Genomic DNA, 55,499 nt, shown 5'->3' on the forward strand with positions numbered 1-55,499 from the left:
GGCGTCGCCGGAGGCCGGCGAGACGGGCCGGCCGTCGGCCGGCGCGGGGGGCGCGGGAACGGCCGCGTCGGACTCGGCCTCGCCGGACGCGTCGGCCTCTCCCTCGGCCTCGGAGTCCGCGAAGGACGACAAGTCGAAGAAGGACGAGGACGACAAGGAGGCCCAGTCGTCGGCGACGGGCTCGGCGCCGGACACGTCTCCCACCACCGCGGACCCGACGTCGCCGGCGCAGTCCCCGACCCCGACGGCCGACCCGACGACCTCGGGCCCGACCGCGGAACCCTCGCCGTCTCAGACGTGCGACCGGTTCCTGTGGTGGTGCAGCTGAGGGAGCGACGAGAACGCCGCCAGACGCTCCCCGCCGCCCTCTAAGAGCCCTGTTCCAGCATCTGCTGCAGCAAATCCCGCAAAGCCAGTCGCTGCTCGTCCGACAGTCCGGCCAGCGGCTCCCGGGCGAAGCGCAGCCCGTCGCGCAGTTCCCGGCCCACCCGTCGCCCCTCGTCCGTCGCGGCGGCCACCTTCACCCGTCGGTCGGCGGGGTCGGGCCGGCGTTCCACCAGGCCCCGTGACTCCAGCCGGTCGACGATCCCCGTGACGTTCGACGGCTCGCACTTCAGCTTCTGGGCCAGCTTCCGCATGGGCAGCGGCTCCTGGGACAGCAGACTCAGGAGCCGGGCCTGCGCGCCGGTCAGTGCGTGTCCGGCGGCCGCGTCCTCGAAGTCCTCGTAGAAGCGCGCCACGACGTCACCGATGAGTTCGACGACCTCCCGGGTGAGGGCGTCGGGTCGGCGGGTCTTCTCGGGTGTGGCCATGGGATCCAGGGTACCCGTTACTTGACAGTCTGAAATATTCAGGAGCATGGTTGTTTCAGGCACTGAAGTATTTTGAGGAAGGCCCGGTTTCCATGTCCGACACCCGCACCGTCCCCGCCACCAGCCGCGAATGGCGTCTGCTCAGCCGCCCCGTCGGCTGGCCCAAGCCCGAGGACTTCGAGCTGGCCGAGGCGGAGATCCGGCAGCCCGGCCCCGGTCAGGTACTCGTGCGCAACGCGTACCTCTCCGTCGACCCGTACATGCGCGGCCGGATGAGCGCCGCCAAGTCCTACGTCGCCCCCTTCGAGCTGGGCAAGGCCATGCAGGGCGGCGCGGTCGGCGAGGTCGTCGCCTCGGGTGCCGAGAACATCGCCGTCGGCGACCACGTGCTGCACTTCGGCGGCTGGCGCGAGTACGCCACCTTCGACGCCCAGCAGGCGGTCAAGGTCGACCCCGAGGCCGCCCCGCTCTCCACGTACCTCGGCGTCCTCGGCATGACCGGCCTCACCGCCTACGCCGGCCTGCTGCGCACCGCCGCCTTCAAGGAGGGCGACTCGGTCTTCGTGTCCGGCGCGGCCGGCGCGGTCGGCAGTCAGGTCGGCCAGATCGCCCGGCTCAAGGGCGCCTCCCGGGTCATCGGCTCGGCCGGTTCCGACGAGAAGGTCAAGCTCCTCGTCGAGGAGTACGGCTTCGACGCGGCGTTCAACTACAAGAACGGCCCGGTCGCCGAGCAGCTCCGCGAGGCCGCCCCGGACGGTGTCGACGTCTACTTCGACAACGTCGGCGGCGACCACCTGGAGGCGGCCATCGGGCGGCTCAACCGCGACGGCCGGATCGCGGTCTGCGGAATGATCTCGGTCTACAACAGCACCGAGCCCGTCCCCGGCCCGAAGAACCTGGCCCGCCTCATCCAGACCCGCGGCCGCATCGAGGGCTTCCTGGTCAGCGACCACTACGACCTGCAGTCGCAGTTCGTCCAGGAGGTCGGCCCCTGGGTCGCCTCGGGTGAGCTCAAGTACCGCGAGACCGTCGTCGAGGGCATCGAGAACAACCTGGAGGCCTTCCTCGGCGTCCTGCGCGGCGACAACACCGGGAAGATGATCGTCAAGCTCTGACCCACGGTGCTGGTGTTCCGGACGTTCGTCCAGGGCCTTGCCAAGGCCCACCACCGGCCCGCTCGTCGCGTACGACGGAGGCCGCACCCCCGGACGTGGGGTGCGGCCTCCGCCCTCACCTGCTGCCCGAAGCGAGCGCCGCGCTGTGCACCGCCCGCACCAGCCGCTCGTTCTCCGGTGCCGCCCCGCCCGGGAACGCCATCCGGCGGCGGGTGTAGCCGTAGGCGAGCCCGCTGCGCGGATCCGCGAAGGCCTGCGAGCCGCCCGCGCCGCTGTGCCCGAACGTCCCGGCGCCCAGGAAGGGGTGCCAGATGTCGGCCGTCGCCTGGAAGCCGAGCCCGTAGGACCTGTGCGCCCGGGCCACCAGGTCGTACCCGGTGGAGTGGATCTGCCCCACCTCGGCGACGGTGTCCGGTTTCAGCAGCGGCGGCCGTCCGTCCACCTCGCTGATCGCCGCCGCGTACATCCCGGCGAGCCCGCGCGCCGCGGCCACCCCGCCCGCCGACGCCGGCCCCTTCGCCCGTACGGCACGCGAGTTGGCGTAGTCCACCAGGTCACCCGAGTCCGGGACGTGCTGGTTGAACGCGATCGAGGAGAGCGTGTGCGGACCGGTCGTCACCGAGTCCAGCAGTGCCTGTTGCGTCGCCGTCGGAGCCATCGGCCGCACGGACCGGTAGCGGGGCTCCAGCGCCTCGGGCAGCCCCAGGAAGAAGTCGAGGCCGTACGGGGCGCGGATCCGCTCCTCGTACACGTCCTGGAGCGTACGGCCGGTGGCGCGGCGGACGACCTCGCCGGTGAGCGCGCCGATGACGAGGGCGTGGTAGCCGAAGGCGGTGCCCGGCCGCCAGAACGGCCGCTGGTCGGCGAGCCGTTCGGCGAGCGCGCGGTCGTCGGTCAGCTCCTGCGGCGAGAACCCGGCGTCGAGGCCGACCACGCCCGCCCGGTGGGCGATCAACTCGCGCAGGGTGAGCCCGCCCTTGCCCTCGGCGCTGAACTCCGGCCAGTAGTACGTCACCTTGCGGTCCAGTTCGAGCGTGCCGTCCTGCACGAGGAGCGCGACCACGAGGTGTGCGGCGCCCTTGGTCGACGAGTACACGCCGTAGAGGGATCCGGCGTCGGCGCCGTCCCCCGCCCACAGGTCGACGACTTGACGTCCGTGCACGTACGCGCACAACTGGCCCTCGTAGTCGGGCAGTTCAGCCGCCACGAATGCGTCGAACTCCTCGCGTACCGCTTCGAACCCGTCCGCGACGGTGCCGTGGATCTCCTGTGTCATCCGCTCTCCTCACCTGTACCGCCACGCGCGTGCGCCACTGTGAACAGCGCGCGTGCGACCTGCGCGAATTCCCCCTTCGGATGGTCCCGGAAGAGGGGTTCGGTGCCGAACAGAACGGCCCCCGAGCTGCTGACGACCGAGGCCTGCCCGGCCGCCTGTGCGGGACCGCCGGAGCCGTCCTCCAGCGCCCGCCAGTGTCCGGAGACGAGCGGGTTCCCGGTCCCGTACGTCTGCTCCACCCGGACCCCCGGCCCGAGGTCGGTGAACCAGACCGGCGCGTACACGAACCCGTGGTCCGGCGCACCGGCGGTCACCTGCCCCGAATTCACCACCCGAACCACGCCGTTGGCGTCCCCGTTGCCCTCGACCGGCTCGGCCGCCAGCAACCCGGTGTCCGTGCCGAGGCCGGCCCCCGTGACCCCGCGCCCGACGAACCCGTGACCGGAGGCGAGGAAGGCGTCGAGCGCCGTGCGGGCAGGCGCGTTCAGGGCGCCGCGATCGAGCCCCGCCGACACGAACAGCACGTCCGCCGCCGACCAGTCGAAGCCCGCGTTCAACACGGCCGTCGAGACCGGCGTGACCTCGAAGTTCATCTCCCGCAGCGCGAACAGTTCACCCGGCGTGACCGCCGCGGCCACCCGCAGCCGGCGCAGCTCGCCCGTGCCGGTCGCCTTCGTCGCGTCGAAGACGACGTCGTACGTCCGTGCCGCGGCGGCTGCCTCCGCGCGCGCCGACGCCAGCACGATCGCACCGCCGTCCGCGGACCGCCGTACCGGAATTCCCTTCTGGAGCAGGGAGTTGAGCGCCGCGATCTCCTGCGGGTCGTCGAGCCGCAGCCGCAGGTCGCCGCGCGGGGCGACATGACCGACCGGCGCGGCCTCTTCGACGGTCCGCAGGGGCAGGCCCGTCAGACCGCCGGACGTCACCGGTACGACCGTGGCGCCCCACAGGCGGCCCAGGCTCCAGCCTGAGATGTCGTACATCACCGACACCTTGTCGCTGATGTCCGTCCCGTCGGCGAGCAGCACGTTCGCGAGCCCCCGCTTGGGCTGGCGCATGTCGACGACGTACGAGCCCTTCGCGTACGACCGTCCGCCGAGCCGGAAGGCATGGGCGGCGCGGGTGACCCGGACGTCGTTGGCGAGGAGGTGGCCGACGAGACGGGCGGCGGCGGTGGAACCTCCGGCGATGACATAGGCGCGCGGGAACCTCGTGGTGTACACGTCCTCCGGGCCGATGCCCGGAACGCCCGGCACGGTCTCCTCCGAGACCGGCACCTGCGCCGCGCCCGCAGCCCCGCGCCGGAAGACCTCGATCTGGTCGGCGACGAGCGAGGTGCGGTGCTCCCGTACGAAGTCGAGGGTGGCCCGGATGGCGGCGCCGGCCACGTCCACGTTGATCGCGGACCGGCGGCGCAGTTCGCTCTCCGGCAGGTTGGTGTAGGCGGAGTTGTTGACCGCCAGCGGGATCTCCACGGTGTGCGCGGCGACCGTGCCGTGGAAGGCCGCGTACTGCGGGGTGAAGATCGGGGGCCAGTCGTCCCAGCCCTCCTCCTGGTCCCTGAAGGGGATCTGCGCGGGCTGCACGCCGTCCTTCGCGGGCGTGTAACCGAGGCCGTTGACGGCGGACTCCATGCCGAGCGCGTTGGCGTAGGTGTTCTTCAGGAAGAGGTCGTACTCGTAGTTCTCGCCGTGCGGGGGAGTGGTGGGCTCGATGAGCGTGCCGTTGACGTAACCGTGCAGGTCGAGCATGACGGCCGGCTGCTTGTCGATCTCGATCTGCCGCATCGCCCGCACCTCGGGCTGCGAGGCGGTGACGAAGTCCCGGTTCATGTCGAAGCCGTTGGCGTTCGCACGGGTCCCGGCGATACGGCCGTCCGGATTGGCCGTGATGTTGAAGTAGAGGCGGCTGTGCGCGAGGAGGTCCCTCGTCGTCGCGTCGTTCGCGGTCGCGAGCTGCTCGACGATCTTCAGGGAGGCGTCGGTGCCCTCCCACTCGTTGCCGTGGATGTTGTTGTTGAAGAAGACGGGGGTCTTGTAACCCGCCTTGACCGCCGGGTCCTTGGCGGCCTGGCCCGGCGCGCTCTCGATCAGCTCCCGCATCCGCTCCTGGGCGCGGGCCTGGCGGGCGCTCTCCGGGGCGGTCACGGTCACCAGGTACAGCCGGTGACCGCCCGCCGAACGCCCCGCCACCTCCACGCTCACCCGGTCGCCGAGCCGCTGGATCGCGTTCAGCTTCGGGGCGATCGCGTGGTACGGCGTGAGACCGAGCTTGAGGGACTTGTCGCCGGGGTTCTCCGGGTCGGGGGCCAGAACCTGCTCGCGGGGATAGCCGCGCCCGGGGTCGGTCGTCGGGGTGTCCTGACCGGACAGGGCCCGCTCGGCGGCGCTCTCGGGGGCGCGGGCGGCGCGCTCGTCGACGGCGGGGCCCTCACGGGTGACCGGGGGCTCGGGTTCGGCGACGGCGGTGTGAGGGGTGAACAGGAGTGAGCCCGCCGCGGTGACGGCGAGGGCGGTGATCAGAACAGGTCTCGCAGGAACGGTTCTCGTGGTGGGCACGCGTACCTCCTGAGGGGCTTCCTGAGATCGGTACGGCGAGGTGTACCTGTTCGACTCAACCGCAACAAGAGGCAGTTCGTGGCGCGGGTGCCCCGGATGGCGCATCTCCCGGTGAGACCGGCCGACAAGTGGGCCGGGGACCGCCCGATAGAGTTCCCCCATGCGCGATCTCGGGGCGGGATTCAAGTACCTCCTGGAGGGCCAACGTTGGGTGGCCCGGCACGGCAGGCAGTTCGGCTTCGGCCTCCTCCCGGGCCTGATCACCCTCGTCCTCTACGCGGCGGTCCTCGTCGCCCTCGCGCTGTGGGGCGAGGACTTCGTCGCGTGGGCGACCCCGTTCGCCGACGACTGGACGAGCCCCTGGGCGGGCCTCTTCCGCGGCTTCCTCACCGCGGTGCTCTTCGCCCTGGCCCTGCTCCTGTCCGTCATCACCTTCACCGCGGTCACCCTCCTGATCGGCCAGCCCTTCTACGAGAACCTCTCCGAGAAGGTCGACCGGGACGTGTCGCCCGACGGCACCGCCCCCGAGTCCGGCCTCCCGCTCTGGCGCGAACTGTGGATCTCGGCCCGCGACAGCCTCCGCATCCTCGTGCGCGCCCTGCTCTGGGGGATCCTGCTCTTCGCGCTCGGCTTCGTCCCGGTCGTCGGCCAGACCGTCGTCCCGGTGATCGGCTTCCTCGTCACCGGCTTCTTCCTCACCCAGGAACTCACCTCCGTCGCCCTCCAGCGCCGCCGCGTCGAACTCCGCGACCGCCTCACCCTCCTCCGCTCCCGCAGGACCCTGATCTGGGGCTTCGGCACCCCCCTGGCCGTCTCCTTCCTCGTCCCCTTCGTCGCGGTCTTCCTGATGCCGGGCGCGGTGGCGGGCGCGACGCTCATGGCAAGGGAACTGCTGGGCGAGGAGACGAACCAATCAGCCCGTCCGGCGTTTGAGGACGAGGCCATCAGGGCCGATTAGCGGGGTCTGGGGGCGCAGCCCCCAGGGACGGGAAGGGGAAGGGGCGGAGGGGGCGAAAACCACGAGGCGCCCACCCCCCCCAAGGCGCACCTAGGAACCCGACGCCCTCTCCACCGCCACCCGCACGATCCGCGTCACCTGAGCGATGATGTCCACCCGGTTCCGCACGAACTCCGCATCGCTCACCGCCCCGCCCGCCGGATCCGTGTTCCCCGCCCCGAACTGCAGCACAGGCGTGTGCACATGCCCACCCGGCAACACCTCGTGCAGCCCCAGCCGGTCCCGCAACAACGTGGCCCGGTACGCGATCTCGTTGGACAGGTAGTTCCCGCCGCCCCCGGCCCGCGCCGTCGACCCGGCGGTCGGCCCGTCCGCCCGCACGACGGCCTCCGTGCCACCGGCGGGGATCTCGGTCACGCTCGTGTTGTCGTACACGGGGAACCGCCCGGTCTGCGCGGCCACGATCTCCCCGTACGGCAGGGTCGTCGTCGTCCACTGCGGCTGCGAGGCCGGGGCGGCGACCGGCACGGTCTCGGTCCGGCCGATGGTGTCGTTGTCGGGGAAGCCGCCCCGCCAGGCTCCGTTGGTCCGCTCGACGTCGAAGCGCCCCACCCGCCCCTGGCTCACGGTGGCGAAGAGATCCACCGTCCTCAGATACGGCCGCAGGGTCCGCTCCACCGTCCCTTCCGTGAAGTCCTGCCAGCGCACCGGGAAGACGACGGTCTCGACCCGCGCCGGCCCGTCCGAGGTCTCGATGACCGTGCCGTCGAGCGCGAGCGCGGTCGCGCCCGACGGGTTGGAGATGCGGATGTCCCGGTCCAGCGTGAACGGATCGAAGCCGGTGACGAGGATCCGCTTGATCCCCTTGCCCCGCGGGTACCGGACCGCGGTCTGCCCTCGTGAGGTCCGCTCCAACTCACCGATCAGGTCCGCGCGTTGATCAGCCGCCAGAGCGAACCCCGGCTCCCAGGTGCGCACCTCCCGTGTCATCGCCAGCCGTGCCCAGTACAGGGGCCGGTCGTCGTCCCGACTGAGGTCCCCGCCCGCCGGCCCCCGCCCCTGCGCCCGCCCTACGGCCCGCCGCCACAGCCCCGACCCCTCCCGTACGACGATCCGCCGCGCCTCGGCGTAGGAGCGTGCCGCACCGAGCTCCCGGGCGAACTCGCCGGTCACGGCGTCGAATCCGGACCGGCGGAGGATCTCCTGCGGCACGGCCCGGTCGAGCCGCTGCTCCTCGACGGTGGGCGGGAGGACCGCCTCGGCGGCGGACGCCTGGGCCGGGACCGCCAGCCCGGCCACCAGGGCCAGTCCGAGCACGCCGATCCGAACACGTATGGATTTCACGGGAGTTCAGTTCCCTCCGTCGCGGTGGGGCGCGTTGGTGCGAACGGCCGCAGTATCGCGTGACGGAAGTGGTCCACGCCATGGGGTGTGGCTCAGGAGGGCGCCATCATGAGGGCGTCATCAGCAGGGCGAGCACGAGCAACGGAACCACCTGGAACACCGCGGCCCCACGCAGCCGGGCCAGCCACAGCACCACACCGACGACCGCCACCACCCCGCAGGCCATGCCCAGTTCGGCCGACGGCGGTTCGTACGGCTCGTCGTTGACGCCCGCCGCCCAGCCGGTCATGCCGGCCGCCAGCCACCCGTAGCCCACGGCCAGGATGTTGACGGGCAGCAGAGCGAGTACCGCCATGATGTTTCTCCCCCTCATGCGGCTCATCCTCGCCCCGGGGGCCGGGTGAGCGCCTGAGTACGTGTACCTAGGAGGCCTCGCCGAGCATCGCGAGGAAGTCCCGGAACGCTCCCGGCATGTCCACCGACTCCGGGTCCAGCAGCCACTGGTACTGCAGGCCGTCCATCACCGCGACCAGCAGCGGGGCCGTGCGCTCCGGTGTGAGTCCGTTCGGCAGCCGGTCGCCGTACTCGGCGCGCAGGATCTGCGCCATGCTCGCCCGCACCTGCGCGTAGCGCTCGGTGAAGTAGCCGCGCGCCGGATGCCCCTCGGTCACGCTCTCGCCGAGCAACGCCGAGAAGGTCTGGACGATGCCGGGCCGCATCGCGTTGTACTCGACGAGCGAGGCCAGCAGATCCAGCCGCAACCGCCGGGCTGGCACGGCGTCCCAGCGGTCCCGCTCCTCCAGCACGGCGACCAGCAGCGCGTCCTTCGTCGGGAAGTAGTGCAGCAGCCCCTGCTGGGTCAGCCCCACCCGCTCGGCCACCGCCGCGAGACTCGCGCCCCGGTAGCCGCGCTCGGCGATCACCTCCAGCGTGGCCGTGACGATCGCGGCCCGCCGCTCCTCGCTCCTGACTCTCGCGCCCATGCCGTCACCGTACGACACCCGACCCAGGCAAATGTAACGGCAAAATAACGAAACCTACCGATCTACAGGTACGCGAGGCAGGATGAGAGGACCGCACGGACTTCAACGAGGAGGCACCGCCATGGCGGGAACCCCGACATCCCCCGACCCGGAGGCGGCCGTGGAGGCCGCCCTGAGCAGGCTCGACCTGGACGCCAAGGCCCGGCTGCTGGCCGGCCAGGACGCCTGGTCGCTGCCCGCCCTGCCGGAGATCGGCCTGGAGTCCCTCGTCATGTCGGACGGCCCGATCGGCGTCCGGGGCGTGCGCTGGACCGCCGACGACCCGTCGATCGCGCTGCCCTCCCCGACCGCGCTGGCCGCCACCTGGGACCCGGAGCTCGCCCGCCGCGCCGGCACCCTCCTCGCTCAGGAGGCCCGCCGCAAGGGCGTCCACGTCCTGCTCGCCCCCACGGTCAACCTGCACCGCTCCCCGCTGGGCGGCCGCCACTTCGAGGCGTACAGCGAGGACCCGTACCTCACGGGCCGCATCGGCACCGGCTACGTGGCCGGCGTCCAGTCCGGCGGCGTCGGCACCACCGTCAAGCACTTCGTCGCCAACGACGCCGAGACCGACCGCTTCACGGTGAACAACCTGCTCAGCGAGCGCACCCTGCGCGAGCTGTATCTCGCCCCCTTCGAGGCGATCGTCGAGAACGCCCACCCCTGGGGCATCATGACCGCCTACAACTCGGTCAACGGCACGACGATGACCGAGCACCACCACCTCGTGAACGAGATCCTGCGCGGCGAATGGGGCTTCGACGGCTTCAACGTCTCCGACTGGACCGCCGCCCGCTCCACCACCGCCGCCATCGACGGCGGCCTGGACGTGGCCATGCCCGGCCCGCAGACCGTCTACGGCGACGCGCTCGCCCAGGCCGTCCGTGACGGCGAGGTCGACGAGGCCAAGGTCGACGGCGCCGTCCGCAACGTCCTGCGGCTCGCCGCCCGCGTCGGCATCCTGAAGGGCGCCGAGCCGGCCGTCACCGAACTGCCCGGCCCCGTCGACGGCGAGGCCCTGGCCCGCGAGATCGCCCGCCGCTCCTTCGTCCTGGTGCGCAACGAGAACCAGGCCCTTCCGCTGAAGCCGGGGACCGTCGCCCTCATCGGCGCGGCCGCCCGCGACGCCCGCGTCCTCGGCGGCGGCTCCGCCACCGTCTTCCCGGCCCGGATCGTCTCCCCGCTCGACGGCCTCACCGCCGCCCTCCCCGAAGGCGCCCTCAGCTACGCCGTCGGCGCCGACCCGAACACCGAACTCGCCGTCGCCGACAAGGGCTTCGAGCTGCGGGCCGTCTGCCGCGACGCCGACGGCCAGGTCATCGGCACCGTCTCCGCCCCCAACGGCCAGCTCCAGTGGATGGGCGACGACCTCCCCGACGGCGTCACGCACGACCGTCTCCACACCGTCAAGCTGACCGGCGTCTTCACCCCGCGTGACAGCGGCGCCCACACCTTCGGCATCAAGGGCCTCGGCGCCTTCACCCTGCGCGTCGACGGCACCACGTACTACGACGACGTCCAACGCCCCACCAAGGACGACCCGTTCCTCACCTTCTTCGGCGCCCCCGAGCCCCGCGCGCGGGTCGAACTCATCGCGGGCCGCCCGGTCGAGGTCTCCCTCACCCACGTCGTCCAGCTGCCCGACGACCTCCCCATGAAGGTCGTCTCCTTCGCCCTCGCCCACCAGGAGCCGCAGCGCGAGCCCGACGAGCTGATCGCCGAGGCGGTGGCGGCCGCCCGCGCCGCCGACACGGCCGTCGTCGTGGTCGCCACCACCGAACGCGTCGAGTCGGAGGGCTACGACCGCACCGACCTCATCCTCCCCGGCCGCCAGGACGACCTGGTCCGCGCGGTCGCCGCCGCCAACCCGAACACCGTCGTGATCGTCAACGCCGGTTCGCCGGTCGAACTGCCCTGGCGCGAGGAGGTGGCCGCCGTCCTGCTGAGCTGGTTCCCCGGACAGGAGGGGGGCGATGCCCTCGCCGACGTGCTGACCGGCGTCCACGAACCCGGCGGCCGCCTCCCCAGCACCTGGGGCAGCCTCGCCGACGCCCCGGTCACCCAGGTCGTCCCGGACCACGGCGAGCTCCCGTACAGCGAGGGCGTCTTCATCGGCTACACCGCCTGGGAGAAGCGGGGCCGCACCCCCGCGTACCCCTTCGGCCACGGGCTGGGCTACACCGACTGGACCTACGAGTCGGTCGAGGTGCGCGGCACCACCGTCCGGGTCCGCCTGCGCAACTCGGGCGAGCGCCCCGGCCGCGAGGTCGTCCAGGTCTACCTGGCCCCCGGCGAGAGCGCCGCCGACCGCCCGGCCCGCCGACTGGCCGGCTTCGCCGGGGTGACCGCGGCTCCCGGCGAGACCGTCGAGGCCACCGTGGAACTCCCGCGCCGGGCCTTCGAGATCTGGGACGACAAGGAGGGATCCTGGTCGTTTGTGAAGGGTTCGTACGAAATTCAGGTGAGCCGCTCGATCACGGAGCGTCGGCTCACCGCGACGATTACGGTCTGATCCGGGACCCGTTCCCCCACGACCAGCCCCGGCCCGGGTCCTGACCCCTGGGCCGGGGCTCATGCGTCCCACGGGCGGAGAACGCCCCATCCGGCGGAGAACCCCCAACCCGCGGAGAACGCCTAACGGGCGGAGAACCCGTAGACCGTCTCCGACCGGTACACCTCGCCCGGCCGCAGCACCGTGCTCGGGAACTCCGGGCGGTTCGGGGAGTCGGGGAAGTGCTGGGTCTCCAGCGCGATGCCGTCACCGGGGGCGAAGGGCTCACCGAGATGGTCCGCGGTGTACAGCTGGAGGCCGGGTTCGGTGGTCGCCACGGTCAGCACCCGGCCGGACGCGAGCTCGTGCAGCTCGGCGACCTCGACGGGCGCCCGCGTCACGCCCTTGTCGAGCACGAAGTTGTGGTCGTACCCGGAACCGGCCTTCCGCGCCTGCCGGAAGTCGAAGCGCGTGTCCGCCACCTCTTCCAGGACGCCCGTCGGGATCAGGTCCGCGTCGACCGGGGTGAACCGGGAGGCGGCGATCCGCAGTTCGTGCCCGGCCGCGTTCCCCGACCCGCCGAGGTTGAAATAGCTGTGGTTGGTCAGGTTTACGATGGTCGGCGCGTCCGTGACCGCCTCGTACGCGATCCGCAGCGCGCCGGTCTCCTCCAGCGTGTACGTCGCCGAGACCTCCAGACGCCCCGGGAAGCCCTCCTCGCCGTGAGCGGCGACCCGGCTCAGACGCACGCCGTGCTCGACCGGCGCCCCGTCCCACACCCGCTTGTCGAAACCGCGCTCCCCGCCGTGCAGGGAGTTGGGCGGGTTGTTGAGCGCGAGCGCGTACGTCCTGCCGTCCAGCGGGAAGCGGCCGCCCGCGATCCGGTTCGCGTACCGCCCGACCAGGGCACCCAAGTACGGGTCCGGGTGGGCCACATAGCCGTCGAGGTCCCCGAACCCCAGCACCACGTTCTCGGCGCGCCCCTCCCGGTCCGGGACCTCCACCGACTGCACGATCCCGCCGTACGACAGGATCCGCACGCGGACCCCCGCCCGCTCCAGAGTCCAGCGGTGAACAGGGGTGCCGTCGGAAAGTGTTCCGAAGAGTTCGTTCATGTGCGGAACCCTAAGTCACGAACCGCGCGTCACGCCTTCTTGCCCGTCACCGTGCGATAGGCGATCTCCGCGAGCCGCGCCTGGCCGTTCACACTCGGGTGGAACCAGTCCCAGCGGCTCAGCTGGGCGGTGCCGAAGCGGAAGTCGTAGACCGCGCCCCCGTCGAAGCGGCAGTGGCGGTCCTTGGCGCAGACCTCCTCCAGCACCTCGTTGTAGTCCTCCACCCGCTGCTGCACGGTGTTCCGCCGCTCGGTCGCCGCCGCGTCCAGCGCGTCCGCGTCCGCCAGCATCGACGGGCACAGGCCCAGCTTCCACACCTGCTTGCCCATCGGGCTGGTACGGCCCTCGGACCACAGCCGCTTCAGGTTCGGCACGCTCGCCACGTACACCTGCGCCTTGGGGGAGGCCTTGCGCAGCGCGCTCATCGCGTCCTCGAAGTCGGCGCGGAAGCCGGCCACGGACGTCATCGCCGAGGTGCTGGACCGGCAGGCGTCGTTCGACCCCACCATCACCGCCACCAGCCCCGGCTTCCGCACCGCCGCCCGAGCCATCTGACCTGGCAGGTCCGCCATCCGCGCCCCGGTCACCGCGTAGTTCCAACTCCGCTCGGCCGCCTTCGCCTTCCCCAGAAGCCGTACGGCGAGACTGTCGACCTGGGCACTGCTGCCCGTCGCCCACGACACCTCGGGGCAGTCCGACAGCACCGAGCACGCGTCGAAGCCACGGGTGATGGAGTCCCCGACGGCGGCGACCGACGCCGGGCTGCTGTCCCAGGCCGGCGTCGGCTTCGGGGACGGCTTGGCCTTCTGCGCCCCGGTGCCGCTCGGCCCCGGCGAGTTGCCACCGACGGCGTCACAGCCGGTGACGCCCAGGACGGCCGCGGTCAGGACGGCGAGAACGGTGCGCGAGCGTTGGCCCTGCTTCCGCATCCGGTGGTGATCCCCTCGGTCGTCGGTGCTGTGTCGTCGGTGCTGTGTCGTGGGTGTTGTGTCGTCGGGTGATGGCATGAAACGTGGAAAAGGTCGTCCGTTCATAACAACGCGCGAGAGTTCCCGGCGGGCGGCACGCAACGCTTCGCACCCGAACCAGCGTCCTGCCGGGTGAATGGCGGGGGTTTCACGGCACTGGGACCGACGGTACGTCACACTCCTTGCGCCGCCGCACGGTAGCCTCGCCATCAACGTGGCCGCCCGGCCACCGCCGTCCGCCAGTTCGCAAGATGTCCCGCTCTGCCCGGAGGTCCCGGTGACGACACGTGGAGTTCTGTACGTGCACTCCGCGCCGCGCGCGCTGTGCCCGCACGTCGAGTGGGCCGTCGCCGGGGTGCTCGGCACGCGCGTCAGCCTCGACTGGATCCGGCAGCCCGCGGCGCCCGGCACCTGGCGCTCGGAGTTCTCCTGGCAGGGCCAGGCCGGCACCGCCTCCAAGCTGGCCTCGGCACTGAGAGGCTGGCACCTCCTCCGCTTCGAGGTCACCGCCGAACCCTGCGCCACCGCCGAGGGGGAGCGCTACAGCTGCACCCCCGACCTCGGCATCTTCCACGCCGTCACCGGCATTCACGGCGACATCCTCATCCCCGAGGACCGCCTGCGCGCCGCCCTGGTGCGGTCCCAGCGTGGCGAGACCGACCTGGAGGCCGAACTCGCGAGGCTCCTCGGCAAGCCGTGGGACGACGAGTTGGAACCGTTCCGCTACGCGGGTGAGGGAGCGCCGGTCCGCTGGCTGCACCAGGTGGTGTGACGCCCCAGGGGCGCGGGGACCCGCGGCACCGGCCAAGACGGCCGGCAACAGACCAAAACGGCGTGTGGCCCGCCCCCAACCCGGGGTTCGGGCCACACGCCGTTCACGGCAGAAATCAGACCGTACGGAACGCCAGCACCACGTTGTGCCCGCCGAAGCCGAACGAGTCGTTCAGCGCGGCGATACGGCCCTCGACCGGCAGCTTGCGGGCCTCGCCGCGCACGATGTCGGCGTTGGCCTCGGCCTCCGGGTCGAGGTTCTCGACGTTGATGGTCGGCGGGGCGACCCGGTGGTACAGGGCGAGGACCGTCGCGACGGTCTCGACACCGCCGGCGCCACCGAGCAGGTGACCGGTCATCGACTTGGTCGCCGACACCGCCATGTGGTCGGCGTCGTCGCCGAACACCTTGCGCAGCGCCTTCAGCTCGGCCACGTCTCCGGCCGGCGTGGAGGTGGCGTGCGCGTTGACGTGCACGATCTCCGCGGGGTCCAGGTCGGTGCGGTCCAGCAGGTTCTGCAGGGCGTGCGAGATGCCGCGGCCCTCCGGCTCCGGCTGCACGATGTCGTGGCCGTCGGCGGAGATGCCCTGGCCGACCGCCTCGGCGTACACCCGCGCACCGCGCTTCGCGGCGTGCTCGGCGGACTCCAGGACGATCACACCGGCACCCTCGCCCAGGACGAAGCCGTCCCGCCCGGTGTCGTAGGGACGCGAGGCGCCCTCGGGGTCGTCGTTGTTCTTGGACATCGCCATCATGTTGCCGAACGCGGCGATGGGCAGCGGGTGGATCGCCGCCTCCGTGCCACCCGCGACGACGACGTCGGCACGGCCGGTACGGATCATCTCGATGGCGTAGCCGATGGCCTCGGCGCCCGACGCGCACGCGGAGACCGGCGTGTGCACGCCCGCACGGGCGCCCACCAGCAGGCCCACGTTGGCGGAGGGGCTGTTCGGCATCAGCATGGGGACGGTGTGCGGGGAGACGCGGCGGACGCCCTTCTCCTTCAGCACGTCGTACTGGTCGAGCAGGGTTGTCACGCCGCCGATGCCGGAGGCGATGACGGCGCCGAGCCGGTCGGGGTCGACGGCACTGTCGTCGCCCGCCGTCGCGGTGAAACCTGCGTCGGCCCACGCCTCCTTGGCGGCGATCAGCGCGAACTGCGCCGATCGGTCCAGTCGGCGGGCCTGGGGCCGCGGAATGACCTCGGTCGGTTCCACGGCGATCTGAGCAGCGATGCGGACCGCCTGTTCGGCGGCCCACTCCTGCTCCAGGGGCTTGACGCCGGACCTGCCGGCGACCAGGCCCTCCCAGGTAGAGGCTGCGTCGCCACCCAGCGGTGTGGTTGCGCCGATACCGGTGACGACCACGGTGCGATTGGTCGAGCTCACGGGAATTCTTTCTCCAACGGATACGAGGATTCAGCGGCGCCACCGCCGGGTGGCGGGGCCAGGCTCGGGGCCTAGAGGATCAGCCCTGGTTCTTGAGGATGTAGTTGGTCGCGTCGCCGACGGTCTTGAGGTTCTTGACGTCCTCGTCGGGGATCTTGACGTCGAAGCGCTCCTCGGCGGCGACGACGACCTCGACCATGGACAGCGAGTCGACGTCCAGGTCGTCGGTGAAGGACTTGTCCAGCTGGACGTCCTCAACCGGGATGCCGGCGATCTCGTTCACGATGTCGGCGAGACCGGCGACGATCTCTTCCTGAGTGGCGGCCATGTCAGGCGCTCCTTCGTAGTAATCCAGAGGGTGTGGCGTCCACCGCGTGAGCGGCAGGTGGTGCATTTCCCGTATCGGACCGCATGATCCGGTACGGAGTGCCTAGGGGAGGGTAACGACCGTCGCGGCGTACACGAGACCCGCCCCGAATCCGATGACGAGCGCGGTGTCGCCGCTCTTCGCCTCGCCGGTCGCCAGAAGCCGCTCCATCGCGAGCGGAATCGAGGCGGCCGAGGTGTTGCCGGTGGTGCGTACGTCACGTGCGACCGTGACGTGCTCCGGCAGCTTGAGAGTCTTCACCATCGAGTCGATGATCCGCTCGTTGGCCTGGTGCGGGATGAAGACGTCCAGGTCGTCCGAGCTGATCCCGGCCGCGTCCAGCGCCTGCTGGGCGACCTTCGCCATCTCGAACACGGCCCAGCGGAACACCGCCTGGCCCTCCTGCGTGATCGCCGGGAACTTGGCGACCTCGCCGTCGCGGTAGTCCGTCCACGGCACGGTCTGCTTGATGGTGTCGGACTTGTCGCCCTCCGAGCCCCAGACGGTCGGGCCCATCGCGGGCTCCGACGAGGGACCCACCACGACCGCGCCCGCGCCGTCCCCGAAGAGGAAGGCCGTGGCCCGGTCCTCCAGGTCGGTCAGTTCGGACAGCCGCTCCACGCCGATGACGAGGACGTACTCCGCCGAGCCCTCGACGATCATGCCCTTGGCGAGGGTGAGGCCGTAGCCGAAGCCCGCGCAGCCGGCCGAGATGTCGAAGGCGGCGGCCTTGTTCGTGCCGAGCTTGTCGGCGATCTCGGTGGCGACGGCCGGCGTCTGCTTGAAGTGCGAGACGGTCGAGACGACCACCCCGCCGATCTGCTCGGCGGAGATCCCGGCGTCGGCGATCGCCTTGCCGGACGCCTCGATCGACATGGCGGCGACGGTCTCCTCGTCGTTCGCCCAGTGCCGGGTCTCGATGCCGGAGCGCGAGCGGATCCACTCGTCGGAGGAGTCGATCGTCTCGAGGATCACCTCGTTCGGCACGACCCGGGTGGGACGGTAGCCGCCCACACCGAGGATCCGCGCGTACGGAGCGCCCTTGCTGGGCTTGATCTTCGACATGCTCTCCAGGCTCCTTGTCAGGCGCCCGCCGCGTCAGCGGCAGGTGTGGCTGTCTCGGCGATGAGCTCGCGAGCGGCGTCGAGGTCGTCGGGGGTCTTCAGGGCCAGCGTCTTCACACCGGGCAGCGCACGCTTGGCGAGCCCGGTCAGTGTGCCGCCGGGGCACACCTCGATCAGGGCCGTCACGCCGAGCGCCTTGAACGTCTCCATGCACAGGTCCCAGCGGACCGGGTTGGCGACCTGGCCGACCAGGCGCGCGACGATCTCGGCGCCCGTGTCGACGGCCCTGCCGTCCTTGTTGGAGACGTAGGCGACCTTCGGGTCGGCGGGCGTCAGGGCCTCGGCGGCCTTCGCCAGCGCGTCGACCGCGGAGGCCATGTGGTGCGTGTGGAAGGCGCCGGCCACCTTGAGCGGGACGACCTTGCGGACACCCTCGGGCTTGTCCTCGTTCAGTACCGCGAGCTGCTCCAGCGTGCCCGCGGCCACGATCTGGCCCGCCCCGTTGACGTTCGCCGGGGTCAGACCGAGCTTCTCCAGGTGCGCGACGCTCACCTCGGGGTCGCCGCCGAGCAGCGCCGACATCCCGGTCTCGGTGACGGCGGCGGCCTCGGCCATCGCCAGCCCGCGCTTGCGTACGAGGGTCAGCGCCGCGGTGTCGTCGAGGACGCCCGCGAACGCGGCGGCGGTGATCTCGCCGACGCTGTGCCCCGCGACGGCGCCGGGCGCGAGGTCGCCGATATCACCGAGCGTCGCGGCCGACAGGATTCCGGCCGCGACGAGGAGCGGCTGGGCGACAGCCGTGTCGCGGATCTCGTCCGCGTCGGCCTGCGTGCCGTAACGGGCGAGGTCCAGTCCGATGGCGTCGGACCACGCGGCGACGCGGTCCGCGGCACCGGGGAGTTCGAGCCAGGGGGTCAGGAAGCCGGGCGTCTGGGCGCCCTGGCCGGGAGCGACGAGTACGAGCACTCTCACACTCTCTCTTGTGGACGGCCACCGCCGCCCGTGGGGACAAGGACGAAGAACACGAAGGGGTTTTGTAGACCCCCGACAAAAGGCTAGGTCTGAAGATCCCCGTCGACCAGACGTCCCAGGATCAGCGCGATCCGCAGTGTGAACGCCGACCGTACATCGGAAGGCGACCAGCCGGTGACGTCAGTCACACGTCGAAGCCGGTAGCGCACGGTGTTGGGGTGGACGAAGAGCATACGAGCGGCGCCTTCGAGACTGCTCGCCTGTTCGAGATAGACCGCGAGTGTCTCCAGGAGCGCCGAGCCGGCCTCCTCCAGCGGTCTGTAGATCTCCTCCACCAACTGCTCGCGGGCCGCGGGGTCACCGGCCATCGCGCGCTCCGGGAGCAGATCGTCCGCCAGCACCGGCCGCGGGGCGTCCTGCCAGGCAGAACACGCCTTCAGGCCGGCCGCGGCGGCCTGCGCGGACCGGGTCGCGGCCAGCAGATCCGGTACGACGGGCCCCGCCACCACCGGTCCGGCGGCGAACGGTCCGATCAGCGACTTGGCGACGGCGAGCGGGTTGTCGCTGCCGCCCGCGATGACCACGAGCCGGGCCCCGAGCACCCCGGTCAGGACCTGGAGCTTGGCGTGCCGGGCGGCCCGCCGGATGGCCTCGACGGTCAGCTCGCTGTCACCGTCGGGAGCCGTCCCCAGCACCACGCACACGTGCTCGGGGGAGTTCCATCCGAGGGCGGCGGCCCGGCTGACGGCACCCTCGTCGGCCTCCCCGCTGAGCACGGCGTTCACCACGAGCGACTCCAGGCGCGCGTCCCAGGCGCCGCGTGCCTCGGCGGCCTGGGCGTAGACCTGGGCGGTGGCGAAGGCGATCTCGCGGGCGTACACGAGCAGCGCCTCGCGCAGCACGTTCTCGTCCCCGGGGGCCGCCACCTCGTCGATGGCCGACTCCATGACCTCGATCGTGGTGCGCACCATCTCGACGGTCTGGCGCAGGGTGATGGCCCTGGTCAACTCGCGGGGGGCGGTACCGAAGACGTCGGTGGAGATGGCCTGCGGGGCGTCCGGGTGCCGGAACCACTCGGTGAAGGCGGCGATACCGGCCTGGGCGACGAGCCCGATCCAGGAACGGTTCTCCGGGGGCATCGCCCGGTACCACGACAGCGTCTCGTCCATGCGCTGGATGGCCTGCGCGGCGAGGCGCCCGGACCACTTCTCCAGCCGCTTCAGGGTCGCGGGGTGCGGGTGGGCGTCGGGCGCGGCGGGATCGCCGGCGTGGGTTTCGGGTTCGGGCACGGGACAAGACTGCCTTATCCGGACGCGAGTACGCGTCCCCGGGTACCGGGTGAGGGCTACGGTGGTGTGCGTGATGCACGTACGGCGCGCCACGGAGCGCTACCGAGGCGGTGACCCGGAGGCCGGAATCGAGTCGCTCCACGCCTTCTCCTTCGGCCCGCACTACGACCCCGACAACCTCCGCTTCGGCGCGCTGATCGCCTGCAACGAGGAGCGGCTCGCCCCCGGCGCCGGCTTCGACGAGCACCCGCACAGCCACACCGAGATCGTGACCTGGGTGGTCGAGGGCGAACTGACCCACCGCGACTCCACGGGCCACGAGACGGTCGTACGCGCCGGTGACGTCCAGCACCTGACGGCGGCGGCGGGCGTCCGGCACGTGGAGCGCAACGACGGCCCGGCCCCCCTCACCTTCGTCCAGATGTGGCTGGCCCCGCTGGAGCCGGGCGGCGACCCGTCGTACGAGATCGTCCACGGCATCGCTGACTCCACGCCGTACGCCGTCCCCGAGGCCGGCGCGATGCTCCACGTACGGCGCCTGGGGGTCGGGGAGCGGACGGCGGTGCCGGACGGGGCGTACGCGTACGTACATGTCGTACGCGGTGAAGTCGGCCTGGACGGCGAGGCGTTGGGTCCGGGCGACGCGGCGCGGATCACCGCCGCGAAGGACCTGGAGGCGGTCGGGGTGACGGGGGCGGAGCTGCTGATCTGGGAGCTGACGGTCTGACCGGCGTACGGGCCTTGCTGGGGGCCACCCGTCTCGGTCTCTTGTTTGGTCCGCCTCTCGACCCACCGAGTCGGGTGGTGTTCGAGTCGGGTGGTGCGTGGGCGAAGGTCCGGGGGCGCCAGGGGGGGGCGGAGCCCTCTGAGGACCGGACGGGACGGGACGGGAAGGGGCGGCGGGGGCGAAAGAAGATCAGCCCCGCACCTCCGCCAGCACCGCGTCCGTGAACGCCGGCCACGCCTCGACGGCCCAGGGCCCGAACGCCCGGTCCGTCAGCGCCACGCAGGCCACTCCCGCGTCCGGGTCGGTCCACAGGAACGTACCGGACTGCCCGAAGTGCCCGAAGGTCCGCGGCGAGGACGAAGCGCCCGTCCAGTGCGGCGACTTGCCGTCCCGGATCTCGAAGCCGAGCCCCCAGTCGTTCGGGTTCTGGTGGCCGTACCCCGGCAGCACGCCCTTCGTCCCCGGATACTGCACGGTCATCGCCTCGGCGACCGTGCGGGGGTCCAGCAGCCGCGGTGCCTGGACCTCGGCCGCGAACCGCGCGAGGTCGTTCACCGTGGACACGCCGTCCTTGGCCGGGGAACCGTCCAGGGTCGTCGAGGTCATCCCCAGCGGCTCCAGCACCGCCTGCCGCAGGTACTCGGCGAACGGGATCTCCGTGGCCTTGGCGATGTGGTCCCCGAGCTGCTCGAACCCGGCGTTGGAGTACAGCCGCCGCTCCCCGGGCGGGGCGGTCACCCGGTGCTCGTCGAAGGCCAGCCCCGAGGTGTGCGCGAGCAGATGACGGACCGTGGCCCCCGGCGGCCCGGCCGGCTCGTCGAGCTCGATCGCCCCCTCCTCGTACGCGACGAGGACGGCGTACGCGGCGAGCGGCTTGGTGACGGAGGCCAGCGGGAAGCGCTGCCCATCCGGGCCGCGGGCGCCCAGCAGGGTCCCGTCCGCGCGTACGACGGCCGCCGCGGCGGTGGGAACCGGCCAGTTCTCGATCAGGGCGAGGCTCTGCAGGGACATGCCGTCGAGACTAAGCGGTTCACAGGCTCAGCCCCATCGCGGGGTCCGGCTTGCGGACGAAGCCGAGGGCGGCGTACAGCGGCTCGGACTCTTCGGACGCGGTCAGCATGACCTGGCCGGCGCCCCGCTCGCGGAACCAGGCGAGCAGTTCCTCCATGCACGCCCGCGCGTACCCGCGGCGCCGGGCGTCCGGGTCGGTGGCGACGCTGAAGACGTACCCGCCGATCCCGCGCGGATTGCTCGCCTTGCCGATCCGGTACTCGATGGTGCCGACCACCAACGCCGCCAGCGCCCCCGGCCGCTCCGGATGGTCGACGACGAACGCCGCGAAGTCCTCGTCCGGCCCGGCGAGCCGGGCACGCAGGGCCGGCAGGCCCTCCGCGTGCCACTCCGTGTCCCCGGCGTCCGGCCCGGACAGCGAGTCGATCATCACCTGGCGCAGACGCAGAACTTCCTCCGCGTCCTCGGTCGTGGCACGACGTACAAGACTCATGCCCGCACGCTAGTCAGCCGGCCTGTGCGACGTCCTGCCGATTTCTCACCGGTACCGCTTGCTTCGAGTGCACTCCAAGGCCCTAGCGTTGCGGTCATGACGGTGATGGAAACCACGGGTACCAGGACCGACAGCTGTGCCGCCCCGGAGCACCGAACCGGTCGACGTCCGGACGGCCAGGACAGCTACACGATCAGCGAGGTCGTCGCGATCACCGGCCTGACCGCGCACACCCTGCGCTGGTACGAGCGCATCGGCCTGATGCCGCACATCGACCGCTCGCACACCGGCCAGCGCCGCTACTGCAACCGCGACCTGGACTGGCTCGACCTCGTCGGCAAGCTCCGGCTGACCGGCATGCCGGTGGCGGACATGGTGCGCTACGCGGAACTGGTCCGCGAGGGCGACCACACCTACAGCGACCGCTTCGAGCTGTTGAAGGAGACCCGCGAGGACGTCCTCGCCCGGATCGCGGAACTCCAGGACACGCTCGCGGTCCTCGACCGGAAGATCAATTTCTACGCGGACGCCGGGCGGGCCCTGGCGTCGGAGAGGTCCTGATGACGGACGGCAAGATCCCCGCAGCACGACTCGGCGACGACGGCCCCGAGGTCGGCGTACAAGGTCTCGGCTGCATGGGCATGAGCTTCGCGTACGGCCCCACGGACGCCGGCGAGTCGCGTGCCACGCTGGAGCGTGCCCTGGAACTCGGCGTCACCCTGTACGACACGGCGGACGCGTACGGCGCGGGGGAGAACGAGAAGTTCCTCTCCCCCTTCTTCAAGGCACACCGCGACGAGGTGGTCATCGCCACCAAGTTCGCCCTGGCGATCCCCCCGGACGACCCGAACAGGCGCATCATCCGCAACGACCGGCCCTACATCCGCCAGGCCGTAGAGGCGAGCCTTCAGCGCCTCGACGTCGACGTGATCGACCTCTACTACATGCACCGGCGCGACGTGAACGTGCCGATCGAGGACACCGTCGCCGCCATGGCCGAACTGGTGCGCGAGGGCAAGGTCAAGCACCTCGGCCTGAGCGAGGTCACGGCAGACGAGCTGCGCGCCGCGCAGGCCGTCCACCCGATCGCCGCCGTGCAGTCGGAGTGGTCCCTGTTCAGCCGGGACATCGAGGCGAAGGTGGTGCCGACGGCCCGTGAGCTGGGTGTGGCCCTCGTGCCGTACTCCCCGCTCGGCCGCGGCTTCCTCACCGGCTCCTTCGCCAACGCCGACAAGGACCTCACCGCCGACGACTTCCGCCGCCAGCAGCCCCGCTTCACCGGCGAGAACGCCGCCGCCAACGTGGCCCTGCTGGAGCCGGTCCGCTCGCTGGCCGAGGCCCACGGGGTGTCGCCGGGTCAGATAGCCCTGGCCTGGGTCCAGCAGCAGGCGTCGGTGCACGGGCTCCCGGTGATCCCGATCCCGGGCACCCGCAAGGCGAGCCGGATCGAGGAGAACACGGCGGCGACGAGGATCGAGCTGACGAAGGAGGAGCTGGCGCTCCTGGAGCCGATCGCGGCGAAGGTGGCCGGAGACCGCTACGCGGACATGACGTTCACTTCTGCCGGACGTGAGTAGACGTACCTGAGGGGCGCGGCGCGGGGCTGTGTCGATTTGCGGCTCCATCGCGTGGGCGCGACAAGCCCTCACCGCCCCGCAGACGACGAACAGCCTCAGAGCTCGGCCAGCAACTCCGCCTTCTTCACGGAGAACTCTTCGTCCGTCACCAGCCCGGCCTGATGCAGTTCGCCCAGGTGACGTATCCGCTCGGCGATGTCGGCGGGGTCCCGGCGCGGCATGGCCGCCGCCGGGACCGTCGGCACCGCGGAGCGGTTGCGGACCGCCGCCAGTACCGCCGCGGCGAACGGCAACGACTCGTGGACGGGACCGTATCCGAGCCCGAACACCACGGCGGCGGGGTCCTGGTCGGCCGGCATCGGCGAAGCCTCCCCGCGAACCAGCCGCAGATGCCCCTCGAACAGCTCCGGCGACCGCCACTGAACCCCGGTCAGTTCGGACACCGGGAAACTCTGGTCGCCGGCCTTCCACTTCGCCGACGACGCCCCGGTCCAGAACCACCGGAAGTGCACGGTCCGGCCGTCGAAGGACGCCTTCCCGTCGTACGCCTTGAACTGCAGCGGCACTTCGGGGGCCGGTACCAGAAACCTGTCGGTCGGCCCGGCGTCCTGCTTCAGTTGTGCGCGCAGCTCGTCGGCGTAGTACTCGGCGAGCGTCTCCTTGTCGGCGGGCAGCACCAGTCGGTAGGGATCGCACCCCTCCTTGAGCTGCCCCTCGGCCGCCTCCATCAACGGATCGGCCCCGGGACGCGGTTCGGCGCGCAATACCACCGTCCCGCGTTTGCCGGGCGTGAGCGTCACCCCGGCGAGCGCGTCGAGAGGGACACGTCGTTCCCCCAACGCCTGGAAGAGCTTCGGTGTTCGAATCCCCCGTTCGTAGCGGATGAGCATGGAGTCGGACTCGAACTCCCAGGCGGCATGAAATCCGGCCAGTACGTCACCCATGCGGCTCATGGTATGCGGCACGAGCTTCTTCGTCCCCTCCCCGCGCAAACCGCGATTCCTTCTTCTCTACGCGCGTCCGGCGGACGCCGTCGCGGACAAACCCGTCCGGCAGGCTTCGGTATCGCCCGCGCAGTGCACCGAGCGGTATGCGCCAATGCCGATCTCGGCGAAGTTCAGCAGGCTCTCCGTGCCCGGCTCGAAATAGCCGCTGTGCCCGTCCGCGCCCCGCGCCGACAGCACCCGCGCGCCGAACGCGGCGGACATCGGGTCCGCCCCGTGACCGAGCCCTCCGACCTCCAGGTACGGCACGTCCTGCACCCAGTCCTCGGCGTCCCGCATCGCCCACACCTGCGCGGAGGTGCGCAGATGGGACGCCTTCGCGACCCGCATCCCGGGGCTGCCTGCCACCGCTATGTCGGCCACCCGCTCCGGCAGCGTGTGCGCGGCGAGACCGCACACCACGGAGCCGTAGCTGTGGCAGAAGAGGGAGACGGGGGCGGCGCCGGGCAGGGCGCGCACCAGCGCGTTCAGCCGGATCGCGCCGTCCGCCGCGCGCATCGCGGTGGCCGAGTCGATGCCGAGCCCGCTGGGCGCGGTGTAGTCGGCCCAGGCGATGACGGCCGTACGCGTCGACGGGCTCGCCGTGCGCTCGGCCCGGTACAGGGCGGTGGCCATGCCGACCGGCGCGGAGTACTGGCGGGAGGTGCGCTGGAAGGTGAGCAGGTCGGTGTCGACGCCGGGGACGACGACCGAGACCCGCTCCGCCTCCTTCAGGTTGCCGAAGACCTCGGCGACCCGGCCGGAGCCGTCGGGGTTGAAGGCGAGGATGTGGCGGTCCTTGCTCATCAGTGAGACGTAGCGGTGCATGCGCCGCCCGGCCTCCCGCTGCCCGTCCGGGGTGAGCCGTACGTCGTGCATGCGCTTCAGCTCGACCTTGCGGGCCTGCCCGAGGGCGATGCGGTTGGCGCGGTAGCGCAGCTCCACGGGCGCGCCGTTCATGTTGCCGACGGCGAGCGGATAGCGGCGGGCGAGGCCGGCGCGCTGCTGCGGGGTGAGCGAGGCGAAGAACCGGGCGAGACGGTGGGGGGCCGTCTCCTGCGGGTCGGGGAGCCGGTGCCCGGCGATGCGGCCGTGCTCCCACTGCGAGAGCGAGGTCTGCAGCACGGTGGAGCTTCGCTGGCTGCGCAGTGCGGTCCAGCCGGTGGTGGCCAGCATCACGAACACCACGGCCAACGCGAGCAGTGCGCGCCAGACGTTCAGTTGCGGGGAGGTGTCGAAGGAAGTCACTGAAAGGACACACTAGGAGAACGACTGGGTCTCGCGTTAGCCAAGTGGCGTGAATCACGTTTGGACAAACGGAACTCTTCGGTGCATAGTGCGGGCGCCTTCAGGCCGTTCGCCAGTTTCCGGCCAGTGCGGGTCCCACCTGTGCGAGATGGGCGACCGTCAGCGCGCGCATCGCGTCGAGGCTGAAGTCCTCGCCCGTGCTCCACTGACGTTCCGTCAGCCGCATCACGCCGCTGAAGACGGCCACCGTCAGCCGGGGGCGCGGGTCGGTGTCCACGTCGAGGCCCTCGCGCTCGGCGAGGACCCGTGCGACGGTCTCCTCGGCCTCCGCGGAGCGACGCAGATGGGCGGCGAGCAGGACGGGCGTCGACTCGATCACCCGGCACATGCGCAAGTGCAGCTCCACCGGTACGACGGCCTCGACGATCTCGTTGAGGCTGTCCCAGCCCTCCAGGACCGCCTGCCGCAGGGCCTCCATCGGAGCCTCGTGCGCGGGGCGCTCGCGCACCGACTCGACGAAGCGCTCCACCGTCGTCTCCTGGACGGCGAGCGCGGCCTCCTCCTTGTTCGCGAAGTAGCGGAAGAAGGTGCGCTGCGAGACGTCGACCGCCTCGGCGATGTCGTCGACCGTCGTCCGCTCGTAGCCCCGGCCGGTGAACAGTTCGTGGGCCGCCCGGATCAGCGCCTCGCGGGTGCGCTGCTTCTTGCGCTCGCGCAGTCCCTCCGGCCGTGCCGCCGTGGTCATGGACCTCTCCTCGTCAATAACAATCGCTGTCCTGACAGTTACCGACTTGTGAATTGGTTTGTCAATTGTCAGTGGCTGTCATTAGCCTCGAACGCATGACTAGTCAGACCACCATCGACACGACGGGGCCGGGGGACAAGGCACCGACACCCCCGTCGGACCGGGCGCCAGCCGGCGGGCTGCGCGGCCACCCTTGGTTCACCCTCATAACCGTGGCCGTCGGGGTCATGATGGTGGCCCTGGACGGCACCATCGTGGCCATCGCCAACCCGGCCATCCAGTCCGACCTGAAGGCGAGCTTCGCCGACGTCCAGTGGATCACCAACGGCTACTTCCTCGCCCTCGCGGTCTGTCTGATCACCGCGGGCAAGCTCGGTGACCGCTTCGGCCACCGGCAGACCTTCCTCGTCGGCGTGGTCGGCTTCGCCGCCGCCTCGGGCGCGATCGGCATGTCCGACAGCATCGCGCTGGTCGTCACCTTCCGGGTCCTGCAGGGCCTGTTCGGCGCGCTGCTCATGCCGGCCGCGCTCGGCCTGCTGCGCGCGACCTTCCCGGCCGAGAAGCTCAACATGGCCATCGGCATCTGGGGCATGGTCATCGGCGCCTCCACCGCGGGCGGCCCGATCCTCGGCGGCGTCCTGGTCGAGCACGTCAACTGGCAGTCGGTGTTCTTCATCAACGTGCCGGTCGGCATCCTCGCCGTCGCCCTCGGTGTGGTGATGCTGGTCGACCACCGTGCCGAGAACGCCCCGCGCTCCTTCGACATCCTGGGCATCGCCCTGCTGTCGGCGGCCATGTTCTGCCTGGTGTGGGCGCTCATCAAGGCCCCGGAATGGGGCTGGGGCTCCGGCACGACCTGGACGTTCGTCCTCGCCTCCGTCGTCGGCTTCGCGCTGTTCGCCTTCTGGGAGACGAAGGTCAAGGAGCCGCTCATCCCGCTGGCGCTGTTCCGCTCGGTTCCGCTGTCGGCGGGTGTCGTCCTGATGGTCCTCATGGCGATCGCCTTCATGGGCGGCCTGTTCTTCGTCACCTTCTACCTGCAGAACGTGCACGGTATGAGCCCGATCGACGCGGGTCTGCACCTGCTCCCGCTCACCGGGATGATGATCGTCGGCTCCCCGCTCGCGGGCGCGATGATCACCAAGCTGGGCCCGCGCATTCCGCTGGCCGGCGGCATGGCGTCCGTCGCGATCGCCATGTTCGGGATGTCCACGCTGGAGACGGACACCGGCAGCGGCGTCATGTCCCTCTGGTTCGCCCTGCTGGGCCTCGGCCTCGCGCCGGTCATGGTCGGCGCCACCGAGGTCATCGTCGGCAACGCCCCGATGGAGCTCTCCGGTGTCGCCGGCGGACTCCAGCAGGCCGCGATGCAGATCGGCGGCAGCCTCGGTACGGCCGTCCTCGGCGCCGTGATGGCCTCCAAGGTGGACAACGACCTCGCGGGCAACTGGAAGGACGCGGGGCTCCCGGAGCTCACGCCGGCCCAGCTCGACCAGGCCTCGGAAGGGGTCCAGGTCGGGGTTCCGCCGGTCGCCAAGGGCACGCCGGAGGCGATCGCCACGAAGATCGCCGACGTCGCGCACGACACCTTCATCTCCGGCATGAGCCTGGCGTCCCTGGTCGCCGCCGGAGTCGCCGTCGTCGCCGTCCTGGTCGCCCTGCTCACCAAGCGCGGTGTGAACGCGGAGGCGGGCGCGGGCGTCGGCCACATCTGACGAACCCCGCGAGGAATACCCGGAGTTCCCCTATCAGGGTGACAACGCTAAAGATTCCTCGCACCCGGTACGCGCCGCAGGTCACAGTGGGTCAGGCCCTCCGGTACGGCATGTTCCCCAGGCATGTTCGGGGAGTTCGTACGACGGACGAGGGCGACCGGATCTGCGGCGCGCTGCCGGAGGGGGGCGGCGCGCCGCAAGGCCGGAGTCCAAGCAGGTGAAGGCCGAAGGATTAGGGACCGGAGCCTGGGTACCCGCAGTACCGAACCCGAGAACGACCCGAATTCACCGAGGGGTTCTGGGAGTTGATGATGGCGGGCTTTGGACAAGGAACGCGCAGGCACCCCCGTTCACGTAGCCGGACGTGGTCACGGAGCGGGCCGGATCGCGCGACGCTCGGAATCATCGGAGTCATCTGCGCGATCGCCGGATTCTTCGTGCTGGGGATCATCCTCGGCCCCGTGGCGATCGTCTGCGGCTGGCTCGCCATGGGCCGCAGCTGGGCGGGCACTCGCCCCGTCCCGGCCCTGGTCGCCCTCGTACTGGGCGCCATCGACACGCTCCTGGCGGTCATCTGGCTGGCCGGAGCGGCAACCCCGGGCAGCGGGATGTTCTGACCCGGGGCGAGTGAGGGAAGGGCCCCCGGTGGGACGACCGGGGGCCCGCCTTCATGTCCGGACCCGGGCCGGGGCCGAGGCGACCGACGCCTGCACCGAATCCCGGCCGTAGTGACCGCCTCTCGCGCCGGGACAGGGCCGCGACGAACTTCCGCGCGGGCGCAGGGCCGTAGCGACCGCTCCTGCTCAGGCCCGTGGCGCGGAAGAGACCGCCTCACGCGCCGGGACAGGGCCGCGACGCCCTTCCGCGCGGGCGCAGGGCCGTAGCGCCCGCTCCTGCTCAGGGCCGTGGCGCGGAAGTGACCGCCTCTCGCGCCGGGACAGGGCCGCGACGAACTTCCGCGCGGGCGCAGGGCCGTAGCGACCGCTCCTGCTCAGGGCCGTGGCGCGGAAGTGACCGCCTCTCGCGCCGGGACAGGGCCGCGACGAACTTCCGCGCGGGCGCAGGGCCGTAGCGACCGCTCCTGCTCAGGGCCGTGGCCCGGAAGAGACCGCCACGCGCGCCGGGACAGGGCCGCGACGAACTTCCGCGCGGGCGCCGGGCCGGAGCGACCGCTCCTGCTCAGGGCCGTGGCGCGGAAGTGACCGCCTCTCGCGCCGGGACAGGGCCGCGACGAACTTCCGCGCGGGCGCAGGGCCGTAGCGACCGCTCCTGCTCAGGGCCGCGACGAACTCCCGCGCCGGATCCCGGCCGAAGCGACCGCTCTCGCGCGGGCACAGGGCCGCGACGAACTTCCGCGCGGGCACAGGGGCGCGACGAACTCCCGCGCCGGATCCCGGCCGAAGCGACCGCTCTCGCGCCCGCGCAGGGCCGCGACGAACTCGCGCGCCGGGACAGGGCCGCGACGAACCCCCGCACTCGCTCAGGGCCGTAGCGACCGCTCCCGCAACGCCGCCACCTCGGTCCGCAACGCCCGCACCTCGTCGGTCAGCATCCGGATCGCCTCCGTCTGCCGCCGCTCCTCCACGTCGTCTTTCTCGAACCGTGCGATGAACCACGCGGCGATGTTCGCGGTCACCACACCCAGCAGCGCGATCCCGGAGAGCATCAGCCCCACGGCGATCATCCGGCCGAGCCCGGTGGTCGGCGCGTGGTCCCCGTACCCGACGGTCGTCATCGTCGTGAACGACCACCACACCGCGTCACCCAGCGTCCTGATGTTCCCGTCCGCCGACTCCCGTTCCACCGACAGCACGGCCAGCGACCCGAACATCAGCAGCCCGACCACCGCCCCCGCGACATACGTCGTCAGCCGGATCTGCGAGGCCATCCGCGCCCGTCGCTGCACCAGCACCAGCGTCGACACCAGCCGCAGCAGCCTCAGCGGCTGGATCAGCGGGAGCGCCACCGCGCACAGGTCCAGCCAGTGCCGACGTACGAACTGCCGTCGATCCTCGGCGAGGGCCAGCCGCACCAGGTAGTCGACGGCGAAGGCCCCCCACACCACCCACTCGACCACCGTGCACGCCAGGGTCAGTGACCGGCTCGCCGGGTCGACCACGATGGGCACGGCATAGGCGACGGCGAACACCACCGCGAGCGCCAGGAGGGGCCGTTGGGCGCGCCGTTCCCAACGCACCTGTGCCGTTTGTTCCTTCATGAGCGCATCGTAAAGAAGAGGTAAGGGCGGTGGGGACCCAGGCCCCACCGCCCTTCAGCCCTGCACGCGGCGCGGTGCTACGCGTCGCCGCCCGCGGCCCCCGGGTCCGCCGCCGAGACGTCGAGGAGCTGGTACCGGTCGATCGCCTGCTTCAGCGCCGACCGGTCGACCTTGCCCTCCTTGGCCAGCTCGGTCAGCACGCCCACCACGATCGACTGCGCGTCGATGTGGAAGTGCCGGCGAGCCGCCCCACGGGTGTCGGCGAAGCCGAAGCCGTCGGCGCCCAGCGACTGGTACGTCCCCGGCACCCACCGCGCGATCTGGTCCGGAACCGACCGCATCCAGTCGGACACGGCCACGAACGGGCCCTGAGCGTCGGACAGCTTGCGCGTCACGTACGGCACCCGCTGCTCCTCCTCGGGGTGCAGCAGGTTGTGCTCCTCGCACCGCACGGCCTCGCGCCGCAGCTCGTTCCAGGAGGTCGCCGACCAGACGTCGGCCTTCACGTTCCACTCCTCGGCGAGGATCTTCTGCGCCTCGACCGCCCAGGGGACGGCCACGCCGGACGCCATGATCTGCGCCGGGATGGAGCCCGAGGTGCCCTCGCTGAAGCGGTGGATGCCCTTGATGATGCCGTCGACATCCACGTTCGCGGGCTCGGCCGGGTGCTGGATCGGCTCGTTGTAGACGGTGAGGTAGTAGAAGACGTCCTCACTGTCGGGCCCGTACATCCGGCGCAGCCCGTCCTGCACGATGTGCGCGATCTCGAAGCCGTAGGCCGGGTCGTACGCGACACAGCCCGGGTTGGTCGAGGCGAGCAGCTGCGAGTGGCCGTCCGCGTGCTGGAGGCCCTCACCGGTCAGGGTCGTACGGCCGGCGGTCGCGCCCAGGACGAAACCGCGTGCCAGCTGGTCGGACATCTGCCAGAACTGGTCTCCGGTGCGCTGGAAACCGAACATCGAGTAGAAGACGTACACCGGGATGAGCGGCTCGCCGTGCGTGGCGTACGACGAACCGGCGGCGATCAGTGAGGCGGTGCAGCCCGCCTCGGAGATGCCGTCGTGCAGCATCTGACCGGTCGGCGACTCCTTGTAGGCGAGGAGCAGGTCCCGGTCCACGGCCTCGTACTGCTGGCCGAGTGGGTTGTAGATCTTCGCGCTCGGGAAGAACGAGTCCATGCCGAAGGTGCGGTACTCGTCCGGCGCGATCAGCACGAACCGCTTGCCGATCTCCTTGTCCCGCATGAGGTCCTTGAGGAGGCGGACGAAGGCCATGGTCGTCGCGATGGACTGCTGACCCGAACCCTTCTTCACGGTCGCGTACGTCTTGTCGTCCGGCAGCGCGAGCGGCTGCGAGCGCACGACACGCGTCGGTACGTAACCGCCGAGCCCGTTGCGGCGGTCGTGCATGTACTGGATCTCCTCCGAGTCCCGGCCCGGGTGGAAGTAGGGCGGCAGACCCGACTCCAGCTCCTTGTCGGAGATCGGCAGGTGCAGCCGGTCGCGGAAGCCCTTGAGGTCGGCGACCGTCAGCTTCTTCATCTGGTGCGTGGCGTTGCGGCCCTCGAAGTTCGGGCCCAGCGTCCAGCCCTTGATCGTCTTGGCGAGGATCACGGTCGGCTGGCCCTTGTGCTCCACGGCCGCCTTGTACGCCGCGAAGATCTTCCGGTGGTCGTGACCGCCACGCCCCAGGTGCAGGATCTGGTCGTCGGTCATGCCCTCGACCATCGCGCGCAACCGGTGGTCGTCGCCGAAGAAGTGGTCGCGGATGTACGCGCCGGTCTCGGTGGCGTACGTCTGGAACTGCCCGTCCGGCGTGGTGTTCATCTTGTTGACCAGCACGCCGTCACGGTCCTGCGCCAGCAGCGGGTCCCAGGTCCGGTCCCACACCAGTTTGATCACGTTCCAGCCGGCTCCCCGGAAGATCGACTCCAGCTCCTGGATGATCTTTCCGTTGCCGCGCACCGGGCCGTCGAGCCGCTGGAGGTTGCAGTTGACGACGAAGGTGAGGTTGTCCAGGCCCTCACGGGCGGCGATGGACAGCTGGCCGAGCGACTCGGGCTCGTCCATCTCGCCGTCCCCGAGGAACGCCCAGACGTGCGACTTCGAGGTGTCCGCGATCTCGCGGGCCTGCAGATAGCGGTTCATCCGGGCCTGGTAGATCGCGCCGATCGGGCCGAGGCCCATCGACACGGTCGGGAACTCCCAGAAGTCCGGCATCAGCCGCGGGTGCGGGTAGCTGGACAGGCCGTACGGCGCCTTCGACTTCTCCTGGCGGAACGCGTCCAGGTTCTGCTCGCTGAGGCGGTCCAGCAGGAACGCGCGGGCGTAGATGCCCGGCGAGGCGTGGCCCTGGAAGAAGACCTGGTCGCCGCCGTCGCCCTCGTCCTTGCCGCGGAAGAAGTGGTTGAAGCCGACGTCGTAGAGCGAGGCCGAGGAGGCGAAGGTGGCGATGTGGCCGCCGACGCCGATGCCGGGCCGCTGGGCGCGCGAGACCATGACCGCGGCGTTCCACCGGGTCGCGTTCAGGATCCGGCGCTCGATCTCCTCGTTGCCCGGGAAGAACGGCTCGGCCCTGGTGGGGATGGTGTTGACGTAGTCCGTGCTGCGCATCTCGGGCACGGCCACGCGCTTCTCGCGGGCCCGCTCGATGAGCCGGAGCATCAGGTAGCGGGCCCGCTCCCGGCCGCGCTCGTCCACGGCGGCGTCGAGGGAGTCGAGCCACTCCTGGGTTTCCTCGGGGTCGAAGTCAGGAACCTGACTCGGAAGGCCGCCAATGATGATCGGATTGCGATCGGATCCGGAAGCCACGCTGTTCCTTACCTGTCAGAGGGCTGCTTTGCGAGGGTTCTCTCGGGGTTTTCGTATGCCTGCACCGTTCCCCATCGTGTACCTCGGCGTCGCAAACGTCATCTCTACTGTGAGGTAATCAAGACCTCGTACGCACGGACGCCCCCAAGGGTGGTTCCCAAACACACAAACGGGGCAGAAAGGTGTGTGCTGCGTCACTCGGACTCGGGACGGTGTGCCGTAGGTTGCGGCGACACGGTCGGTATCGTCACCGTTTCGGCGGTCTGAACGGCCGGGTACTTGCGCGATCCGTCCCGCCCGTGTGGACTACGGCCATTGCTTCGCGCACGCGCGTGGCTGAGACATTCACCAAGACATGATCAGGAGGCAACCCGTGAGCGCGACCGCGGACCACGCGGAGGAGCGGACGAACCCTGCCGTCAGGCTGGGGTTCCAGCCCGAGCAGGTGGTCCAGGAGATCGGCTACGACGACGACGTAGACCAGGAACTCCGCGAGGCCATTGAGGAAGTCATCGGCACAGACCTCGTGGACGAGGAATACGACGACGTCGCCGACGCCGTTGTGCTGTGGTTCCGCGACGAGGACGGCGACCTGACCGATGTACTGGTGGATGCCATCACGTACATCGAAGAGGGCGGTTCGATCCTGCTGCTGACCCCGAAGACCGGCCGGGACGGCTACGTGGAGCCGAGCGACATCTCTGAAGCCGCGACCACGGCAGGGCTGTCCGCGTCCAAGAGCGTCAGCGTCGGCAAGGACTGGAGTGGCAGCCGGCTGGTGACGCCGAAGGCCGCCAAGTCCAAGAAGTAGCCCGCAGCGCCGGACGGGCTGGGCTGCGCTCGGCAGTGGCCGAGACTCCCCAGCCCGTCCGAAGGCCCTCGGTGACCGCTGCGTAGGGTGTTCTCACCCGAACAGCCCACGAAGGGACATCCGAGGCGATGGCGATCCAGGTCGGCGACAAGGCCCCCGACTTCGAGCTCAAGGACAACCACGGCGCGACCGTGAAGCTGTCCGACTTCCGCGGCAGCAAGAACGTCGTACTGCTCTTCTATCCCTTCGCCTTCACCGGCGTGTGCACCGGCGAGCTGTGCGAGCTGCGTGACCACCTGCCGCAGTTCGCCGACCGCGACACCCAGCTGCTCGCCGTCTCGAACGACTCCATCCACACCCTGCGCGTCTTCGCCGAGCAGGAGGGCCTGGAGTACCCGCTGCTCAGCGACTTCTGGCCGCACGGCGAGGTCTCGCGCGCCTACGGCGTCTTCGCCGAGGACAAGGGCTGCGCGGTGCGCGGCACCTTCGTCATCGACAAGGAGGGGATCGTGCGCTGGACCGTCGTCAACGCCCTGCCGGACGCGCGTGACCTGAACGAGTACGTCAAGGCGCTCGACACCCTGTGATTCTTCGGTTCCACGCCATGCGTGGTGCGGGAACCCGTCACTAGGATCGACTCGTTGATCCGACATCGAACGCACGGCGGGGCTCCCCGCCCCTGGACACCAATGGAGGACTCGTGGGAGTCAGCCTCAGCAAGGGCGGCAACGTATCTCTGAGCAAGGAGGCTCCGGGCCTGACCGCGGTCATCATCGGTCTCGGGTGGGACATCCGCACCACCACCGGCACCGACTTCGACCTGGACGCCAGCGCACTGCTGCTGGACTCCTCGGGCAAGGTCTCCAGCGACGCGAACTTCATCTTCTTCAACAACCTCAAGAGCCCGGACGGCTCGGTCGAGCACACCGGCGACAACCTCACCGGTGAGGGCGAGGGCGACGACGAGCAGATCAAGGTCAACCTCGCCACCGTCCCGGCCGACGTCGAAAAGATCACCTTCCCGGTGTCGATCTACGACGCCGAGAACCGCCAGCAGTCCTTCGGCCAGGTGCGCAACGCGTTCATCCGCGTGGTGAACCAGGCCGGCGGCGCCGAGATCGCCCGGTACGACCTCTCCGAGGACGCCTCCACCGAGACCGCCATGGTCTTCGGTGAGCTCTACCGCCACGGCGCGGAGTGGAAGTTCCGCGCCATCGGCCAGGGCTACGCCTCGGGTCTGCGCGGCATCGCCCAGGACTTCGGCGTCAACGTCTGACCGGCCCTCGGGTCTCACCGTCCGGCGCCGCACCGTTTACGTGCGGCGCCGGACGTGCAGGACAAGCAGAGAAGCACTCTCGGGGAGGGACCAGCATCATGGGCGTCACGCTCGCCAAGGGAGGCAACGTCTCCCTGTCCAAGGCCGCACCCAACCTCACCCAGGTGATGATCGGGCTCGGCTGGGACGCGCGCTCCACCACCGGCGCGCCCTTCGACCTCGACGCCAGCGCACTGCTGTGCAACAACGGGCGGGTGCTGGGCGACGAGTGGTTCGTCTTCTACAACCAGCTCAAGAGCCCGGACGGCTCGGTCGAGCACACCGGCGACAACCTCACCGGTGAGGGCGAGGGCGACGACGAGTCGCTGCTGATCGACCTCTCCAAGGTGCCCGCCAACGTCGACAAGATCGTCTTCCCGGTCTCGATCCACGAGGCCGACAACCGCGGCCAGACCTTCGGCCAGGTCAGCAACGCCTTCATCCGGGTGGTCAACCAGGCGGACGGCCAGGAACTCGCCCGCTACGACCTCTCCGAGGACGCCTCCACCGAGACCGCGATGATCTTCGGTGAGGTCTACCGCTACCAGGGCGAATGGAAGTTCAGAGCTGTGGGGCAGGGGTACGCGTCGGGCTTGCGGGGCATCGCTCTAGACTTCGGAGTCAACGTTTCGTAAAGCCGAGTACGGCGCGGTAATGACCCGTACTTACAGGATTGGGTAGCCAGTGGTTCTGAAAACCTTCGGCTGGTCGTTCGCGGTCACCGCGCTCGGCCTCGTCGCGGCGGTCTTCTACGGGGGGTGGACCGCCTTCGGAATCGTGGCGATCCTCTCCGTCCTCGAGATCTCGCTGTCCTTCGACAACGCAGTGGTCAACGCCGGAATCCTGAAGAAGATGAGTGCCTTCTGGCAGAAGATCTTCCTCACCGTCGGCGTCCTCATCGCCGTCTTCGGCATGCGACTGGTCTTCCCCGTCGTCATCGTCGCCGTCAGCGCCTCGATGGGTCCGATCGAGGCCGTCGATCTCGCCCTCACCGACAAGGACCGCTACGAGCAGCTGGTGACCGACGCTCACCCGTCGATCGCCGCCTTCGGTGGCATGTTCCTGCTGATGATCTTCCTCGACTTCATCTTCGAGGACCGCGACATCAAGTGGCTGGGCTGGCTGGAGCGGCCGCTCGCCAAGCTCGGCAAGGTCGACATGCTGTCGGTCTGCATCGCCCTGGTCGTGCTGCTGATCTCCGCGATGACCTTCGCGACCCACGCCCACCAGCACGGCGGCACCCACGTCGACAAGGCGGAGACGGTCCTCCTCTCCGGTGTCGGCGGCCTCATCACCTACATGATCGTCGGCGGTCTCTCCGGCTTCTTCGAAGACAGGCTCGAAGAGCAGGAGGAGCGCGAGCACGAGGAGGAGGAAGCCGCCGAACGCGCGGGCAAGCCCCGCTCGGCGGTCGTCATGGCCGGCAAGGCCGCGTTCTTCATGTTCCTCTACCTCGAGGTCCTGGACGCGTCCTTCTCCTTCGACGGCGTGATCGGCGCCTTCGCCATCACCAACGACATCGTCCTGATGGCGCTGGGTCTGGGCATCGGCGCGATGTACGTCCGGTCGCTGACCGTGTACCTCGTCCGCCAGGGCACCCTCGACGAGTACGTCTACCTGGAGCACGGCGCGCACTACGCGATCGGCGCCCTCGCCGTGCTCCTCCTGGTCACCATCCAGTACCAGATCAGTGAACTCATCACCGGGTTCATCGGTGTCTTCCTGATCGCCTGGTCCTTCTGGTCCTCCGTGCGCCGCAACAAGGCACTGGCAGCGGCCGAGGGAAAAGCGGGCTCGGACGACAAGACTGAGGTGTCGTCCGGGGTGTGACACCCCCCGGGGTGAGGAACGCTCTGTGCGGGGCGGCGACGAGGCGACTCCTCGGCGCCGCCCCGCCGGTCTTTGACGTGAGGGTGGGGGCGGGAATGGGTTTCTTCGACGGGCTCTGGCGCGGGCGCGAGTCCGACTTCGACTCGGGCAACGCGGCGACCAACTCCATCGAGCTGACCAAACGGCACAGCCAGGTCTCCCTCACCAAGCAGGGCGCGGCCACCGGGCACCTGCGCGTCAACCTGGCCTGGCGGATGAGGACGTCCGACTTCGGCGGCTCCCAGCGGGAGAGCCTGCTGCGGCACCCCTTCAGGGCGCTCAAGCCGCCGGAGGTCCTCGGACACAGCCAGAGCATGGTCAACGTCGACCTCGACCTGGGATGCCTGTACGAGCTCCAGGACGGCACCAAGGGCGTCGTGCAGCCGCTCGGGGGCTACCTCGGGGAGGTCAACGGGCCGCCGTACGTGAAGCTCAGCGGGGACGACCGGTTCGGGTCGGCGTCCGGGGAGACGATGTACGTCAACCTCGACCACCGGGACGAGATCAAGCGGTTGCTGGTGTTCGTGTACATCTACGACCAGACGCCGGCGTTCGACCGTACCCACGCGATCGTCACGCTGTATCCGAGCAACGGCCCGCGGATCGAGATAGGCCTCGACGAGCGGCACCCCCAGGCCCGGTCGTGCGCGGTGGTGCTGATCGAGAACGTCAAGGGGGAACTGGTCGTCCGGCGGGAAGTGAAGTTCGTGTACGGATTCCAGGCGGAGCTGGACCGGTTGTACGGGTGGGGACTGCAGTGGGGGCGGGGGTACAAGGCGAAGGCGGAACGCTGACGCCGAGCCCCGGCCGGTTCACCCGGGAGCTCGGGCCGGGCCGTCCCGCGGCCCGCGCCGCGTGGGTGTCCCGTTGGGCGTTTGAGCTAGCGGCCGATGAACTGAGGGCCCTGCGGCGGCAGCCGGAACTCGTGGCTCGGCACCGCCGTCACCGGCTGCGGGTAGCCGTAGGCCGGCTGGACCGTGGGCGCCGGCTGCTGGGGGTAGCCGTAGGCCGGCTGGGTCGGGACGACCGTGGGCTGTTCCGGGGGGAGGGGCTGGGAGGTCTCCGGCGGCGACTGCGTCACGAACGCGTCCGGACCGTGCTGCTCCTCCGACTCGTCCACCGCGATGCCGAAGTCGGTGGCCAGGCCCTGCAGCCCGTTGGAGTAGCCCTCGCCCAGCGCGCGGAACTTCCAGCCCTCGCCCCGGCGGTACAGCTCGCCGCAGATCAGGGCGGTCTCCTCGCCGGTCTCCGGCTTGATGTCGAAGTGGGCCAGCGGCTCACCGTCGGGGAGGGCGGCGTCGTACAACAGGATGCGCAGGCCCTGTACGCGGTCGAAGGTGACGTCGTCCGCCGAAGCGACCAGCAGAATCCGGCTGACATCGGACTCGACACCGGCCAGATCTGTCTGGATCGTGTCCGTGGGCCCTTCGGCGACACGCTTCTTGCCGAGCAGCCAGACCTTCCCCGAGGGATGACGGGGCTGGTTGTAGAAGACGAAGTCCTCGTCGGATCGCACACGACCGTCGGGGCCGAGGAGCAGTGCCGAGGCGTCGACGACCGGAACCCCCTGCCCGGGCGCCCAGCGCAGCACGGCGCGTACCGTTGTGGCTTCGAGCGGGACGTTCGACCCCTTCAGCATCGCGTGCGTCATGCGGTCATCCTGCCTTCTCGGTCCTGGTCACGACAACGCGGGGTGGGCAGATCCGTGTGTTTGGCTGTGCGTGTTCGCGTTACCTGAAATTCATGCCGTGCGGGAACCTGTGACATGGATCCCTACGTACTATTACCGGCCACCTGTGGACAGCCGCAGGAGCCGATCAGCATCCACGGGGGAGTTCTATGCGTCATTTCGGGCACATCGCCCCTGAGGTGCGGCAGCGCCTCTTCCACCTGGAGCCCTGCGAGTTCACCGCGGACTCCCCGGCCCGGCTGCTCGCCGTGGCCCTGGGCGCCACGCTCTACAGTCCGGCCACGCGGCCGCGGCTCGCCGACGACATCGTCAAGCAGACCGGGCGTGGCGTGGTCTCGATGGTGCTGTGCCTGGAGGACTCGATCGGCGACGACGAAGTCGCGGACGCCGAGGAGAACCTCGTACGACAGTTCACGGACCTCGCCGCACGCGACGGCGTGGACCCGCCGCTGCTGTTCATCCGGGTCCGTATCCCCGAGCAGATCCCCGACCTCGTACGGCGTCTCGGCCCCGCCGCCCGGCTGCTGTCCGGATTCGTGATGCCGAAGTTCACCGAGGAGCGCGGGATCCCCTTCCTGGAGGCGCTGGCGACTGCCGAGACGGCGAGCGGCCGGCGGCTCTTCGCGATGCCCGTGCTGGAGTCGCCCGAGCTGCTGTACCGGGAGTCGCGGGTGGACACCCTGGAGGGCATCTCCCGCGCGGTCGACAAGTACCGCGAGCGTGTCCTGGCCCTGCGCCTGGGCGTCACCGACTTCTGCTCCTCGTACGGCCTGCGCAGAGCGCCCGACATGACCGCCTACGACGTCCAGGTCGTCGCCTCCGTGATCGCCGACGTGGTGAACATGATGGGCCGGGCCGACGGCACCGGGTTCACGGTCACCGGACCGGTGTGGGAGTACTTCCGCGTCCAGGAGCGTATGTTCAAGCCGCAGCTGCGCCGCAGCCCCTTCCTGGAGGGCAAGGCCGAGGAACTGCGCGAGGCGCTCATCGAACACTCCATGGACGGCCTGCTGCGCGAGATCACCCTCGACCAGGCCAACGGCCTGCAGGGCAAGACCTGCATCCACCCCTCCCACGTGCTCCCCGTGCACGCACTCTCCGTGGTCAGCCACGAGGAGTTCAGTGACGCCCAGGACATCCTGCGGCCCGAGCGGGGCGGCGGCGGTGTGCTGAAGTCGGCGTACACGAACAAAATGAATGAAGTGAAGCCGCACCGCGCCTGGGCCGAGCGGACCCTGCTGCGTGCCGAGGTGTTCGGTGTGGCGAACGAGGACATCGGCTTCGTGGAGCTGCTCGCGGCCGGAATCCCCGATTGAGACCGCTGAACACCAAGGGACGCATGAATCACGCAGTGAACAAGGCCGTCTGGTCCGGCAGCTGGGTCGCCGAGCGACTCGGTGTCGAACTGGTGGGCGACGACGAGCTGACCGGTCTGCTGGGGCTGGCACTGCGCCGCAACCCCAAGCGGGCGCACCTGCTCGTGTCGAACGTGCTCGGCAAGCACGTCCCGCAGTCGCCGTCCGTCGTCTACGGCCACGGCTTCACCCTCGGCCGCCGGGTCCGCGAGCTGCTCGGCGCCGACGAGGCCCGCAGGGCCGTCGTCCTGGGCTACGCGGAGACCGCCACCGGCCTCGGCCACTCCGTCGCCGACGGCCTGGGCCTCGCCCCCTACCTGCACTCCACCCGCCGCCCGGTCGAGGGCCTCGCCCCGGCCGGCGGCTTCGAGGAGGCCCACTCGCACGCCACCTCCCACCTGCTGCTGCCCCAGGACCCGGCGCTGCTGGCCGGGGACGGTCCGCTGGTCCTGGTCGACGACGAGTTCTCCACCGGCAACACGGTCCTCAACACCATCCGTGACCTGCACGCCCGCTATCCACGCGGACGGTACGTGGTGGTCGCACTCGTCGACATGCGCTCGCCGGCCGACGCCGGCCGCCTGGACGTCTTCGCCCGGGAGATCGGCGCCCGGGTGGATCTGGTGACGGCCGCCTCGGGGACCGTACGGCTTCCGGAAGGGGTGCTGGAGAAGGGGCAGGAACTGGTCGCCCGGTACGAGGCGGCGGCGCCGACGGCGTCCGAGGGGGCGTCGCACGGCCGGATCACCCGGGTGGACCTGCACTGGCCCCGCGGCCTGCCCGACGGCGGACGGCACGGCTTCACGCCGCAGCACCGAATACGCCTGGAGGGCGCGCTGCCCGCCATGGCCGCCCGGCTCGCCGAGGCGCTGCCCGCGGACGCCCGGCGGGTGCTCGTCCTCGGCTTCGAGGAGCTGATGTACGCGCCGCTGCGGCTGGCCCGCGAGCTGGAGCAGCTCGCGGACACCGCTGACACCGTCGGCGCCGAGGTGCGCTACTCCACCACCACCCGCTCACCCGTCCTCGCGGTCGACGACCCCGGCTACGCGATCCGCAGCCGCCTCGTCTTCCCCGCCCACGACGACCCGGCCGACGGCCCCGGCGAGCGCTACGCCTACAACGTGGCGGGCGGCGGCTTCGACGCTGTCGTCGCCGTCGTCGACTCGGCCGCCGACACGCCCGGACTGCACGCGCCCGGCGGCCTGTTGGACCGGCTGGCCGCCCACACCCCGCACGTCGTCCTCGCGGTCGTGCCCGCCTACGTGCCCGAGCCGCCGTACGCCGCCGTCACCCCTGGAGAAAGAACCGCCATGCTGCCCGAGCCCCTCCGCGGCCCCGCCTTCTCCTCGTACCCGCCCGAGGAGGTCGGCTGGCTGCTCCAGGACCTCTCGGACGTGACGCTGGAGGCGCCGACCGAGGAGCGCGAGGAGGCCATCCAGAGCGGCGGCGCGCACTACGCCGAGTCACTGCCGGTGGAGTACCAGCCGAGCGAGCAGTACCAGGAGCTCTTCCACACCGCGCTGGACGCGTCGGCGGAGCGGCTGGCGGTGGCGGTGGGCGCGGTCACCGAACTCGTCCTCGCCGAGCGGTCCCCCCGGCCGGTGCTCGTCTCCCTCGCCCGCGCGGGCACCCCGATCGGCGTGCTGATGCGCCGCTGGGCCCAGTTCCGGCACGGCCTCGACCTGCCGCACTACGCCGTCTCCATCGTGCGCGGCCGCGGCATCGACGCCAACGCGCTGCGCTGGCTGGCCGCCCACCACGACCCGCGTGACGTCGTCTTCGTCGACGGCTGGACCGGCAAGGGCGCCATCACCCGCGAACTCGCCGACGCCGTCGAGGAGTTCGAGGCCGCAGGCGGTGCGGCCGGCTTCGACCCGGAGATCGCGGTGCTCGCCGACCCGGGCTCCTGCGTGCGGACGTACGGCACCCGCGAGGACTTCCTCATACCGTCCGCGTGCCTCAACTCCACGGTGTCCGGCCTGATCTCGCGCACCGTCCTGCGCGCGGACCTGGTCGGCCCGAACGACTTCCACGGCGCGAAGTTCTACCGCGAACTCGCCGGCGCGGACGTGTCGGTGGCCTTCCTGGACGCGGTCGCCGCCCGCTTCCCCGACGTCGTGGACGCCGTGGACGCGCAGGCCAAGGAACTGCTCTCCGGCGACCGCGCCCCGACCTGGGAGGGCTGGGCGGCCGTCGAGCGCATCAGCGAGGAGTACGGCATCCACGACGTGAACCTCGTCAAGCCCGGCGTCGGCGAGACCACGCGGGTGCTGCTGCGCCGGGTGCCCTGGAAGATCCTCGCGCGGGCCGGGGCGGGCGCCGACCTCGACCACGTGCGTCTGCTGGCCGAACAGAGAGGTGTCCCGGTGGAAGAGGTCGCCGAACTCCCGTACACCTGCGTGGGGTTGATCCACCCCAAGTACACGCGGGGCGCGACGGGCGCCGACGGCAAGGCGGTGACGGTCTGATGCCGGTGCTGGTGGCCAGTGACCTCGACCGTACGCTCATCTACTCCGCCGCGGCCCTCGCCCTGACCATGCCGGACGCGCGGGCGCCCCGGCTGCTGTGCGTCGAGGTGCACGAGAGCAGACCGCTGTCCTACATGACGGAGACGGCCGCCGGCCTGCTCGCCGAACTCGGCGACGCGGCGGTCTTCGTGCCGACGACGACCCGGACCCGCAAGCAGTACCAGCGCATCAACCTGCCGGGCCCCGAGCCCACCTACGCGATCTGCGCCAACGGTGGCCACCTCCTGGTGGACGGGGTCTCCGACCCCGACTGGCACGCGCGGGTCACGGCCCGGCTGGCCGACGAGTGCGCACCGCTCGACGAGGTGCGCGAGCACCTGATGACGACGGCCGACCCGCTCTGGGTGCGCAAGCACCGGATCGCCGAGGACCTCTTCGCCTACCTGGTCGTCGAGCGCGAACTGCTCCCCGAGGAGTGGGTGAAGGAACTCGCCGTCTGGGCGGAGAACCGCGGTTGGACGGTCTCTCTCCAGGGCCGCAAGATCTACGCCGTCCCGAAGCCGCTCACCAAGAGCGCGGCCATGCGCGAGGTCGCCCGCCGCACCGGCGCCGAACTCACCCTCGCCGCCGGCGACTCCCTCCTCGACGCCGACCTGCTCCTGGCGGCGGACCGGGGCTGGCGCCCGGGCCACGGCGAGCTGGCCGAGGCCGACTGGAGCGCCCCGATGATCAGCGCGCTGCCGGAGCGGGGCGTGCTGGCGGGGGAGCGGATCCTGCGGGAGTTCCTGCGGGAAGCACGGCAAGGGGCCGTGTGAGGGCTTGAGCGGGTGGGTGTGGGTGCGGGGGAGGGCCTTGAGCCGGTGAGCGTGGGTACGGCTGGAGGGCCTTGAGGCCTACGGGTTGGCGCTCACGCCCCGCACCAGCCTGCGGCGGCCCGACGCCGACCGCTGCGGCAGCCGTGCGCCGATGAGCGTGGTCGGCCGCGGCGGCCGACCGCCGTGGATCAGGCGCTGATCCCCGGTGGGGGTGCGCGTTCCTGTGGGCTCCGCCCCCAGACCTCCGGCCTGTGCCCACCCACCACCCGACTCGGTCGGACACGCCGACGATCGTGATCGGCCGACGAAGGCGATTGGCCGCGGCAGCCGTACGCCGATGAACGCGGTCAGCCGCAGCAGCCCCCGCCGCAGCAGCCGCCCCCGCCACCGCCGCCCGACCGGGGTGCCTGGGCGGGTGCGGAGGCCGAGCCGCCGACGGCCACCGTCGACAGGAGCTTGACCGTGTCGTCGTGGCCCGAGGGGCAGTCGGCAGGGGCGGAGGACTCCGCCATGGGACGGCTCAGTTCGAACGTGTCGCCGCAGGTCCGGCAGCGGTACTCATAGCGAGGCATGCGCACAGGTTAACCGGCGTCCGGCCGGTGTCGCAGGGACGAGTCAGTGCCCGGACCCGCGCTCGTCCCGGATCTGACCCACGACCCGTGCCACCGTCTGCCGGACCGCCTCCGTCTCCGTGAGGAAGTGCCAGTAGTCGGGGTGGCGGCCCTCCAGCGTGCCGATCGCGCGGTCGAGGCGGGCGACCGCGTCGTCCAGGGGGCGGGCGTGGCGGGGGTCGGGGGTGTTGCGGCCGGCCATGGCGAGGCGCTGGGCGTCGCGGATGGCGAAGCGGGTGCGGTCGATCTCCTGCCGCGGGTCCTTCTGCACCTCGTTCAGCCGGCGCAGCCGGTCCCCGGCGGCGGAGACGGCCTCGTCGGTGGTGTTCAGCAGCGCCCGGACCGTGGACAGCAGGGCGGTCGCGTCCGGCCAGCGCTGTTCGTCGCGGGCGGCGCGGGCCTCGCGCAGCTTCAGCTCGGCCTGCGCCACGTTCTCCGCGGCCTGGTCGGGCACGTGCTGGAGGTCCTGCCAGCAGGCGGCCACGAAGCGGCGCCGCAGCTCGCTCAGGACCGGGTCCACCTGTTCGGCGCGGGTGGTGAGGGCCTGGGCGCGGGTGCGCAGGGAGACCAGCCGGTGGTCGATCTCGGCGGCCCGCTCCGGCAGCCGCTCGGCCTCCACCCGGACCGACTCGGCCTCTCGCGCCACGCGCTCGGCCCGCTCCAGCGTCTGGGGCACGCCGTGCGCTCCCGCGCCCTGGTTCAGCTTGGTCAGCTCGGGGGCGAGCGTGGCGAGCCGGGCGGCCAGGTCGTCGGCCTTCAGCCCTGATTCCCGTACCGCGTCGAGCGCGTTCGACGCCGCCAGCAGTCCCTGCCGGGCCCGCTCGACGGCGGGGGCGAGACGGGCCAGCTGGGTCTCGGCCTTGCCGAGCAGCGGTCCGAGCCCGGCCGTGAACCGGTCGAGTTCCTGCTTGACCCGGCCCAGTTCGTCCTTGGCCCGGGCGAGTTCGGTGCGGGCCTGCGCGGCGGCCGAGGCCTCCAGGTCGTCGCGGTCGAGGTCGTGCGCGTCGACGGCGTTGATGTACTGGAAGCTGGCCTCGTCGATGCGGGTGCTGATCGCCTGGAAGTCGGCGACCGCGCGCCGGGCGGCCGGGGAGTCGTCGACGGCCGTGATGGTCTCTATCGAGATCCGCAGATCGCGCTGGGCGGTGTCGAGCTCGTAGAACGCGGCCGCGGCGGCGTCCTTCGCGGACTGCGCCTCGGCCCGCTGGCTCTCCGCGCGCCCGCCGAACCAGCGTCGGGTGCCGCTGCCCCCGCCGCTCGCGAAGGCGGTGGGCAGCGCGAGCGCGACCACGAGCGGCAGTCCGAGCAGGGTGAGGGTGTCCCGCAGTGCGTGACGCACAGGATGGTGTGCGTGCGGCACCAACGGCGAGTACGGCTGCGAAGGTGTCGCCGTCACATCCCTCTCCCGTGCTGTGTTCGACCTTGCCCGCTGTCATTCTCCCACCGGTTAAGGACGAACACACGGGCCGGTCAGTTCACCGTACGGACCGTTACTTTGCCGTCGCCCGTCCGCGCGGACACCACATGGGAGCTGGAGCCGTCCCGGGGCACCGAAATGTCCTCGGCGCCGTCGCCCGTCTCGGCCGTCACCCGGTACGTGGCGTCGGGCAGCGCGATCGTCACGGAACCGTCGCCGCTGCGGGACTCCACCAGGTCCGGTACGGCGCCCAGTTCGAGGTGGACGGAGCCGTCGCCGGTCCGGGTGCGCACCTGGCGCGAGGAGACCTCGGCGCGCACCGAGCCGTCGCCGGTGCGCAGCTCCAGCGGGCCGCTGGAGTCGGTGACGCGCACGCTGCCGTCGCCGGTACGGATGTTCAGCGCGTCCTCGAAGCCCCGCGCGCGTACGCTGCCGTCGCCGTCCACGACGTTCACCGCGATTCCGCGCGGCACCTCGATCCGGTGCTTGGCCGCGCAGTCGGCGACCACGCCGGTGCACTTGAGCCGCAGCTTCAGCCGGTCGTCCTTCATGGACCAGGTCACCTCGGGGTCCTTGCCGAGGGCGACCGAGCCCTGGAACCAGCGGGTGACGTCGACCGTGCCCGCCTTGTGCGAGTCGGCGGCGACGATCTCCAGTGCGGAGTCGTCGGAGTCGATCGTGAGCGTCTCGCCCCGCAGGGCGAAGGACCGGTGGTCGGGGTCCTTGTCATCCGCGGCGGCGGCACCACACGCGGTGGCACCGGCGACGAGAGCCGCGACCACACCGGCTACGGCGACGGCACGGACGGGAACGGTACGGGCCATGACGATCTCCCCCTGGGAAAAGCGGCGAAGCTCCTGCTGCGACGCTCTTCGACCGTACGGATCCGGGGCCGGCGCGGGCATCCGGGCCGCTCCCGGATCCCCGGTGGGGTTAACCCCCGGGCCGGTCTGGGGGACGACCCGGATGCCGACCCGGATGCCGGCCAGGGATGCCGGTGGGGGCTGGCAGCGGGGGATGCCGGCCGCGATACGGGTTTGCGGGGCAGTGCCCCGGGCAATGTAGGCTGTCGACTCGTCTCGGGTGCGTAGCTCAGGGGTAGAGCGCCTGCCTTACAAGCAGGATGTCGGCGGTTCGAAACCGTCCGCGCCCACACCAGGAGAAGACCCCGGCCGATCATGGCCGGGGTCTTCGTGGTTCAGGAACCCTCTTTCTCCGGCGTCTCGTGGGCGTGCTTCAGCCTCATGCGCGCGTCCACCAGTTCGGGCCCCGCGATCTCCGCCCAGAAGCGGTGGCCGCTCACGAAGACCGCCAGTTCGTGCTCCCGACGACGGAGCTTCTCCACCGCGGCCTGTTCGTCGGCCGTCCAGCCGGGGGAGGCGGGGCGCTCCACCTTGCGCCAGCCGCCCGCGTCACTGAAGCCGTCCAGAGGCTCGACCGACCAGGGAAGCCGCTTGAGCAGGGCCGACAGCTCGGCCCGGACCTGATGCAGCTCCTCCTGACCGGCGAGGAGGTCACTCGGAAAGTCATAGGTCGTAGCCACGGCACAATGCTACGCCTGTTCGATTTTGGGTGGCGAGTGCCTTCGGGTGGTTCATGCGAACGGGTGTGCTCGCGTCGCCCGGAACGCCGAGCCACGGTGGTGCCATGACCATCGAGGTGCGACCGGCTTCGGCCTTCGAGGACGTCCGTATGCTGCTCGGCCCGAAAGCACCCGGGGCCAACGTCTGCTGGTGCCTGAGCTACCGGATCCCCTCCAGGCTCAACAACGAACTGCGCGGGCCGGCGCGCGGTGCGTACGTCGCCGAGCTGTGCCGTGCGGGACCCCCGCCGGGGGTGCTCGCCTACGACGGTGACGAGCCGGTCGGCTGGGCGGCCGTGGCGCCGCGCTCGGACACGTCCTTCGCGCACAGCCGCAAGATCCCGCACGTCGACGACCTGCCGGTGTGGTCCCTGTGGTGTGTCCGCGTACGCCCCGGACACCGGAGGAAGGGGATCTCCCACGCCCTCATCGCCGGCGCGGTCGCCTTCGCCCGTGCCCACGGCGCGCCGGCGGTCGAGGCGTACCCGCTCGACAACGGGGACGCCAAGGTCGACCTGACGATGGCGTACGCCGGGATCCGGAAGAACTTCGAGCGCGCCGGGTTCGTCCACGCTGCCGACACCAGCTCCGTGCTGGCCGGTCATCCCCGGGTCCTGATGCGGCTCGACCTGCGCTGAACCGGCCGACGCACAGACCCGGCGGGCCCCGAAACCCATCGCCACGCCGCTCAGTCGGCGGGCAGGGCGGCCAGCCAGGCAGTGAGGTGGCGGCTGACCTCCTCGGGGCGTTCCTGCTGGATCCAGTGGCCGCAGCCGTCGAGGAGGTGGGAGGAGCGCAGGCCGGGGAGGGTGGCGGGGAAGGCCTCGATCGCGTCCGCCAGCCAGGTCGTCGAGGCGTCCAGGGTGCCGCCGAGGAACAGGGAAGGCTGACGGATGGGGGCGCCGGTGAGGTCGGCGAGGTCCTTCCAGTCGTGGTCCATGGCGCGGTAGCGGTTCAGGGCGCCGGTCAGGCCGGTGCGCTCGAACTCTCCGGCGTAGACGTCGAGTTCCGCGGAGCCGAGCCAGGCGGGCAAGCGGTGGGCCGGGAAGCGGTCGCGGAGGGTTCCTCCGGGACTCACGAAGTGCGGGTCGGGGGCGCCGGGCGCCGGCATGGTGTCCGCCGAGAGGGCGGCGTGGAAACCGGCCAGCCAGCCGCGTACGTCCGGTTCGATCTCGCGCTCGGCACGGCCCGGCTCCTGGAAGTAGGAGACGTAGAACTCCTCCTCGCCGCCGCCCAGCCGGGCGAAGATCTCGCTCGGCCTCGGGCCGCCGGGCGGCGAGTACGGCACGCTCAGCAGGCCGACCGCGCGGAACACGTCGGGCCGCAGCAGCGCGCAGTGTGCCGCGATCGTCGCGCCCCAGTCGTGTCCGACGACCACGGCGGACCGCTCGCCGAGCGCCTCGACCACGGCCGCGCTGTCCGCCACCAGGTGGCGCATCCCGTACGCCTCCACCGCGTCCGGCCTCGACGAACGCCCGTATCCGCGCACGTCCACGGCGACCGCGCGGTAGCCGGCGGCCGCCAGGACCGGCAGCTGGTGACGCCACGAGTACCAGGACTCCGGGAAGCCGTGCAGCAGCAGGACCAGCGGTCCCTCGCCCAGCGCCGCCGCGTGGATCCGGCCGGCGGGGGCGGGGAGCAGGTGGTGGGTGACGTCCTTGAGCTGGGGGGCCTGCGGCATGCGTCCTCCGTACGTGCGTCGGGTGCGGCGGCACGCCCACGGCGGCCGTGCTGCGGCTCGTACGTCGATCCTGCGGCCCGGCGGCGACCGGGGGCGAGGATTGTTGCCGGTTCGGCAAACCGACACCGACACCGGCACGGGGCAATGGCTGGGGGTGGAGGAGGAGCGTCACCGGGGCGGCGAGGGCCGGCCGCCCCGGTGCGTCGCTCGCTCAGCCGGTGGCGGCGAACACGAACAGGTTGTCCTTCCGGCCGTCCTCCTGCTCCAGGGCGAGGGCCGCCGACCCGTTGACCGGGACCGGGGCGATGCCGGGGCTGGTCGGAGCGTCCTCGCCCGTGCGGGCGTCGAGGGCGACCGGACCGTTCTCCGTCTCGCCGTGGACCCGGCCGTGCCAGGCCGAGGTGACCTCGGGGGCGGTGCGGTCGGTCCGCTCGTCAGGGAGCCGCACGCCGGCCGCGGGCACGAGGAGGGGCCCGCTTCAGTGGCCGGCGTCCCTCAACTCCCGTACCAGGCGGGTCGTTACGGGCACCGGCACGCCGTGCCGCTCGGCCGCGCGCAGCAGCGCCCCGCCGATCGCGTCCAGTTCGAGGGGGCGGCCGGCCTCCGCGTCGCGCTGCATCGACGACTTCATCGCGGGCGGGAAGCCGTCGTAGCGGGCGAGTGCCCCGGCCGGGTCCGCCGGACCGCCGCAGGCGGCGCTGACCTCGGCGGTCTCCTCCACCAGGGCCGCCAACTCCTCGCGGTACTTCGTGCGGACGTCGCCCAGCGGGAGTTTGTGACGGGTCGTCAGCAGTGCGAACGGTGCCAGGAACGACATCTTCGCCCACAGGGCCGCCGACTCGTCGGGCAGTACGCGGGTGGTCGGACCGGCGGCGGTGAAAGCCTCCGCCAGCGCGTCTAGGCGCTCGCGGGGGACGCCGTCGCCGGTGAGGTCGACCTCGGCGAAGGGGCTGCCGTGCTCGATCACGCCCGGTGCCACCCGGGTCGACTCCACGCGGATGACGGCGGGGGCCACGCGGTCCGGGCGGTAGCGGGTGCGGAGGGTCGCGGGGTGCTCCACACCGTTCAGGAGCGGTACGACCAGACCGTCGCCGAGGGCCGCGGGCGGGACCCTGTCGAGGGCGGCGTCGAGGCTCGTGTGCTTGACGGCGACCACGCAGGCGTCGACCGGTTCGCGCAGGGTCGTGTCCGCCTCCACCCGGGCGGTGAAGTCGCCGAACCTCTCGCTGCGGACGCGGATTCCGGCCGTGCGGAGCGTGTCGGCGGTCTCCTCGCCGGCCAGGCAGATCACACGGTGACCGGCACGGGACAGGAGCGCGGCGAGGAGGCCGCCGGTGCCGCCGGGGCCGAGTACGGCCACGGTCGGTTCGTCGTACGCCATGATGCTGGGTTCCTCTCTTCGGTCGGCCCCGGAACGGTGGCCGCCTCGCAGTGATCATCGCAGGCCGGGCTCGGCGGTCGCAGTCGTCCGTGAAAATCGGGGCAAGGCCCGGCGGTCTTCCCCGGCAGGGGCGAGACTGGAGACATGTGCCGCAGTATCAAGACGCTTCGTCCACCCGTCCTGCCCGAGGAGGCGACGGAGGAGGACATCCGGGCCGCCGCCCTGCAGTACGTCCGCAAGGTCTCCGGCTTCCGGGCCCCCGCCGCGCACAACCGTGAGGTGTTCGACCGGGCCGTCGACGTGATCGCCGAGGCCACGGCGGAACTCCTGGCCGGCCTGGAGGTACGGGGCTCCGCCGCGCAGCGGGCCGGGTAGAGCGGGCCGGGATCCGCCGGGTGCCCGAACGTGGCGCCGGGCGGAGGCAGTGCCCGGCCGCCCGCCCGCCAGGCGCGGTCCAGGGCCACGCGGTCCGACGCTGCCGGGTGCCGCCTGACTGAGTGCGGCGTCGGTGGCCCGTTGCTGCGGGCGGACGGTGTGGGCGGCCCACGGACTGGCGGTGTGGGTGTCCGCGGAATGCGTGCGTCGGCTGCCCGCTGCTCCGCGCCTTCGCCCGTTCCGGCTGCCTGGGGCTGTGGGGAGGGGTGGCGTCGGCGGCTCGTGGGTTCGACCTCTGGAGTGGCCCCGGCACCCGCGATCGGCGGCCTCGGCCCCGGCCCGTCGCTACGGTGCCTTCGCCGGTTCCGGGCGGCGTCTCATCACGTATGCCGCTCCGGCTCCCGCACCGAACAGCGCCAGGACCGAGACTCCCGTCGCCAGCCAGGTCGTGCCCAGCCACTGGGCGCCGTAGTAGCCGAGGGCGACGCTGTAGGCCGCCCAGGACAGGCCCGCGAGAGCGGACCAGGGGAGGAAGTCGCGGGCGCGGTGGTGAGCGGCGCCGGCGCCGAGGGAGACGACCGAGCGGCCGGCGGGGGCGAATCGGGCGAGGACGACCAGGACGCCGCCACCGCGGGCGAGGGCCGCGCCGAGACGTTCCTGCGCGGTGGTCAGCCGGGGGGAGCGGGCGATCGCGCGGTCCAGGCGGGCCCCGCCGCGCCAGGCCAGGCGGTACGCGACCAGGTCGCCCAGCACGGACGCGGTCGCGGCGCAGAGGATGAGGGCCATGATGTCGGGGACCTCGTGCGCCGCGACCTGGCCGGTCGCCGCGCCGGTGCCGGCGGCAGCCGCCGTGGCGGCGGCGATGACGAGGACGCCGCTCGGCAGGACCGGCAGGAACACGTCCAGCAGGACGGATGCGCCGATCACCGCGTAGATCCATGGACTGCCGGTCAGCAGCCCCACACTCTCCATGCTTTCCAGCACCGCGAACTCCCCGTGGTCCCCCGTGGCCAGACCGTGCCGCGATGTCGCGGGGGAGCGGCAGGGGCGGCCTCAACAGCCATACAGCGTACGCGTCGGGTCCGACAGGAGATTCACGGGGGGCTCGTGGGTTCGGCACCGTATGTTCACCGGGCTGACACGCGACGGCGCCCGTCCCGGCGTGAGCGCGCGGGGACGGGTGCCGTCGTTCGCGGGCGGCCGAGGGGTCAGGCCGCGACCGGCGTCTGTTCCGTGGCCGACTTGTCCGCCGCCGTGGAGCGGTTGGCGAACAGCCGGTCGACGCCGAAGGCGCCGGACCCGGTGAAGACCAGCAGGAGGAAGGCCCAGCAGAACATCGCGGCGCCCTCGCCGCTGTTCTCCATCGGCCACAGGCCGTTCGGCTGGTGGACCTTGAAGTAGGCGTAGGCCATCGCGCCCGAGGAGACGAACGCGGCGGCCCGCGTGCCGAGGCCCAGCAGGACGAGCGAGCCGCCGACCAGCTCGATCACGGCCGCGTACCAGTTGGGCCAGGCGCCGGTCTCGACCGTGCCGCCGCTGCCGTCGGCGCCGCCGAGGACGCCGAATAACGAGGAGGCGCCGTGGCAGGCGAAGAGCAGGCCTACGACGATGCGGAACAGGCCGAGTGCGTACGGCTGGGCGCTGTTGAGGCGAGCGGTCATGTGGGGGGTACTCCTTCGGTCGGGCCGGTCCGATGGGCGGACCGGTCGGGGGACGGAACCGAGTGAGTGCCCCAGGTTAGGTGCGCCTAATCGATGCTTGCAAGTTCAACATTTGGCCATTGGTTTGCCTCCGCTTGGCCTTCCGTTTCGGCCGCAGCCGCACGTAGAGACGCTCTCGCCACCGCATCCGCGTCCGAAAGCGTGACCGAATCCACACCTGGGCGGGCCCCCGCGGCGGTCACCCAGTGCACGCCCTCCGTGGGCACCCCGAAGGCCAACCGCCTTGCGTGCGACCTACCTTGACGGTCCATCAGATGATACGGCCGCCGGGTCACGTCGAGTCCACCCGTTTCGTAACCGTCCACGGTGTGCGGCCGGCACTGCCCGGTCTTCAGCAGCCGGGCGAGCAGGTCGTCGGCCGTGCGCCGCAGATCGGGTTCCGGTAGCCGCGCCTCTATGAGAGTCGTCACGCGTACGGCGGACCCCGGCACCTCCGGGGAGTGCGCCAGCCACGCCCCGTCCTCCTCGCGGACCTCCAGCCGCGGGCCGAGCACCTCCACCACGCCAGCCTCCACCAGCGCGGCCAACTCCTCGATACGGCGCCGGGGCGGGCCGATGGACAGGAAGGCGTTGAGCGGGGTGTACCAGCGGTCCAGGTGGTCGCGGCGGGACGTGCCCGCGAGTCCGCCGTGGTCGACGATCAGCCGCAGCTCGTTGCGCAGGTCGCGCAGTACGTCCTGGGCGGCCTTCACCGGACCGGAGACATTGCCCAGGGCGGCCTGGGCGGCGTCCTCGCGCAGGTGGGCGAGCAGCCAGTCGCGCCAGGCCCGGGGATCGGGGAAGGCGCGTCCCGCGTACGGGCGGGACATCCGGTCCCAGGACCAGCGGTCCGCCCGTGCCACCCCGAACTCCTCGAGCACGGCCGCCTCGTGGAGGCTGCCGTGCGCGGCGGCCAGGAAGCGCTCCCTGAACTCCGGTTCCCGCAGCAGGGCTTCGTAGTAGACCGTCTCCACCTCCTTGGCCACCAGCGGCCATATCTCCGCGAGGAAGTCCGGTGACTCACCGGAGTCGGCACGCTTGCGGAAGCCGGCGATCACCTCGTCGGTGAGGACGAACGGGAGGTGGCGGCCGTAGGGGCCCTTCGCGTTGTCGCCCCGGGCCTGGTAGGGGATGCCGCGCCGCGAACCGGCGTACAGGCGCGGCTCGCGGCCGGAGGGCAGGTACCGCAGGCCTCGCCGGCCGGGGACGAAGCGTCCGCCCCGGCCGGTCGTCAACAGGGCGGTGTGGTCGAAGAAGTTGAGGCCCAGACCGCGCAACAGCACCGGTTCGCCGGGGGAGACGGGGGACAGGTCGACGTCGGCCGGGTTGGCGGGCGGTATGTGGCGCAGGCCGTGCTGTTCGGCGTACGCCGCGAGCCGCCGTACGGTCGTGTCCGCGACCACCGGCAGATGACCCTGCGCCAGGACGACGGTGGACAGGCCGGACAAGGTGCGGCCGTCGTCGAGGGTCAGGGTCTGCAGGCCGTCGGGGGCGTCGTCGAGCCGTACGGCCCGCGCCGCGTGCGTCTCCACCTCCACCCCTGGCGGCGCCTCGCGCACCGCCCGCGCGAACACCCACTCCAGGTACCGGCCGTACTGGGCCCGGGTCGGGTACTCGTCCGGCCCGAGCGCGCCGCCCGCCCACTCGTGCAGGCTCGGTCCCGGCCGGACCGGGCCCGAGCAGTCCACGCTGTCGTCGGTGAACAGGGTCACCTGCGAGGCCACGGTGTTCATCAGCAGCTCGGACGACTGCGCGGTCCGCCAGACGCGGCCGGCGCCGGGCGGCGCCGGATCGACGACGTGGACCGTCAGCCGGGCGCCCGGCGGGAGGAGTTCGGGCGCCGAGGCGCAGAGGCGTTCCAGCACGCTGGTCCCGCGCGGTCCGGCGCCGACCAGGGCGACGGAGACGGGCACATGGTCCTCGGTCGGTGCGGGCAAGACGGGGACTCCCGGGCGTGGGGGGCGCGTGGTGGCGACCACTGGAAGCGGACGGTCCGCCTCATCATGCCGTCGGGGACCGGGGGAGCCGAGCCCAGGGTGCACGGACTGTGGGACGCATCACGAGCATCACGGGCCACGGGTGCAGGAACCAGTCGTAAGAGGCTGATTACCGGGCGAGTTCGGACTCCGTGACCGTCTCCAGCCGTGGACTGGCACCCCGCACCTCGCGCGCCTGCTCCAGCCGCAGCCGCGCCGAACGGCCGCGCAGCGTCAGGGTCATGAGCTGGTTGCCGAACCAAGGGCCGCCCTTCTTGCGCCAGCTGACCGGCGGGAGGGGCGAGCGGGCGTGCCAGGCGAAGCGGCGGCCCAGGGCGCGCGCCAGGGAGCTCCAGCCGAACCGGAAGCCGAGCCTTATCGACAGGGGAATGGAGTTGTGGACGGGGGAGCAGGTCAGCTGGAGGACACGCGCGTCGGGTGACCGCGCCCCGGAACGCCACTTCGGCTCGGCCACGTACGCGTGGTGCACGTCCCCGGACAGGACGAGGATCGTGGCCGGCGCCTCGGGCCCCGAACCGGCCTCGGCGATCAGCTCCGCCAGCGCGGCGAAGGACTCCGGGAAGGCCGCCCAGTGCTCCAGGTCGGCCTTGCGCCGCAGGTCCTCCCCGAAGCGGGCCCAGCGGGCGCCCTTCTCGCCCCGGCACAACGCCGCGTTCCACACCTCGGCGTCGTGCACCAGCTGCGGCAGCAGCCAGGGCAGGGAGGTGCCGATGAGGAGGTGGTCGTACGAGCCCGGCGTGTCCAGCGTCTGTTCGCGCAACCACTTCGCCTCGCCGGGGTCGAGCATCGCGCGCCGCTCCTCGTCGAGGACCCGGGCCGCCCGGCTGTCCACCATCAGCAGGCGGACGCGGCCGAAGTCGCGGCGGTAGCTCCAGCGCACCGAGGGGGAGTCGGTGTCGGCCCGGGCGGCGAAGGCGCGCAGCACGTCGGTGCCGTCGGGCGTGTCGCGCACCGCCGCGTACACCGGGTCGGCGGCCAGTTCGTCGGGCGTCATGTTTCCCAGGTGCTGGTGCACCCAGTACGACATCAGGCCGCTCATCAGGCGTTCCTGCCACCAGCCGGTGGCCCGCATGTCCTTCAGCCAGGCGCCGGAGGTGTTCCAGTCGTCGATGACGTCGTGGTCGTCGAAGATCATGCAGCTCGGCACGGTGGACAGCAGCCAGCGCACCTCGGGGTCGAGCCAGGACTCGTAGTAGAGGCGGGTGTACTCCTCGTAGTCCGCGACCTCGTTGCCCGGCGGGTCGCTCAGGTCGCGGCGGGCGGCCAGCCAGCGGCGGGTCGCGTCCGTGGTCTCATCGGCGTAGACCTGGTCGCCCAACAGCAGCAGCACGTCCGGACGTTCGCCCTCGGGTTCGCTCACCATCCGGGCCGCGAGGGTGTCCAGGGCGTCCGGGC

Annotated in this window: 53 protein-coding genes and 1 tRNA gene (1 of these 54 running past the window's edge); 21 read left to right on the plus strand and 33 right to left on the minus strand. The window is 71.3% G+C overall.

The features are described from left to right. Together ACWBNA_RS26830 and ACWBNA_RS26835 are read right to left on the minus strand one after the other, a co-directional pair. Positions 1-195 (minus strand): hypothetical protein (locus tag ACWBNA_RS26830; protein ID WP_482707082.1); only part of this gene is annotated, 195 nt, incomplete at its 3' end. 173 nt (positions 196-368) lie between these two features. After that, on the minus strand, positions 369-812 hold the full coding sequence (locus tag ACWBNA_RS26835; RefSeq protein WP_482707083.1) for a MarR family winged helix-turn-helix transcriptional regulator: 444 nt from the start codon (positions 810-812) through the stop codon (positions 369-371). A gap of 92 nt (positions 813-904) precedes the next feature. On the opposite strand from ACWBNA_RS26835, the gene ACWBNA_RS26840 reads away from it, so the two are divergent. Beyond that, on the plus strand, positions 905-1,927 hold the full coding sequence (locus tag ACWBNA_RS26840) for an NADP-dependent oxidoreductase (protein WP_482707084.1): 1,023 nt from the start codon (positions 905-907) through the stop codon (positions 1,925-1,927). 115 nt (positions 1,928-2,042) lie between these two features. Here ACWBNA_RS26840 and ACWBNA_RS26845 read toward each other — a convergent pair whose 3' ends face one another. Further along, positions 2,043-3,203: a serine hydrolase domain-containing protein gene (locus ACWBNA_RS26845; RefSeq protein WP_482707085.1), complete on the minus strand. Its 1,161-nt coding sequence runs from the start codon at positions 3,201-3,203 to the stop codon at positions 2,043-2,045. Continuing rightward, entirely contained in the window at positions 3,200-5,761 is a 2,562-nt protein-coding gene (locus tag ACWBNA_RS26850) for a M14 family zinc carboxypeptidase (protein ID WP_482707086.1), read from the minus strand. The genes ACWBNA_RS26845 and ACWBNA_RS26850 overlap by 4 nt, the downstream gene beginning before the upstream one ends. Before the next feature lie 160 nt (positions 5,762-5,921). Here ACWBNA_RS26850 and ACWBNA_RS26855 point away from each other — a divergent pair, with 160 nt between their 5' ends. Further along, positions 5,922-6,719 carry an EI24 domain-containing protein gene (locus ACWBNA_RS26855; RefSeq protein WP_482707087.1) on the plus strand — a complete coding sequence of 266 codons (798 nt, stop codon included), beginning with the start codon at positions 5,922-5,924 and terminating at the stop codon, positions 6,717-6,719. 90 nt (positions 6,720-6,809) lie between these two features. Here the strand turns inward: ACWBNA_RS26855 and ACWBNA_RS26860 are convergent, their stop codons facing one another. From ACWBNA_RS26860 to ACWBNA_RS26870, 3 genes are all read right to left on the minus strand, one after another. Further along, the gene (locus ACWBNA_RS26860) at positions 6,810-8,063 is read right to left on the minus strand and encodes a pyroglutamyl-peptidase I (protein ID WP_482707089.1); all 1,254 of its coding nucleotides are present in this window, start codon (positions 8,061-8,063) and stop codon (positions 6,810-6,812) included. A 106-nt stretch (positions 8,064-8,169) separates the two neighbouring features. Further along, a complete protein-coding gene (locus ACWBNA_RS26865; protein WP_482707090.1) occupies positions 8,170-8,418 on the minus strand; it encodes a hypothetical protein in 249 nt (82 codons plus the stop codon). Between the two features lie 67 nt (positions 8,419-8,485). Continuing rightward, entirely contained in the window at positions 8,486-9,064 is a 579-nt protein-coding gene (locus ACWBNA_RS26870) for a TetR/AcrR family transcriptional regulator (RefSeq protein ID WP_482707091.1), read from the minus strand. A 103-nt stretch (positions 9,065-9,167) separates the two neighbouring features. Between ACWBNA_RS26870 and ACWBNA_RS26875 the strand changes: the two genes are divergently transcribed. Beyond that, entirely contained in the window at positions 9,168-11,597 is a 2,430-nt protein-coding gene (locus tag ACWBNA_RS26875) for a beta-glucosidase H (RefSeq protein ID WP_482707092.1), read from the plus strand. A gap of 122 nt (positions 11,598-11,719) precedes the next feature. Here the strand turns inward: ACWBNA_RS26875 and ACWBNA_RS26880 are convergent, their stop codons facing one another. Continuing rightward, positions 11,720-12,691, minus strand: coding sequence for an aldose epimerase family protein (locus ACWBNA_RS26880; RefSeq protein ID WP_482707093.1), 972 nt, complete (start codon positions 12,689-12,691; stop codon positions 11,720-11,722). A gap of 29 nt (positions 12,692-12,720) precedes the next feature. Further along, complete coding sequence (locus tag ACWBNA_RS26885; RefSeq protein WP_482707094.1) at positions 12,721-13,620, minus strand: SGNH/GDSL hydrolase family protein; 900 nt, start codon at positions 13,618-13,620, stop codon at positions 12,721-12,723. A 316-nt stretch (positions 13,621-13,936) separates the two neighbouring features. Here ACWBNA_RS26885 and ACWBNA_RS26890 point away from each other — a divergent pair, with 316 nt between their 5' ends. Next, on the plus strand, positions 13,937-14,431 hold the full coding sequence (locus tag ACWBNA_RS26890; protein WP_482707095.1) for a DUF3145 domain-containing protein: 495 nt from the start codon (positions 13,937-13,939) through the stop codon (positions 14,429-14,431). Positions 14,432-14,546: 115 nt separating this feature from the next. On the opposite strand, the gene fabF is transcribed toward ACWBNA_RS26890, so the two are convergent. The 5 genes from fabF to ACWBNA_RS26915 form a co-directional block, all read right to left on the minus strand. Then, on the minus strand, positions 14,547-15,818 hold the full coding sequence (fabF, locus tag ACWBNA_RS26895; RefSeq protein WP_482707096.1) for a beta-ketoacyl-ACP synthase II: 1,272 nt from the start codon (positions 15,816-15,818) through the stop codon (positions 14,547-14,549). A 79-nt stretch (positions 15,819-15,897) separates the two neighbouring features. After that, positions 15,898-16,146 (minus strand): acyl carrier protein, encoded by a 249-nt coding sequence (locus ACWBNA_RS26900; protein WP_361477659.1) that lies wholly within the window; start codon positions 16,144-16,146, stop codon positions 15,898-15,900. 102 nt (positions 16,147-16,248) lie between these two features. Continuing rightward, positions 16,249-17,250 (minus strand): beta-ketoacyl-ACP synthase 3, encoded by a 1,002-nt coding sequence (locus ACWBNA_RS26905; protein WP_482707097.1) that lies wholly within the window; start codon positions 17,248-17,250, stop codon positions 16,249-16,251. 17 nt (positions 17,251-17,267) lie between these two features. Further along, entirely contained in the window at positions 17,268-18,215 is a 948-nt protein-coding gene (locus ACWBNA_RS26910) for an ACP S-malonyltransferase (protein WP_482707098.1), read from the minus strand. Positions 18,216-18,304: 89 nt separating this feature from the next. Then, complete coding sequence (locus ACWBNA_RS26915) at positions 18,305-19,510, minus strand: PucR family transcriptional regulator (protein WP_383871226.1); 1,206 nt, start codon at positions 19,508-19,510, stop codon at positions 18,305-18,307. Positions 19,511-19,583: 73 nt separating this feature from the next. Between ACWBNA_RS26915 and ACWBNA_RS26920 the strand changes: the two genes are divergently transcribed. Further along, positions 19,584-20,237, plus strand: a complete 654-nt coding sequence (locus ACWBNA_RS26920; RefSeq protein ID WP_482707226.1) for a pirin family protein — start codon at positions 19,584-19,586, stop codon at positions 20,235-20,237. A gap of 189 nt (positions 20,238-20,426) precedes the next feature. Here the strand turns inward: ACWBNA_RS26920 and ACWBNA_RS26925 are convergent, their stop codons facing one another. Further along, the gene (locus ACWBNA_RS26925) at positions 20,427-21,248 is read right to left on the minus strand and encodes a serine hydrolase domain-containing protein (RefSeq protein ID WP_482707099.1); all 822 of its coding nucleotides are present in this window, start codon (positions 21,246-21,248) and stop codon (positions 20,427-20,429) included. Between the two features lie 19 nt (positions 21,249-21,267). Continuing rightward, positions 21,268-21,741, minus strand: a complete 474-nt coding sequence (locus ACWBNA_RS26930; protein WP_482707100.1) for a GNAT family N-acetyltransferase — start codon at positions 21,739-21,741, stop codon at positions 21,268-21,270. Positions 21,742-21,837: 96 nt separating this feature from the next. Here ACWBNA_RS26930 and ACWBNA_RS26935 point away from each other — a divergent pair, with 96 nt between their 5' ends. Then, positions 21,838-22,302 carry a MerR family transcriptional regulator gene (locus ACWBNA_RS26935; RefSeq protein WP_482707101.1) on the plus strand — a complete coding sequence of 155 codons (465 nt, stop codon included), beginning with the start codon at positions 21,838-21,840 and terminating at the stop codon, positions 22,300-22,302. After that, positions 22,302-23,318 (plus strand): aldo/keto reductase, encoded by a 1,017-nt coding sequence (locus ACWBNA_RS26940; protein WP_482707102.1) that lies wholly within the window; start codon positions 22,302-22,304, stop codon positions 23,316-23,318. Before ACWBNA_RS26935 ends, ACWBNA_RS26940 begins: the two co-directional genes overlap by 1 nt. Positions 23,319-23,413: 95 nt before the next feature. On the opposite strand, the gene ACWBNA_RS26945 is transcribed toward ACWBNA_RS26940, so the two are convergent. From ACWBNA_RS26945 to ACWBNA_RS26955, 3 genes are all read right to left on the minus strand, one after another. Continuing rightward, positions 23,414-24,271 (minus strand): DUF4429 domain-containing protein, encoded by an 858-nt coding sequence (locus ACWBNA_RS26945; protein WP_482707103.1) that lies wholly within the window; start codon positions 24,269-24,271, stop codon positions 23,414-23,416. 57 nt (positions 24,272-24,328) lie between these two features. Then, positions 24,329-25,549 carry an alpha/beta hydrolase gene (locus tag ACWBNA_RS26950; protein ID WP_482707104.1) on the minus strand — a complete coding sequence of 407 codons (1,221 nt, stop codon included), beginning with the start codon at positions 25,547-25,549 and terminating at the stop codon, positions 24,329-24,331. A 100-nt stretch (positions 25,550-25,649) separates the two neighbouring features. After that, positions 25,650-26,294 (minus strand): TetR family transcriptional regulator, encoded by a 645-nt coding sequence (locus ACWBNA_RS26955; RefSeq protein ID WP_482707105.1) that lies wholly within the window; start codon positions 26,292-26,294, stop codon positions 25,650-25,652. A gap of 95 nt (positions 26,295-26,389) precedes the next feature. Between ACWBNA_RS26955 and ACWBNA_RS26960 the strand changes: the two genes are divergently transcribed. Together ACWBNA_RS26960 and ACWBNA_RS26965 are read left to right on the plus strand one after the other, a co-directional pair. Further along, positions 26,390-28,009, plus strand: a complete 1,620-nt coding sequence (locus ACWBNA_RS26960) for an MFS transporter (RefSeq protein WP_482707106.1) — start codon at positions 26,390-26,392, stop codon at positions 28,007-28,009. A 308-nt stretch (positions 28,010-28,317) separates the two neighbouring features. Next, positions 28,318-28,626, plus strand: a complete 309-nt coding sequence (locus ACWBNA_RS26965) for a small hydrophobic protein (RefSeq protein ID WP_482707107.1) — start codon at positions 28,318-28,320, stop codon at positions 28,624-28,626. A gap of 863 nt (positions 28,627-29,489) precedes the next feature. Here the strand turns inward: ACWBNA_RS26965 and ACWBNA_RS26970 are convergent. After that, entirely contained in the window at positions 29,490-30,227 is a 738-nt protein-coding gene (locus ACWBNA_RS26970) for a potassium channel family protein (protein WP_482707108.1), read from the minus strand. 77 nt (positions 30,228-30,304) lie between these two features. Continuing rightward, positions 30,305-33,037: a pyruvate dehydrogenase (acetyl-transferring), homodimeric type gene (gene aceE, locus ACWBNA_RS26975; RefSeq protein WP_482707109.1), complete on the minus strand. Its 2,733-nt coding sequence runs from the start codon at positions 33,035-33,037 to the stop codon at positions 30,305-30,307. Between the two features lie 373 nt (positions 33,038-33,410). Between aceE and ACWBNA_RS26980 the strand changes: the two genes are divergently transcribed. The 6 genes from ACWBNA_RS26980 (at position 33,411) to ACWBNA_RS27005 (ending at position 37,826) form a co-directional block, all read left to right on the plus strand. Continuing rightward, positions 33,411-33,848: a DUF3052 domain-containing protein gene (locus ACWBNA_RS26980; protein ID WP_217240558.1), complete on the plus strand. Its 438-nt coding sequence runs from the start codon at positions 33,411-33,413 to the stop codon at positions 33,846-33,848. A gap of 128 nt (positions 33,849-33,976) precedes the next feature. After that, positions 33,977-34,435 (plus strand): peroxiredoxin, encoded by a 459-nt coding sequence (locus tag ACWBNA_RS26985; RefSeq protein ID WP_482707110.1) that lies wholly within the window; start codon positions 33,977-33,979, stop codon positions 34,433-34,435. Between the two features lie 113 nt (positions 34,436-34,548). Next, on the plus strand, positions 34,549-35,124 hold the full coding sequence (locus tag ACWBNA_RS26990; protein WP_482707111.1) for a calcium homeostasis/redox stress adaptation protein: 576 nt from the start codon (positions 34,549-34,551) through the stop codon (positions 35,122-35,124). 98 nt (positions 35,125-35,222) lie between these two features. After that, positions 35,223-35,798, plus strand: a complete 576-nt coding sequence (locus ACWBNA_RS26995; RefSeq protein WP_482707112.1) for a TerD family protein — start codon at positions 35,223-35,225, stop codon at positions 35,796-35,798. Positions 35,799-35,847: 49 nt separating this feature from the next. After that, positions 35,848-36,993 carry a DUF475 domain-containing protein gene (locus ACWBNA_RS27000; protein ID WP_482707113.1) on the plus strand — a complete coding sequence of 382 codons (1,146 nt, stop codon included), beginning with the start codon at positions 35,848-35,850 and terminating at the stop codon, positions 36,991-36,993. A gap of 95 nt (positions 36,994-37,088) precedes the next feature. Continuing rightward, a complete protein-coding gene (locus ACWBNA_RS27005; RefSeq protein WP_482707114.1) occupies positions 37,089-37,826 on the plus strand; it encodes a TerD family protein in 738 nt (245 codons plus the stop codon). An 86-nt stretch (positions 37,827-37,912) separates the two neighbouring features. Here ACWBNA_RS27005 and ACWBNA_RS27010 read toward each other — a convergent pair whose 3' ends face one another. Next, positions 37,913-38,683 (minus strand): TerD family protein, encoded by a 771-nt coding sequence (locus ACWBNA_RS27010; protein WP_482707115.1) that lies wholly within the window; start codon positions 38,681-38,683, stop codon positions 37,913-37,915. A gap of 188 nt (positions 38,684-38,871) precedes the next feature. Between ACWBNA_RS27010 and ACWBNA_RS27015 the strand changes: the two genes are divergently transcribed. The 3 genes from ACWBNA_RS27015 to ACWBNA_RS27025 are packed head-to-tail and all read left to right on the plus strand — an operon-like array spanning position 38,872 to position 43,360. Beyond that, positions 38,872-40,038, plus strand: coding sequence for an HpcH/HpaI aldolase/citrate lyase family protein (locus ACWBNA_RS27015; RefSeq protein WP_482707116.1), 1,167 nt, complete (start codon positions 38,872-38,874; stop codon positions 40,036-40,038). Between the two features lie 23 nt (positions 40,039-40,061). Beyond that, on the plus strand, positions 40,062-42,545 hold the full coding sequence (locus ACWBNA_RS27020; protein WP_482707117.1) for a phosphoribosyltransferase: 2,484 nt from the start codon (positions 40,062-40,064) through the stop codon (positions 42,543-42,545). After that, on the plus strand, positions 42,545-43,360 hold the full coding sequence (locus ACWBNA_RS27025) for an HAD family hydrolase (protein ID WP_482707118.1): 816 nt from the start codon (positions 42,545-42,547) through the stop codon (positions 43,358-43,360). The genes ACWBNA_RS27020 and ACWBNA_RS27025 overlap by 1 nt, the downstream gene beginning before the upstream one ends. Positions 43,361-43,707: 347 nt before the next feature. On the opposite strand, the gene ACWBNA_RS27030 is transcribed toward ACWBNA_RS27025, so the two are convergent. The 3 genes from ACWBNA_RS27030 to ACWBNA_RS27040 all read right to left on the minus strand — a co-directional run bounded on the left by ACWBNA_RS27030 (position 43,708) and on the right by ACWBNA_RS27040 (position 46,212). Continuing rightward, complete coding sequence (locus ACWBNA_RS27030) at positions 43,708-43,932, minus strand: FmdB family zinc ribbon protein (protein ID WP_482707119.1); 225 nt, start codon at positions 43,930-43,932, stop codon at positions 43,708-43,710. 43 nt (positions 43,933-43,975) lie between these two features. Next, positions 43,976-45,367, minus strand: coding sequence for a hypothetical protein (locus ACWBNA_RS27035; RefSeq protein ID WP_482707120.1), 1,392 nt, complete (start codon positions 45,365-45,367; stop codon positions 43,976-43,978). 74 nt (positions 45,368-45,441) lie between these two features. Continuing rightward, positions 45,442-46,212: a DUF4097 family beta strand repeat-containing protein gene (locus tag ACWBNA_RS27040; RefSeq protein ID WP_482707121.1), complete on the minus strand. Its 771-nt coding sequence runs from the start codon at positions 46,210-46,212 to the stop codon at positions 45,442-45,444. A 257-nt stretch (positions 46,213-46,469) separates the two neighbouring features. On the opposite strand from ACWBNA_RS27040, the gene ACWBNA_RS27045 reads away from it, so the two are divergent. Beyond that, positions 46,470-46,541, plus strand: a tRNA-Val gene (locus ACWBNA_RS27045). Between the two features lie 45 nt (positions 46,542-46,586). On the opposite strand, the gene ACWBNA_RS27050 is transcribed toward ACWBNA_RS27045, so the two are convergent. Then, positions 46,587-46,931, minus strand: a complete 345-nt coding sequence (locus ACWBNA_RS27050) for a hypothetical protein (RefSeq protein ID WP_482707122.1) — start codon at positions 46,929-46,931, stop codon at positions 46,587-46,589. 104 nt (positions 46,932-47,035) lie between these two features. On the opposite strand from ACWBNA_RS27050, the gene ACWBNA_RS27055 reads away from it, so the two are divergent. Further along, positions 47,036-47,608 (plus strand): GNAT family N-acetyltransferase, encoded by a 573-nt coding sequence (locus ACWBNA_RS27055; RefSeq protein WP_482707123.1) that lies wholly within the window; start codon positions 47,036-47,038, stop codon positions 47,606-47,608. A 50-nt stretch (positions 47,609-47,658) separates the two neighbouring features. Here the strand turns inward: ACWBNA_RS27055 and ACWBNA_RS27060 are convergent, their stop codons facing one another. The 3 genes from ACWBNA_RS27060 to ACWBNA_RS27070 form a co-directional block, all read right to left on the minus strand. Continuing rightward, positions 47,659-48,651: an alpha/beta fold hydrolase gene (locus tag ACWBNA_RS27060; RefSeq protein ID WP_482707124.1), complete on the minus strand. Its 993-nt coding sequence runs from the start codon at positions 48,649-48,651 to the stop codon at positions 47,659-47,661. A gap of 211 nt (positions 48,652-48,862) precedes the next feature. Beyond that, positions 48,863-49,099, minus strand: a complete 237-nt coding sequence (locus ACWBNA_RS27065) for a hypothetical protein (RefSeq protein ID WP_482707125.1) — start codon at positions 49,097-49,099, stop codon at positions 48,863-48,865. 30 nt (positions 49,100-49,129) lie between these two features. Next, on the minus strand, positions 49,130-50,032 hold the full coding sequence (locus ACWBNA_RS27070; RefSeq protein ID WP_482707126.1) for a ketopantoate reductase family protein: 903 nt from the start codon (positions 50,030-50,032) through the stop codon (positions 49,130-49,132). A gap of 144 nt (positions 50,033-50,176) precedes the next feature. Between ACWBNA_RS27070 and ACWBNA_RS27075 the strand changes: the two genes are divergently transcribed. Beyond that, positions 50,177-50,407, plus strand: coding sequence for a DUF2277 domain-containing protein (locus ACWBNA_RS27075; protein WP_383871305.1), 231 nt, complete (start codon positions 50,177-50,179; stop codon positions 50,405-50,407). A 345-nt stretch (positions 50,408-50,752) separates the two neighbouring features. Here ACWBNA_RS27075 and ACWBNA_RS27080 read toward each other — a convergent pair whose 3' ends face one another. The 4 genes from ACWBNA_RS27080 to ACWBNA_RS27095 form a co-directional block, all read right to left on the minus strand. Further along, positions 50,753-51,379, minus strand: a complete 627-nt coding sequence (locus ACWBNA_RS27080) for a DedA family protein (protein ID WP_482707227.1) — start codon at positions 51,377-51,379, stop codon at positions 50,753-50,755. Positions 51,380-51,615: 236 nt separating this feature from the next. Next, entirely contained in the window at positions 51,616-52,068 is a 453-nt protein-coding gene (locus tag ACWBNA_RS27085; RefSeq protein ID WP_482707127.1) for a DoxX family protein, read from the minus strand. An 86-nt stretch (positions 52,069-52,154) separates the two neighbouring features. Then, the gene (locus ACWBNA_RS27090) at positions 52,155-54,044 is read right to left on the minus strand and encodes an FAD/NAD(P)-binding protein (RefSeq protein ID WP_482707128.1); all 1,890 of its coding nucleotides are present in this window, start codon (positions 54,042-54,044) and stop codon (positions 52,155-52,157) included. 169 nt (positions 54,045-54,213) lie between these two features. Further along, positions 54,214-55,499, minus strand: the 3' portion of a protein-coding gene (locus ACWBNA_RS27095; RefSeq protein ID WP_482707129.1) for an alkaline phosphatase D family protein. The gene runs 358 nt beyond the window's last position; 1,286 of the gene's 1,644 nt are visible here — the last part of the coding sequence; its start codon lies off the right edge, out of view; the stop codon is at positions 54,214-54,216.

The sequence above is a fragment of the Streptomyces sp. Q2 genome (assembly GCF_056820935.1).

What these genes read in the sequence shown, in the direction of transcription:
- ACWBNA_RS26835 (WP_482707083.1), bottom strand. Translation starts at nt 812, where the DNA reads ATGGCCACACCCGAGAAGACCCGCCGACCCGACGCCCTCACCCGGGAG.
- ACWBNA_RS26840 (WP_482707084.1), top strand. Translation starts at nt 905, where the DNA reads ATGTCCGACACCCGCACCGTCCCCGCCACCAGCCGCGAATGGCGTCTG.
- ACWBNA_RS26845 (WP_482707085.1), bottom strand. Translation starts at nt 3,203, where the DNA reads ATGACACAGGAGATCCACGGCACCGTCGCGGACGGGTTCGAAGCGGTA.
- ACWBNA_RS26855 (WP_482707087.1), top strand. Translation starts at nt 5,922, where the DNA reads ATGCGCGATCTCGGGGCGGGATTCAAGTACCTCCTGGAGGGCCAACGT.
- ACWBNA_RS26865 (WP_482707090.1), bottom strand. Translation starts at nt 8,418, where the DNA reads ATGGCGGTACTCGCTCTGCTGCCCGTCAACATCCTGGCCGTGGGCTAC.
- ACWBNA_RS26875 (WP_482707092.1), top strand. Translation starts at nt 9,168, where the DNA reads ATGGCGGGAACCCCGACATCCCCCGACCCGGAGGCGGCCGTGGAGGCC.
- ACWBNA_RS26880 (WP_482707093.1), bottom strand. Translation starts at nt 12,691, where the DNA reads ATGAACGAACTCTTCGGAACACTTTCCGACGGCACCCCTGTTCACCGC.
- ACWBNA_RS26885 (WP_482707094.1), bottom strand. Translation starts at nt 13,620, where the DNA reads ATGCGGAAGCAGGGCCAACGCTCGCGCACCGTTCTCGCCGTCCTGACC.
- ACWBNA_RS26900 (WP_361477659.1), bottom strand. Translation starts at nt 16,146, where the DNA reads ATGGCCGCCACTCAGGAAGAGATCGTCGCCGGTCTCGCCGACATCGTG.
- ACWBNA_RS26905 (WP_482707097.1), bottom strand. Translation starts at nt 17,250, where the DNA reads ATGTCGAAGATCAAGCCCAGCAAGGGCGCTCCGTACGCGCGGATCCTC.
- ACWBNA_RS26920 (WP_482707226.1), top strand. Translation starts at nt 19,584, where the DNA reads ATGCACGTACGGCGCGCCACGGAGCGCTACCGAGGCGGTGACCCGGAG.
- ACWBNA_RS26925 (WP_482707099.1), bottom strand. Translation starts at nt 21,248, where the DNA reads ATGTCCCTGCAGAGCCTCGCCCTGATCGAGAACTGGCCGGTTCCCACC.
- ACWBNA_RS26930 (WP_482707100.1), bottom strand. Translation starts at nt 21,741, where the DNA reads ATGAGTCTTGTACGTCGTGCCACGACCGAGGACGCGGAGGAAGTTCTG.
- ACWBNA_RS26935 (WP_482707101.1), top strand. Translation starts at nt 21,838, where the DNA reads ATGACGGTGATGGAAACCACGGGTACCAGGACCGACAGCTGTGCCGCC.
- ACWBNA_RS26940 (WP_482707102.1), top strand. Translation starts at nt 22,302, where the DNA reads ATGACGGACGGCAAGATCCCCGCAGCACGACTCGGCGACGACGGCCCC.
- ACWBNA_RS26945 (WP_482707103.1), bottom strand. Translation starts at nt 24,271, where the DNA reads ATGAGCCGCATGGGTGACGTACTGGCCGGATTTCATGCCGCCTGGGAG.
- ACWBNA_RS26955 (WP_482707105.1), bottom strand. Translation starts at nt 26,294, where the DNA reads ATGACCACGGCGGCACGGCCGGAGGGACTGCGCGAGCGCAAGAAGCAG.
- ACWBNA_RS26960 (WP_482707106.1), top strand. Translation starts at nt 26,390, where the DNA reads ATGACTAGTCAGACCACCATCGACACGACGGGGCCGGGGGACAAGGCA.
- ACWBNA_RS26965 (WP_482707107.1), top strand. Translation starts at nt 28,318, where the DNA reads ATGATGGCGGGCTTTGGACAAGGAACGCGCAGGCACCCCCGTTCACGT.
- ACWBNA_RS26970 (WP_482707108.1), bottom strand. Translation starts at nt 30,227, where the DNA reads ATGAAGGAACAAACGGCACAGGTGCGTTGGGAACGGCGCGCCCAACGG.
- ACWBNA_RS26985 (WP_482707110.1), top strand. Translation starts at nt 33,977, where the DNA reads ATGGCGATCCAGGTCGGCGACAAGGCCCCCGACTTCGAGCTCAAGGAC.
- ACWBNA_RS26995 (WP_482707112.1), top strand. Translation starts at nt 35,223, where the DNA reads ATGGGCGTCACGCTCGCCAAGGGAGGCAACGTCTCCCTGTCCAAGGCC.
- ACWBNA_RS27005 (WP_482707114.1), top strand. Translation starts at nt 37,089, where the DNA reads ATGGGTTTCTTCGACGGGCTCTGGCGCGGGCGCGAGTCCGACTTCGAC.
- ACWBNA_RS27010 (WP_482707115.1), bottom strand. Translation starts at nt 38,683, where the DNA reads ATGACGCACGCGATGCTGAAGGGGTCGAACGTCCCGCTCGAAGCCACA.
- ACWBNA_RS27015 (WP_482707116.1), top strand. Translation starts at nt 38,872, where the DNA reads ATGCGTCATTTCGGGCACATCGCCCCTGAGGTGCGGCAGCGCCTCTTC.
- ACWBNA_RS27020 (WP_482707117.1), top strand. Translation starts at nt 40,062, where the DNA reads ATGAATCACGCAGTGAACAAGGCCGTCTGGTCCGGCAGCTGGGTCGCC.
- ACWBNA_RS27025 (WP_482707118.1), top strand. Translation starts at nt 42,545, where the DNA reads ATGCCGGTGCTGGTGGCCAGTGACCTCGACCGTACGCTCATCTACTCC.
- ACWBNA_RS27030 (WP_482707119.1), bottom strand. Translation starts at nt 43,932, where the DNA reads ATGCCTCGCTATGAGTACCGCTGCCGGACCTGCGGCGACACGTTCGAA.
- ACWBNA_RS27040 (WP_482707121.1), bottom strand. Translation starts at nt 46,212, where the DNA reads ATGGCCCGTACCGTTCCCGTCCGTGCCGTCGCCGTAGCCGGTGTGGTC.
- ACWBNA_RS27055 (WP_482707123.1), top strand. Translation starts at nt 47,036, where the DNA reads ATGACCATCGAGGTGCGACCGGCTTCGGCCTTCGAGGACGTCCGTATG.
- ACWBNA_RS27060 (WP_482707124.1), bottom strand. Translation starts at nt 48,651, where the DNA reads ATGCCGCAGGCCCCCCAGCTCAAGGACGTCACCCACCACCTGCTCCCC.
- ACWBNA_RS27070 (WP_482707126.1), bottom strand. Translation starts at nt 50,032, where the DNA reads ATGGCGTACGACGAACCGACCGTGGCCGTACTCGGCCCCGGCGGCACC.
- ACWBNA_RS27075 (WP_383871305.1), top strand. Translation starts at nt 50,177, where the DNA reads ATGTGCCGCAGTATCAAGACGCTTCGTCCACCCGTCCTGCCCGAGGAG.
- ACWBNA_RS27080 (WP_482707227.1), bottom strand. Translation starts at nt 51,379, where the DNA reads ATGGAGAGTGTGGGGCTGCTGACCGGCAGTCCATGGATCTACGCGGTG.
- ACWBNA_RS27085 (WP_482707127.1), bottom strand. Translation starts at nt 52,068, where the DNA reads ATGACCGCTCGCCTCAACAGCGCCCAGCCGTACGCACTCGGCCTGTTC.